Raw genomic sequence first — 57,671 nt, forward strand, 5'->3', positions numbered from 1 at the left:
TCCACAAGCATGCGGCGGGTGCGAAGACGTACGTACGGCTGGCTCATCGGGTGACCGAGATCGCGATGCAGGTGGAGAACGAGCCTCCGCCGGAGCTGACGGGTGCGGCGGCGCGTCTTCCGTCCGGGGGCAATGGTCTGGTGGGGATGCGGGAGCGGGTCGCCGGTCTGGGCGGGGTGTTCGTGTCCGGTCCGACGGACGCGGGGGGTTTCCGGGTGTCGGCGGTGATTCCGGCGTCGTAGGTGTGCGGCCGGTCAGTCGGTTGCTGGTGCCGGTGCCGGTGCCGGTGCTGGTGCTGGTGTCGTCGCTGTGGTGAGGCGTTCGGGTTCGGTGCCGGAGACCAGGGTGGTGAGGGCGCGGTCCATGTCGGGGCCGAGGTACCAGTCGCCGGTGTGGTCGAGGGCGTAGACGCGGCCTTCGAGGTCTATGGCGAGCAGGGACTGGGTGTGGGGTTCGGCGCCCAGGGGGCTGACCTCGGTGCCGAGGGCGCGGCCGAGGTCGCCGAGGGTGCGGGCGAGGTGGAGGCCGTGTATCGGGTCGAGGTGGAAGACCGCGGGGGCGATGCGGCGGCCGGGTCCGGTGGGGGAGATGTGCAGGGCGCCGAATTCCGCCCATGCCTCGACGGCGGCGGGGAACACGGCGTGCCGGTGGCCGGCGGGTGAGGTGTGTTCGCGTAGGGCGTCGGCCCAGATCTCCGCCTGTTTGATGTCCCAGCGGCCGGGCGTCCAGCCGGCGTCGCGCAGGGCGGCGTCGACGGGGACGGGGAAGCGGGTGGTGGAGGTGCGGTCGGTGTGCATCTGCCCTTCGTTCGTCCGGGGTCGGGGGTCGTGCGGTGAAGCGGTGGTGCGGTCGTGTGGTTGTACGGTCCTGCGGTGGTGCTGTGGTGTGCGCGTGGTGTGTGTGGTGCGGGTGTGCCGGTGGTGTGTGGTGTTGTGCCTCTGGTGTGTGGGGCGGGGTGAGGGTTCTGCCGTCAGGTCGGGTGGACTGTGTGCAGGCCGGCCCGGGTGGGTCAGCCGTTGTGGCCGCCGGTCGGGTCGACGACGCGGACGCCGAAGTGGGCGCTGAGGGCGGCGCAGGCCCGGCAGGGGGCGGCGAAGGCGCCGTGCAGGGGGTCGCCGTCCTCGCGGATGCGGCGGGCGGTGAGCTTGGCCTGTTTGAGGGCTTTGCGGGCCTCGCCGTTGGTCATGGGTCTGCGTGCGGCGCGTTTGCTGCGGGCGGCGTCGGCGACGCCGATGTGCCGGGAGATGAGGATGGTCTCGGCGCAGCGTCCGGTGAAGCGGTCCCGTTGGGCGCTGGGCAGCGAGTCGAGGAAGTCCTGGACGAGCGGGTGCAGCGCGGGTGGCTGGTCGCCGCGGGCGGCGGTGCCGGTGAGGGTGGTGCCGCGTACGGAGAGTGCGGCGGCGATGGTCGGGAGGATGCCGTCGCGGCGGTGGCGCAGGGCCGGTGCGTGCGCGGTCTCCGCGCTGCTCCAGCCGACGCGGGGGTCGCCCGACGGGGCGTGGTGCGCTCCCGTTTGCGTCGCGTTCATGGTCGTGTTTCCCCTCCCGTGCATCCCCCCGGCCGGTCCAGAGTGCCAAATGCCGTGCCTGGTGGGGAAGCTGGGGCCGTGCGACACGCCCGTGTTTGGGCACGCTGTCACGGGGGTGTGACGGGTGGTCACGGACGCGGAGGTGGTGTGACCGGTGCCGCGGCCGGTGCCGGTGACCGGCCTTGCCGTTCCGCATAGGCTGTCGGCACCGCGATGCGCGCGGTCAGCGCGCCGGTGACCGCTGAGTGCCAGCTGAGTGCCAGTGGAGACAGTCGGATACGGGGTGTGGTGGGCCGATGACGGCTCTTTGCGGCCCGTACAGAGTGCCGCAGGGGGCAACCGCCATGACAGCAGGTCGGCTCGGGCAGCAAGCCGCGCCGCCGAACGCGGCCTATGCCGGGCAGGTCGTTCATTTCCCGGATCCGGTGCGGGCGGCACGTCACCCGAGAGGGGTACGGGTCGACGAGCGTGGTTACCCCGATTTCTCGCTCTACGCGCGCGCGGCGGTCGAGATCGCGGAGCCGCCGGAGGGGTTCGGGGTCGATGAGCTGCGGCTGACGGACTATGTGTCGGCGAACGCGGCGCTGTCGGCCTCCGGGCACGATCTGTGGGACACGGTGTCGCCGGTGGCGACGCCGCACGGCTGGACCTGGCATCACGTGGTGGGCTCCCGGCGGCTCCAACTGGTGCCGGTCGAGGTGAAGGCGTTGCTGCGGCATCACGCCGGGATAGCGACGTCCGCCGTCGATCAGAACAAGCGGGGCACCCGGCCGCTCCAGGAGACCCGGCCCGCTCATTTCGGGTTGCCGAAGTCGGGTGTGGCGGTGACGGAGCAGCAGGTGCTGGGTGTCGAGGAGGATCTCGGTTACCGGTTGCCGGGCCCGTACCGCTCGTTCCTGAAAGCGGCGGGCGGTTGTGCGCCGGTGGGTACGGCGCTGGACGCCGAACTCGGGCTCCTGGTCGACCAGCCGTTCTTCACGGTGCGTGACGAGGCGGCGGTCAATGACCTCGTGTATGTGAACAAGTGTCTGCGCGATCACCTCACCAAGGACTACCTGGGGGTGGGTTTTGTGCAGGGCGGGCTGCTCGCGGTGAAGGTGAAGGGCGAGCGGATCGGTTCGGTGTGGTTCTGCGCGTACGACGACGCCCGCGACGTGGATCCGTCCGTGCCGCCCGCGGAGCGGGTGGAGCGGCTGTTGCTGCCGTGCGGTGAGGACTTCGACACGTTCCTGTCGCGGCTGGCGGGCTCTCCGCCGGAGTTGGAGACCGTGGCGAATCTGATGGTGGACGGCGGCTTCGCGCATGTGGTGCCGGTCGCGTCCGCGGCTGCGGCCGGGGAGTGAGTTGACGATGGTGACGTTCGCGCAGGCGCAGGAGCGCGCCGAGGAGTGGGTCAACGGTGATGTGCCGTCGTACCAGCACCGTGAGGTGCGGGTGCGGGAGTTCGATCTCGGGTTCGTGGTGTGGGCGGAGGACCGCCCGGACGGGCCGCGTTCGGACGGTGGGGCGCAGCGGCTGGTGATCGCCCGGGACAGCGGGGAGGCCACGTTGTGGCCGTCGCTGCCGGTGGGCGAGGTGATCCGGCGGTACGAGGAGGAGTACGGCGGTGCCGTGGACGCGGCGCCCGCCGCGGCGCCGGGTGCCGCGGCGCGGGTGGATCTGAATCAGACGTCGTTCCTGCTGACTCCTCCGGAGTGGTTGCAGGAGGCGGCGGACAAGCTGGGGATCCCGGATCGTCGGGGGGCCTCGGGGGGTGGTACGTCGGGCTCGGCTTCGGGGGCCGCTTCGGATTCGGATGGGGGTGCCGGTGGGGGGCTGCCGGAGACCCGGGGCGGAGTGCCTGTCGGGGGTGGTGCCGGTGGGGCTGGTGGTACCGGTGGTGGAGCCGGGTCCGGTTCCTACGGTGCCGGTGCCGTTGCCGGTGGTGGCGTCGGCGGTGCGCCGGGTGTGCCGGCCGGGGCGACGCCCTGGGCGGGGACGGACACCAATGGCGACGGCGGCGAGGACCGTTCCGTACCGCTGCCCGCGACCGTGTTCGCGCCGCCGCTCAGCGGCAGTGACGACGACGATGACCGGCCGTCGTCCGTGGAGCCGGAGGCGGCGACCGCGCTGATGTCGGGTGGCAGCCAGCTTCCGCCCACGGCGGTGGCGCCCGCGTTCGACGACACGCCGCCGCCCGGTGCCGTTCCGCCCGGCGCGGTCCCGCCCGGTGCCGGTCCGCCGGGGAGCACGCCGCCGCCTGTGGGTCCGCCGCCGGGGAGCATGCCGCCGCCTGTGGGTCCGCCGCCTCACGCAGGCCCTCCGCCCGCAGGCCCCCCGCCCGCAGGCCCTCCGTTCCAGGGGAGTCCGCCCCCGCCGGGGGCCACACCCGTGCATGGTGGTCCGCCGCCCGGGAGCACTCCGCCTCCGGGGCCGCCGGGGAACGTGCCGCCGCCGGGGAGCACGCCTCCGCCCGCGCCGACGTACGGCTATCCGCAGGCGGGCGGTCCCGGTGTTCCGGGGGCTCCCGGCATGTCCGCGCCCGGGGTGCCCGGGACACAGACGCCGCCGGGTGTGCCGTACGGCGCACCGCAGGGCGCTCCCGGTCCGGGCCGGCCGTCCGCCGCGCACGCCGGTGACATCGCCGACGCCGCGACCAGCAAGGCGAGCCCGCCGCCGCGCCGGGGCCGGGGTGTGGCCCCGCCGCCTCCGCCGGGCGCTCCGGGCGTCCCGGGCGCGCGGGCGAACGCGGGGGGCACACCTCCGCCGCCGTCGCCGCCGGGGGTGCCGAACGGGCCCGCCGCGCCGGGGACGCCGCCGCCTCCGCCCGCGCCCGGTGCTCCGGGAGGGACGCCGCCCGGTGGGATGCATCACGCGGCGACGATGCTGGCCGACGCCGGCCGTGGGGGCACGCCGCCCGGCGCCTTCCCCGCCCCGGGGGCCCCAGGTGCCCCGGGTGCGCCAGGTGCTCCCGGGGGTACCGGCGGTGGGCGGGGTGCCGTGCACTACGCCGAGACGATGCTGTCCGGCCCTCCGGTGGGTGGCCCTCCGGTGGGCGGGCCTCCGGTGGGCGGTCCTCCGCCGGGTGGGCGTGGGATGCCTCCCGGGCCTCCCGGGCCTGCAGGGCCTCCCGGGCCTGCCGGGCCTCCCGGGTCGGCGATGCCCGGTGGGCAGGGGCCGGGGTACGGGTATCCGCAGCAGGGTCAGCCGACGGTCGGGCCCGGCTACCAGGCCGTGCTGCGCTATCGCGCGCAGGACGGCTCGGAGCAGCAGCTCATCCGGCGTTCCGCGCCGGGCACCCCGCACCCGGAGTGGCAGATCTTCCATGAGCTGCGCGGCATGAACGTGCCGCCGGACCAGGTGCTCGAACTCCATACCGAGCTGGAGTCCTGTGAGCTGCCGGGCGCGTACTGCGCGCGGATGATCCGGGAGCAGTGGCCGCAGGCGCGGATCACCAGCATCGCCCCGTACGGCACGGATCACGCGAGCCGCCAGCAGGGCATGCGCCAGCTCCTGGCCCACCAGGGCGAGTTGCACCAGGTGGCCGACGGTCCCGCGCGGCCGGGGCCGGTGCGGGCGCCGCTGATGCCGGTGCAGCCCGCGCCGCCGGTGCCGCCGGAGGCCGTGGCGCAGGAACTGGCCGGGGCGTTCGGGCCGGGGATCTTCCGCTTCGAGCAGGCGGCGGTGGCCCGGCAGGGGGTGCCGCCGGTGGTGGCGCACACCCTGGTGGTGGCTGGACTGCCGGTGGACATGGGCCCGTTCTTCTGGGCGCAGGCCCAGCCGGGGCGGCCGGTGCCGACGCTGGCGGAACTGGCGGCCGAGCGCGGGGTGCAGCCGGCGGCGGACGCGGGCTCGTACCTGGTCATGGGCAGCGACTTCGGCAAGGGGATCTGCGTCCAGTACGGCACGGCGAACATCGTGGCCGTACCGGTGGAGGCGGGGCCGGGCGGGGCGCCCGTACCGCCGCAGTTCGTGAACACCGGGCTGCTGGAGTTCGCGCGCTGTCTGGCGCTGCTGGGCCGGATGTGGCGGCTGCGGTTCGGGTTGAACCAGGAGCAGGCGGGCCGCTGGACCGTCGACTTCCAGGCTCAGCTCGCCGCCCTCGACCCGGCGGCTCTCGGGTCGCCGGAGAGCTGGTGGTCGGTGCTGCTGGAGCAGATGTGGGACGGGCTGCTGTGACCCGTTCCCGCCCGCACGGGGGCTGACAGCAGAGGCTGACAGCAGGGGCTGAGCGCAGGGGCTGACAGCAGGGTCCGCGCAGGGGGAGGGGCCGTTCCCGGTCGTCGTACCGGGGGCGGCCCTTCGGCGTGTGCGCTGTGCCTGCGTACCGGCATATGGCCGTACGGCCGCCTTGCGTGAGGGGGCCGTAACCTCTCTGCGGAGTGTCGCGTTATGGGTGCTTCTGTCTGATCCGCCAGGATGTGCGCCACATCAGTCTGCACGCACATCCGTGTCGCGTGGTCCGGCGGAGAGGGGTTCCAGGGTGAGCGGCCAATCGGTGTCTCCACAGGGGTTCATGACCGTCCGGGGGCGTGGTTACCGTCCCGATCAGGTCGAGGCGTTCACAGCGGCGCTCTCCCTGGACCGGGACGCGGCATGGGAGCGGGCGGCGCGGCTGACCGTGCTGGCCAAGGACATGGGGGCGGAGGCGGCGCGGCTGCGCGAGATCCTCGACACACTGCCGGAGCAGACGTACGAGGCGCTCGGTGAGCGCGCCCAGGGGGTGCTGCGGCTGGCGGAGGAAGAGGCGGCGGACGTACGGCACCGGGCGCGGCGGGACGGGGAGGCGTGGGTCGCGGAGGCCGAGGCGTACGGCCGGCGGGTGGGCGGTCAGGCGCGGGAGGAGGCGGACGCGTTGCGCGCGGAGGTCGAGGAACGCGCGCGTCAGCTGCTGCTCGCGGCGCAGGCGGAGGCGGACGACCTCCGGATCGGGGCCCGGCGTGAGATCAAGGAGAGCCGTGGGGAGGCTCTTTCGGCGCTGCGTGAGGTGCGGCAGCGTACCGAGGGGCTGCTCGCGGAGCAGGAGAGGGAGCACGCCGAGCGCTGGGCGCTGGTGGAGCGGGAGACCATGGAGTCCGCCACCTGGTACGACTCCGGCGGGGTCGACCGGATGGCACGAGCCGAGGCCGACCTCGCCGACGCCGAGCGGGCGCTGGCGGCCGAGGAGGAGTCCGCGCGGCGCCTCCAGGAGGAGGCAGGTGTCCGGGCCGGTGAACTCATCGCCGAGGCCCGCCGGAACGCGGACCAGATCGCCCGGGAGACCGAGCGGGTGCTGTGTGAGCACGGCGAGCGCTGGGACGACGTACGCGCCCAGATGGACCGCGTCCGCAGCAGCCTGGCCGCGCTGACGGGCGGCAGGGCGACCGCGGAGTAGCGCGACCTGCGGGGTAGCGCGACCTGCGGAGCGGGGCGACGGCAAAGCAGAACGACGGCGAAGCAGAACGACGGCGGAGCAGAACGACGGCGGAGCAGAACGACGGCGGAGCAGAACGACGGCGGAGTGGCGTGACCGCGGAGTGGCGTGACCGCGGAGCAGGTCGGGACTTCTCCGCGCGGCCCGCGTTCAGTTGTCGGCCGCGTTCTCCTTGTGGACGGGGAAGCGGCGTGGCGCCACCGTCAGGAGCACCACGAAGGCGACGGCCGCGGCGCAGGCGGCGCCGAAGTAGACGGTGTGGACGGCGTCCGCGACGGCCTGCCGGGTCGCCCCCGACGCGGCACCCGTACCGAGCCCGTGGGTGACGGCCTCGATGCCGCCCGTGCCGCCGAGCCGCCCCGCGAGCACGCTGTTGGCGACCGCGCCGAAGACGGCCGCGCCGATGGTCTGGAAGGTCTGGCGGCAGAACAGCACCGACGCGGTGGCGGTGCCGCGTTCGGCCCAGCCGACGGAGGACTGGACGCCGACGATCAGGGGGAGCTGGAACAGCCCCAGGGCGGCGCCCAGCAGCATCATCAGCAGCGTCGGCTGCCACGCCTCGCCGGGGTAGGGCAGGAACGGGAACGCGAACAGGATGAGGGTGGCGGCGCCGATGCCGAGCACGGCGGTGTCGCGGAAGCCGATACGCCGGTACACATGCTGGCTGAGCGCGGCCGACACCGGCCAGGTCAGCGTCCACACGGAGAGCACGAACCCGGCGGCGACGGGCCCGAGTCCCAGCACCGTCTGGGCGTACAGGGGCAGGAACACGGTCGGTGCCACCATCAGCAGCCCCAGCGCGCCGAGCGCCAGATTGACGGAGGCGATCGTACGGCGGCGCCACACCCAGCCGGGGATGATCGGTTCGGCGGCCCGGCGCTCGATGACCACGACCAGCGCGGCCAGGGCGAATCCGGCGCCGAACACCGTGAACGACGGCGCTGAGAGCCACGGCCAGGCCACCCCGCCCTGCACCACGGCGGTGAGCAGGACGCCCCCGCAGGCGAAGACGGCGAGTGCGCCCGCCCAGTCCACGCGCGGGCGCGTGCGCGGCCGTACGCGCCGGGGCTCGTGCAGATGACGGACGATCAGCCACAGGGCCAGTCCCCCCAGGGGCAGGTTGATCAGGAAGATCCAGCGCCAGTCGGCGTACCCGGCGAGCAGTCCGCCGACGCCGGGTCCCGCGACCGCCGACACCGCCCACACGCTGGACAGCCTGGCCTGGATCCGGGGGCGTTCCTTGAGCGGGTAGAGGTCGGCGGCCAGGGTCTGGACCGTGCCCTGGAGCGCGCCGCCGCCCAGACCCTGGATGACGCGGAAGGCGATGAGCGCGGCCATGTTCCAGGCCAGCGCGCACAGCAGGGAGCCGGCCAGGAAGAGCGCGGCGCCGACGACGAGCACCGGCTTGCGGCCGAAGGTGTCGGAGAGCTTGCCGTAGACGGGGAGGGTGACGGTGACGGCGAGCAGATAGCCGGAGAAGAGCCAGGAGAAGACGGAGAAGCCACCGAGATCGCCGACGATCTGCGGTACGGCGGTGGCGACGACGGTGCCTTCCAGCGCGGCCAGCCCCATGGCGAGCATCAGCGCGGCCACGACGGCACCGCGCTTCTGAGTGGTGGCGGGTCCGGCGGCGGCAACATCGGTGCCGGATGTCGCGGGTCTGCGGGTGCCCACGCGGTCCCCTCCCAAGATTTAGTTTCCCTCTACAGCCATCTGCCTGCGACAGCTTCCCACCACAGGGGCGTGCGGGGGAGGCTCGCAAGCCGCTTCCCGGGAGTGACTTGGGGCTCACAAGGGGAGTGACTTGACCCTCACGTGGCCGGAGGGTGGAGGCTCACCGGGTCGAAGGGTGCCGCCGACCCTGAGAAGAACTCCCCTCGGCGGGGGGCTGCCCCTAGGGGTACCTCAGTACCGAGGGTCGGGGAGGGTTCGTACCGTCGGAGGACGAGCGGGCCCCCGGGCCGTCCTTAATCTGGCTTTACGTCGAAGGGGGGGGCGCCGAGGGGCGCCGAGGGGTGATGGGGGGCGCCGAGGGGCGATGGGGGCGATGGGGAGCGATGGGGGCGATGGGGAGCGTCGAGGTACTTCGGGGAACGTCGGGGAGGGGTCGAGGAAGAGGCTGAGGAAGAGGCCGAGGAAGAGGCCGAGGAGGCGGTTCACCGCACCTCGGGGGGTGGGGTTTTCCTCAGCAAAAGACTGCGCTGAGCACCAGGGCGCGGGACCCCCCTCCGCCGGGAGACTCATCGACGTACCACCGCACCACCGTCGTACCGCCGTTGTTCCACCGCACCACCCTCGTTCCACCGCACCACCCTCGTTCCACCCTTCGCTTCACCCACTGCTTTCCGCGACCTGGTCGCCGGACGTTCAATCAATGACCGACATAGGAGACATACCGTGACATCGGCTGTGACCATTCCCAGGCACGGGGGCACTGGAGGGCGTACGGCCGTTGCCGCGCGGGCTCGGCAGGTCGTGAAGGCGTACGGGTCCGGGGAGACCCGGGTCGTCGCCCTGGACCACGTCGATGTGGACATCGCCCGCGGTCAGTTCACCGCGATCATGGGCCCCTCGGGCTCCGGCAAGTCCACCCTGATGCACTGCCTCGCCGGTCTCGACACCGTCACCAGCGGCGAGATCTACCTGGACGAGACCGAGATCACCCGGCTCAAGGACAAGAAGCTCACCCAACTGCGCCGCGACCGGATCGGCTTCATCTTCCAGGCGTTCAACCTGCTGCCCACGCTCAACGCGATAGAGAACATCACCCTGCCCATGGACATCGCGGGCCGCAAGCCGGATCCCGCGTGGCTGGACCGGGTCGTGGAGACCGTCGGTCTCGCCGGGCGGCTCAAGCACCGGCCGACCCAGCTCTCCGGCGGCCAGCAGCAGCGGGTGGCCGTGGCCCGCGCCCTCGCCGCCCGCCCCGAGATCATCTTCGGCGACGAGCCCACCGGGAACCTCGACTCCCGCGCGGGCGCCGAAGTCCTCGGCTTCCTGCGCCGGTCGGTGACCGAACTGGGCCAGACCATCGTCATGGTCACCCACGACCCGGGCGCCGCCTCCTACGCGGACCGGGTGCTCTACCTCGCCGACGGCCGGATCGTCGACGAGATGTTCCACCCCACCGCCGACCAGGTCCTGGACCGCATGAAGGACTTCGACGCCCGGGGGCGCACCTCATGAGCGTGTGGAAGACCTCCCGGCGCAACTTCCTCGCGCACAAGGGGCGGATGGCCCTGTCCGCGGTGGCGGTGCTGCTGTCGGTCGCCTTCGTCTGCGGCACCCTGGTGTTCACCGACACGATGAGCACGACGTTCGACAAGCTCTTCCAGGCCACGGCCTCCGACGTCACCGTCAGCACCAAGGAGGCGTCCGACGGCGACGAGACCACCGCCGACAACGGCAAGCCGCCGGTGATGCCGGGGTCCGTCCTCGACAAGGTCAAGGACACCGAGGGTGTGCGGGCCGCCGAGGGCACCGTCTCCTCGACCTCCGTCACCGTCATCGACGCCGACAAGGACAACCTCTCGGCGGCCGGCGGCGCCCCGACCATCGTGGGCAGCTGGAACACCGGTGACGCCCGCACCATGGAGATCGCCGAGGGTGCCCCGCCCAAGGGCGCCGGCCAGATCATGGTCGACGGCGACACCGCCGACAAGCACGACCTCACGCTCGGCGACGAGATCCGCGTCATCAACGCCCTCGGCACCCACAAGGCGAAGATCTCCGGCATCGCCGACTTCACGGTCACCAACCCCGGCGCCGCGATCTTCTACGTCGACACCCCGACCGCCCAGCAGATCCTGGTCGGCGAGGCCGACGTCTACACCAGCGTCCATGTCACCGCGGCGGCCGGCTTCACCGACGCCCAGGTGAAGCAGAAGGTCGCCGCCGCCCTCGACGGCGACTACCAGGTGCAGACGGCCAAGGAGGTCGCCGACTCCAACGCCGCCGGCGTCGAGGAGCTCATGGGCGTCATCAAGTACGCCATGCTCGGCTTCGCCGGGATCGCCTTCCTCGTCGGTGTCTTCCTCATCATCAACACCTTCTCGATGCTGGTCGCCCAGCGCACCCGCGAGATCGGCCTGATGCGGGCCATCGGCTCCTCCCGCAAGCAGGTCAACCGGTCCGTGCTCGTCGAGGCGCTCCTCCTCGGCGTGGTCGGCTCCCTCCTCGGGGTCGGCGGCGGTGTGGGACTCGCCGTCGGGCTGATGAAGATGATGGGCGCCGCGGGCATGAACCTGTCCACCGACGACCTGACCGTGGCCTGGACGACCCCCGTGGTCGGCATGGTCCTCGGCGTCATCGTCACCGTCCTCGCCGCCTACCTCCCGGCCCGCCGCGCCGGCAAGATCTCCCCGATGGCCGCGCTGCGCGACGCCGGAGCCCCCGCCGACACCAAGTCCGGTGTCATCCGCGCGGTGACCGGCCTGGTGCTCACCGGCGGCGGAGGCTTCGCCCTCTACCTCGCGGGCAGCGCCGACAAGGCGAGCGAGGGCGCGCTGTGGCTGGGTCTCGGCGTGGTGGCCACCCTGATCGGCTTCGTCGTCATCGGCCCGCTGCTCGCGGGCGGCGTGGTCCGCGTCCTGAGCGCCGTACTCCTACGGGTCTTCGGCCCCGTCGGCCGGCTCGCCGAACGCAACGCCCTGCGCAACCCGCGCCGCACCGGTGCCACCGGCGCCGCGCTGATGATCGGCCTCGCCCTGGTCGCCTGTCTGTCGGTGGTCGGCTCCTCGATGGTCGCCTCGGCCACCGACGAACTCGACAAGAGCGTCGGCACGGACTTCATCATCCAGAGCGACAGCGGCCAGCTCATCACCTCGCAGGCCGTGCAGGCGGTCAGGGAGACCCCGGGCATCAGCCATGTCACCGAGTACAAGTGGACACAGGCCGACTTCGGGACGCCCGACGGCAAGAAGCTGAAGAACACCGCGATCACCGCCGCCGACCCGACCTACGCCACCGACCTGCGGGTGGAGACCGTCGCCGGTGAACTGGCCGACGCCTACCGGCCGGACTCGATGTCCGTGCACGAGGACTTCGCCAAGGACCACGGCATCAGCCTCGGCTCCAAGATCTCCGTGGACTTCAAGGACGGCGACACCGCCGAACTGACGGTCCGCGCGATCACCAGCAGCGAGGCGGTCATCGACGCGGGTGCGATGTACACCTCCATCGAGACGCTCGGCAGCTATGTGCCGGCCGACAAGATGCCCTTGGACATGCTGCTCTTCGCCGGTGCGGAGGACGGTCAGGAGAAGGCCGCCTACCAGGCGCTCCAGACCTCCCTGGACGACTACCCGCAGTACACCGTCCGGGACCAGAGCGACTACAAGGAGAACCTCCAGGACCAGGTCGGCCAGCTGCTGAACATGATCTACGGCCTGCTGGCCCTCGCGATCATCGTCGCCGTCCTCGGTGTGGTGAACACCCTCGCCCTGTCGGTGGTGGAGCGCACCCGCGAGATCGGCCTGATGCGGGCGATCGGCCTCTCCCGCAGGCAGCTGCGGCGGATGATCCGCCTGGAGTCCGTGGTGATCGCCCTGTTCGGCGCCCTCATCGGCCTCGGCCTGGGCATGGGCTGGGGCGCCACCGCCCAGAAGCTGCTCGCCCTGGAGGGCCTGAAGGTCCTGGAGATCCCCTGGCCGACCATCATCGCGGTCTTCATCGGCTCCGCCTTCGTGGGCCTGTTCGCCGCGCTGATCCCGGCCTTCCGGGCGGGCCGGATGAACGTCCTGAACGCGATCGCGACGGACTAGCGGACCGAGGACCGACCAGCGGTCGGGGGACCGACTGGCGGTCGGGGGACGGCCCAGCGGTCGGGGGACCGACCGGCCCACCGGCCCGCCGGGATGTCGGGGGCGGGCCAGGGGAAGCCACCGCACACGGGGGTTGCGGGGGAACGGCCCCGGCGAGCGCGCAGGGCGCTTGCCGGGGCCGAGGGCTTTCCGGGCCCGCACCGGAAAGGCCCGTTGAGGGGCCCGGGTCCGGTGGCTGCGGGCGGGGCGGTCTCCGCCGGACGCGGACCGGGCACACCGGCGTCGGGGGCGGGTCCCTCTGTCATGGGACACGGGAGCGGAGCGGGTCGTAGGCCCGCAATCGAACAGGATGGGGCGCGGGGAGGTTACCTCTCCCGGGGGACGCGCATGGGGCGGGCAGGGGGCGCGTGGGGAGGCGGGTGAGCCGTGGCGCGCGGGCGTCCCGGTGGGGTGGGGGACGGCGCCAGGGGCGGGTACGGCAGCCGTGCGGGCCGGGGTGAGAGCGCCGTAGGGGCGGGTGGGGCGGTCGTGGGGGCCGGGCTGGGACACCCGTACGGGTGGGCTGGGACGGCCGTGGGGGCGGTGACGCGGCCGGACCGGGGCGCCGGGCGCTTTCCCACCGCACCGGCGTGTGTCGGTGGAGCGTCGTACGCTGGAGAACCCCCGGCCCGTGACGCGTGTCGGGCCCTTCGTGCTGCCCACCCGCCCCTCTGACCCACATCCCGCCCACCTGACCCCCGGCTCCCCGCCCCGACCCTCTCGCCGGCCCCGACCCTCCTGACCTCCCCCGGAACCTCTCGACTCCCCCTGAGCCTCTCGCCCCCCCGACCGCCCTCGCGTCGCCCCGGTCCCCTCGGTCGTTCACCCGGTCCTCGGACCGCCCATCTCACCCCCGGACGGAAAGCCCCTCCATGAGCCTGCACGGTCTGCTCGACGCCGTCGTCAAGGACGCCGCCCTCGCGGAAGCGATCAGGGCGGCTGCCGACGGCAACCGCATGCACATCGATCTGGTCGGCCCGCCCGCCGCCCGCCCCCTCGCGGTGGCGGCGCTGGCCCGCGAGTCCGCCCGCCCGGTGCTCGCGGTCACGGCCACCGGGCGCGAGGCGGAGGACCTGGCGGCGGCCCTGCGCTCGCTGCTGCCGCCGGACGGCGTCGTGGAGTACCCGGCGTGGGAGACCCTGCCGCACGAGCGGCTGAGCCCGCGCAGCGACACCGTGGGCCGTCGGCTCGCCGTGCTGCGACGGCTGGCCCACCCCCGCCCCGACGACCCCGAGACCGGCCCCGTCTCCGTCGTCGTCGCGCCCGTACGGTCCGTGCTCCAGCCGCAGGTCAAGGGCCTGGGCGAGTTGGAGCCCGTCGCGCTGCGCACCGGTGAGAGCGCCGATCTCAACCAGGTCGTCGAAGCCCTCGCCGCGGCGGCGTACGCGCGCGTGGAGCTGGTCGAGAAGCGCGGCGAGTTCGCCGTACGCGGCGGCATCCTCGATGTGTTCCCGCCCACCGAGGAACACCCCCTGCGCATCGAGTTCTGGGGCGACGACATCGAGGAGGTCCGCTACTTCAAGGTCGCCGACCAGCGCTCCCTGGAGGTCGCCGCGCACGGCCTGTGGGCGCCGCCCTGCCGTGAACTGCTCCTCACCGACGACGTACGTGCCCGCGCGCGGGCGCTGGCCGAGCAGCACCCCGAGCTGGGTGAGCTGCTCGGCAAGATCGCCGAGGGGATCGCCGTGGAGGGCATGGAGTCGCTGGCGCCGGTGCTGGTGGACGACATGGAGCTGCTGCTGGACGTGCTGCCCCGGGGCGCGATGACCGTCGTCTGCGACCCGGAGCGGGTGCGGACCCGGGCCACCGACCTCGTCGCGACCTCGCAGGAGTTCCTCCAGGCGTCCTGGGCGGCCACCGCGGGCGGCGGCGAGGCCCCGATCGACGTCGGCGCGGCCTCCCTGCGCTCCCTCGCGGACGTCCGGGACCACGCGCGTGAGCTGGAGATGATGTGGTGGACGGTGTCGCCGTTCGCCGCCGACGAGACACTCGGGACGCTCGGCGCCACCGCCGGCGCGGAGGGCGACACCGACACCCTCAAGCTCGGCATGCACGCGCCCGAGACCTACCGGGGCGACACCGCGCGGGCCCTCGCCGACACCAAGGGCTGGCTCGCCGACGGCTGGCGCGCGGTGTACGTCACCGAGGCCCACGGCCCGGCCGCCCGCACCGTCGAGGTCCTCGGCGGCGAGGGCATCGCCGCCCGCCTGGACGCCGACCTGGGCACGCTCAACCCGTCCGTCGTGCATGTGGCGTGCGGTTCCATCGACTACGGCTTCGTCGACCCCGCGCTGAAACTGGCCGTGCTCACCGAGACCGACCTGTCCGGGCAGAAGGCGGCCGGACGCGACGGCGCCCGGATGCCCGCCCGCCGCCGCAAGACCATCGACCCGCTCACCCTGGAGGCGGGCGACTACATCGTCCACGAGCAGCACGGCGTGGGCCGCTACATCGAGATGGTCCAGCGCACCGTGCAGGGCGCCACCCGCGAGTACCTGGTCGTGGAGTACGCGCCCGCCAAGCGCGGCCAGCCGGGCGACCGCCTGTACATCCCCACCGACCAGCTCGAACAGATCACCAAGTACGTCGGCGGCGAGGCCCCCACCCTGCACCGGCTCGGCGGCGCCGACTGGACCAAGACCAAGGCGCGCGCGAAGAAGGCGGTCAAGGAGATCGCCGCCGACCTCATCAAGCTGTACAGCGCGCGCATGGCGGCCCCCGGCCACATCTTCGGGCCCGACACCCCGTGGCAGCGCGAACTGGAGGACGCGTTCCCCTACGCCGAGACGCCCGACCAGCTCACCACCATCGCCGAGGTCAAGGAGGACATGGAGAAGTCCGTCCCCATGGACCGCCTGATCTGCGGCGACGTCGGTTACGGCAAGACGGAGATCGCGGTGCGGGCCGCGTTCAAGGCCGTCCAGGACGGCAAGCAGGTGGCCGTGCTCGTGCCGACGACGCTGCTGGTGCAGCAGCACTTCGGGACGTTCAGCGAGCGGTACGCGCAGTTCCCGGTGCGGGTGAAGGCGCTGTCCCGGTTCCAGACCGACAACGAGGCCAAGGCCGTCCTGGAAGGGCTGCGCGAGGGCTCCGTAGACATCGTCATCGGCACCCACCGGCTGTTCTCCGCCGAGACCCGCTTCAAGGACCTCGGGCTCGTCATCGTGGACGAGGAGCAGCGCTTCGGCGTCGAGCACAAGGAGCAGCTGAAGAAACTCCGCGCCAACGTCGATGTCCTGACCATGTCCGCGACTCCCATCCCGCGCACCCTGGAGATGGCCGTCACCGGCATCCGTGAGATGTCCACCATCACCACCCCGCCGGAGGAGCGCCACCCGGTGCTGACCTTCGTCGGGCCCTACGAGGAGAAGCAGATCGGCGCGGCCATCCGCCGTGAACTGCTGCGCGAGGGCCAGGTCTTCTACATCCACAACCGGGTCGAGTCCATCGACCGCGCGGCGGCCCGGCTGCGGGACATCGTCCCCGAGGCGCGGATCGCGACCGCGCACGGGCAGATGTCGGAGTCCGCGCTGGAGCAGGTCGTGGTGGACTTCTGGGAGAACAAGTTCGACGTACTGGTGTCGACCACGATCGTGGAGTCCGGCATCGACATCTCCAACGCCAACACCCTGATCGTGGAGCGCGGCGACACCTTCGGCCTCTCCCAGCTGCACCAGTTGCGCGGGCGCGTCGGCCGGGGCCGGGAGCGCGGGTACGCGTACTTCCTGTACCCGCCGGAGAAGCCGCTGACGGAGACCGCGCACGAACGGCTCGCCACCATCGCCCAGCACACCGAGATGGGCGCGGGCATGTACGTCGCCATGAAGGACCTGGAGATCCGCGGTGCGGGCAACCTCCTCGGCGGTGAGCAGTCCGGGCACATCGCGGGTGTGGGCTTCGACCTGTACGTCCGTATGGTCGGCGAGGCCGTCGCCGACTACCGGCGTCAGCTGGAGTCCGGCGAGATCGAGGAGCCGCCGCCGCTGGAGGTCAAGATCGAGCTGCCGGTCGACGCGCACGTCCCGCACGACTACGCGCCCGGCGAGCGGCTCCGGCTCCAGGCGTACCGGGCGATCGCCTCCGCCAACTCCGAGGACGACATCAAGGCCGTGCGCGAGGAACTCACCGACCGCTACGGCAAGCTGCCCGAGCCGGTGGAGAACCTGCTGCTGGTCGCCGGTCTGCGGATGCTCGCGCGGGCCTGCGGGGTCGGCGAGGTGGTGCTCCAGGGTACGAACATCCGCTTCGCGCCGGTGGAGTTGCGCGAGTCGCAGGAACTGCGGCTGAAGCGGTTGTACCCGGGCAGCGTGATCAAACCGGCGGCCCATCAGGTGCTGGTGCCGCGCCCGAAGACGGCGAAGGTGGGCGGGACGCCGCTGGTCGGGCGGGACTTGCTGGGATGGGTGGGGGAGTTCTTGGCGTCGGTGCTGGGGTCGTAGAGGCGGGTGGGGGTGTCGGGGCGGGGCCGGGGCCGCGGGCTTGGTGTGGGGAGTGCGGGGAGGCTCGGGGCGTAGGGGAGCAGGGGAGCAGGGGCGTAGGGGAGCAGGGGAGCAGGGGGAGGCTTCGGGACTGCTGGGCCCCTGCCGCGGGCGGTGTCCGGTCCGGCCGCGGGTCGTCAGGCTTGGCGGAACATCATCCCCGCCAGGGACCGGAACGCCTCCTCGGGGTCCTGGCCGCCGAGGGGTTCGTCGAGGTTGTGGCCGAGGAGCAGGGTGGCGAACCCGTGGGCCAGGGACCATGCCGCGACCTCGGCGAGCCGAGAGTCGTCTGCGGTGTCCGGGGCCTCCCTTGCGGATGCGGTGTGAGTCGCTGCGGGGGCTGTGTCCAGCCCTGTGGATGCGGTGTCAGGCCCTGTGGGAGCCGTGTCCAGCCCTGCGGGGGCCGCGTCCCGCGCCGTGGACGCGGCGTCCCGCGCCGTGGATACGGCGTCCTGCACCGTGGATACGGCGTCCCGCAGGGCGGCTCCGCTCAGGGTGCGCGCGGCGTTGAGTTCGAGGTCGTCGGCGCGCAGCAGCTCCGGCGTGAACATCACCTGGAAGTGCGCCGGGTGGGTGCGGGCGAACCGTACGTAACGCACTCCCGCCTCCTTCAGGTCCCCCGCCTCCCGCAGCGCCTCGGCGAGCAGCCCGTACCCCTCGGCCGCGATCGCGGTGAGCAGTCCGGTGCGGTCCTTGAAGTGGTACGCGGGGGCCGCGTGCGAGACGCCGGCCCGGCGGGAGAGGTCCCGCAGGCTCAGCGCGGAGGGCCCGGAGGCGGCGATGACGTCGAGCGCGGCGGCGAGGATGGCCCGCCGTAGATCGCCGTGGTGGTAGGGGCGGTCCTTCTCGGGTGCGGGATCTGTCTGCGAGGGCGGCATGGCACCAGGGTACGCAGAATTTTGTCATTGACAAGTTTCACTGCGGCGCGCAAACTTACCAGTGTCAAGATTCCCGCTGAGGAGTCCCGACCGAACCAAAAGGAACCAAGGAGGTGTGTCGTCATGCCGCATGACGTCGATGAGAGCGTGGCCGGGGGCGAGGGCGGCGAGGACCGGAGCCGCGTCGGTGTCGAGCCCGGGATCGAACCGGCCGGCGTCCGCCGGCTCTGGCACCTGCTGGAGCCACTGCACGCGGTGCTCTACTACGCGCCGGAGGTCTTCGAGGAGGCCAACGCGCTCGGCTACGACAAGGAGGAGCGCTGGTCGAGCTACTTCCCGCTGCGCGCCGCCCCCCTGGGCCCGGTCGGCGCCGAAGCCGTCACCTCCGCCTTCTACAGCTACGACCCGGGCATGGTCGCCGAGCACATGGACGGCGCATGGGCGGTCGCGAGCCCCGGGGAGGTCCTGGAGGCGAGGCTGCGAGGCATCGACCGGGCGTACCGCTCGCTCTTCGGTGAGCTGATGGACCGCCCGGAGCTGGCGGAGGCCGCCGCCCTCGCCCGGACCGCGGCCGAGGCGGTGGAAGACGCGGGCCGCCCGCTCGCCGCCGCCAACGCCGCACTGGACTGGCCCGAACCCCCGCACCTCCAGCTGTGGCACGCGGCCACCATCCTGCGCGAACACCGGGGCGACGGCCATCTCGCCGCCCTGCTCGTGGCCGAACTGGACCCCACGGAGTCCCTGGTGTCCTTCGCCGCGATCGGCGCCGCCTCGACCGAGCGCTTCGCGAGCCGAGGCTGGAGCCCCCGCGCCTGGACAGCGGCCCACGAGCGACTGCTGGCCCGCGGCCTTCTGAACGAGGACGGTACGGCGACGGACGCGGGCCGCGACCTGCGCCACCGCGTCGAGCATCTGACCGACCGCCTGGCAGCCGCCCCCTGGAACGCCCTGGGCCGGAAATCCGCCGACCGCCTGTCGGAACTCCTCGGTGACTACTGGGTCGCCGTCCTGGCCTCGGGCCTGCTGCCGTCGGAGAACACTCTGGGCATAGGCCGCGTCTGAGGACGCTCCCGACCCCGCCGCGATGAGTTGCGGCAGGTTCCCGAGTCTCCTCTGATGACGGTACGAGACACCACGGAGGACACCATGACGAACATGCCGGACGATCCGACCACCGAGCTGCCCGGTCGCCCACCCGTCGTCGACCTGGCCACCTGGCAGGCGGCCCGTGACGAGCTTCTGGTCCGGGAGAAGGCCCACACCCGCGCGGGCGACGCCCTGGCCGCGGCCCGCCGCCGGCTGCCGATGGTGGAGTTCGACGGAACGGTCGAGGTCGTCGGACCCGACGGCCCGGTCCCGTTCCTGGACCTCTTCCAGGGCCGTGACGAACTCATCGTCTACAAACACATGTGGTACGACGGCGCACCCCATCAGGGGCAGTGCGAGGGCTGCACCACTGCGGCCTGGTACCTGAAGGACGCCGTCTACCTCAACGCCGCCGGTGTCTCGTTCGCCATCCTGACCACGGGCCGGTGGGAGGAAGTGGCCTCCTTCGTCGCGTTCATGGGCTACACCCAGCCCTGGTACTCGGTCCGCGACGTGCCCCCGCCGGTCGGCGGCGAGATGGGGTACCTCACCTGCTTCCTGCGCGACGGCGACCGCGTCTTCCTCACCTACTCCACGACGGGCCGCGGCAACGAACCGCTCAACGGATCGCTCAGCCTGCTCGACATGACGCCCTACGGCCGCCGCGAGGCATGGCAGGACAACCCGGAGGGCTGGCCCGAAGGAAACCCTCCGTGCTGGTCCTGGCGCTCGGACGCCGAAGGAACCGCCACCTGGGGCCCGACCAGCAGACCCGTACCCCAGTGGACCCGCCCGGGCGCGACACCGGTGAAGACCCTGGGCAGACAGGGCCCCCATAGCTGACCAGCGCGCCGGCCCGCAGCTGATCACGGCGGATCGCAGCTGGTCACGACTGATAGCGACTCACGACTGCTCATGGCTGATGGCGGATCGCGGCGCCCGCAGCACGCGGTCGCCGCCGACGGCCGACCAGAGGAGAAGCCGCCCGCGGGAGGTGAGGTGCCACGGACGGCTTCTGTTCGAGGTGGTTCGAGGTGGTTCGAGGTGGTTCAAGGTGATCCGACGGCCACCGCCGCCACACCGGACTTCCGGCGCACGACGGGCCTGGTGATGTCCTCCGAGGTGTCTCCGGCCTACGGCTGTTCGGGCCTTTCGCGGTCCACGCCGAGCGCGCCCTCAGCCTTCTGCTGCGCGTCGTCGACCTGGCTCTCGTACTTGTTGCCCGTCTTCTCGTTGACCTTCTTCTCCGCCGCGTCGGACATGCTCTTGGTCTTGTCCTGCCCGTGGCTCTTGAACCTGTCGAAGATGCCCATCCAGAGCTCCTTCCCGGAGGTGACTCAAAGACGACGATACGCCCCACTTGCGCAATTCGCTCGATTGGCCCTGCCGTGGTCTGAACCTCTCGGCAGCATGGCCCGGCCGCTCACCGTCCGGCTACCGTGTGCGCCAGACAGCGACCGCCCGCCCGGGGTGGAACGCGCGGGCAGGGGGAGGACACACCGTGAGGCGGCTGAGGGGCGGAATCACGGTCGCCGTTGCCGCCGCGCTCGTCGCGGGATGTGACGGCCTGGAGCCGGGCGGAAGCTCCGCAGGGTCCGGACCGGATGCCGCTGCCGGACGGGCGGCGAGCCCGCTGACGAATGCGGACGGAACGAAGCCGGGGCTCAGGGCGCTCACGTCGGAGGCGGACAAGGCCAACGCGCGCAAGCTCGTCGACGAACTCATCGTCAAGGGACGGGGGCCGAAGACGGGCTACGAACGGGACAAGTTCGGCTATGCGTGGATGGACACGGCGGATGGGGTGCCGCTGGCGCGCAACGGTTGTGACACGCGGAACGACTTGCTGCAACTCCATGGACGGGACGTCCAGTTCCGTAGGGGTTCCGACTGCGTGGTCGCGTCGATGGACCTGTACGACCCATACACCGGCAAGGACATCGCCTGGAAGAAGGCCAAGGCCACCGAGGTACAGATCGACCACGTGGTGCCGTTGTCGTACGCCTGGCAGATGGGTGCCGCCCGCTGGAACAAGGAGAAGCGGCAGCAACTGGCCAACGACGTGCTGAATCTTCTGCCGGTCTCGGGCTCCACGAACTCCGCCAAGCGCGATTCCGGTCCGGCGTCCTGGTTGCCGCCGAACAAGGAGATCCGCTGCTCGTACGCAGTGCGGTTCGCGCAGGTGGCACTCAAGTACGACCTCGCGGTGACGGCGGCGGACAGGGCGACGATGTCGAAGCAGTGTCAGGGCTGACAGCATCCCGACGACTGTCCCGGCCCCGGGGCTGCGGGATCCCTGTCGGACGTGGTGGCTAAGGTGCGACGTCATGGACGCCGCCGATCTCGACCGCCAGGCCCGGACATTGTCCGGCTGCATTCCCCCTCTCCTGGTCTCCCGGCTTCTTGAGCTCGGCCACCATGACGAGGTGGAGGTCCAGGCCCGTTGTGGGGAATGGTTCTGCGCGCAGGCATGGGCGCGGCTGATCGGTGACCAGGATCGGCAAGGTCAGGCGTTGGAGGTGCTTGCTTCCGCTGGAGTTCTTCGCGCGCCTGGTGGCCCGGCACGGACATACGGACGAGGCGGTCACTCGGCTGCGCGCCGGAATCGAGGACCCGCTTCTCGCCGCCGCTCTGGTCGACATCGCCGAAGGAACAGACTGAGCTGCTCGCCGGCGCCGGACGCATCGAGGAGGCTGTTGCCGTTCTCGAACAGCACGCCGCCCCCGCGAACACCAACGACCTTGCCGGCTGCCTCATCGAACTGGGGCGCGTCATCGACGCCGTCGTACTCCTTCAGCAGCGCGATTCCGAGCCGGTCTCACCTGTCTGGACCGGCTTGCCTTTCAACGAGCCCCCATTCTGACGGGGCCTCTCACGGCAGGAGAACGCGACCTACGGGGACGGAACGCAGCGCATGGCACGGCGCAGACTGGCTCGTGCGGCGGTGAGGTCGTCCTCCGCCTCACGCAGTTGGCTCTCCAGGGCGGCGATCTGATCCGGAGTGAGGGAGCAGCGCGTCGAGTTTCCGCCGCATCTCGGCCGACTTTGCGCAGGCGCGGATCTGGTCGGTGAAGCGGGCGTACGGCCTGTGGGTCACGGCCGCCGAGCGGGAGGCGATGACCCGGGTGCTCACCGACGGCCCCGACCAGCGTCTGCCGACGGGCGGCAATCCAACGTCGGCCCGTTCCCGCTTCACAGCGGACTGACGAGCGGAGAGTCGCGGGGCCTGTGGCGCCGGCCCGTCCTTGCCGCGCTGCCGATGCAGGTGCGGGCGGGGGTGAGTCGGTGCGGGGGCGCGGGCGCCTGGGTGGCGCGGAGGGGGCGCGGGGCGTGTGCGGGCGCCCCGCACGGCGGCCCGGGGGTCAGCTGGACTTCTTCCAGTCCTCGCAGCCGGAGGTCTTGAAGTAGCCGTCCGAGGCGCTGATGGTCACGACCGCGGAACCGCTCACGTTGTTGTTCGCGAGGATCGACTCCAGTGAGTGCTCGGCGTCCTTGCTGCGCTCCCAGTAGCACATGTCGTCCTTGTTGCCGGTCGACTTGTAGGTGCCGGGGGCGATGTCGACGCCGACCTTGAACATGCCGCCGTCACCCGACATCTCGGTCGCCGGCGAACCACCCTTGGCCTTCGGGTCGACGGTCTCCCAGTCGGAGCAGCCGTTCGACGTGAAGAGCTTGTCGGAGGGCTTGACGGTGACGTAACTGGTCCCGGTCACATTGTCGTTGGCCAGGATGGACTCCATCTCCCCCTTGGCGTCCTTGGCGCGCTCCCAGTAGCACATGGCGTCGCTGTTGCCGCTGGTCCGATAGGTCCCGGCCTGGATGTCGGAGCCGACCTGGTAGTCCCCGTCCCCACCGAACGCTGCTTCCTTCTCCTCCTCGTCCTTCTTCTCGTCCTTGGCCTTCCCCTTGTCGCCGGACCCGCGCTCGGAGGAGGCGGAGGAGTCCGTGCCCTTGCCGGAGTCCCCGTCGCCTCCGGCGCTCACCGAGACCACGCCGATGACGACGACGCCCACGACGGCCCCCAGCACGATCTTGCCCTTCATGCCCATGGTGGTTCCCTCCCCATAGCGGTGACTGCGCCTCCGACGGGCAGCCGCTCGTTCGCTGGGTCAATAAGAACATCGACTGTGAACCGAGTCAACACGGTTCACAAAAAAGCATGAGTACACGACTGTGAACTCATGGCGCGACTTCATGTGCGTGAATAGATCGATCGCGTGTACGTCGGTATGCTCGGGGTCACACATGGCACGAGGGGAGCGGGGCGAGTGCAGGACAACGCGACAGAGGTGACCGCCGCCGGAATCGCACGGCTCGCCGGCGTCGGCCGCGCCGCCGTCAGCAACTGGCGCCGTCGCCACGCGGACTTCCCCAAACCCGTCGGCGGCACCGAGACCAGCCCCTCCTTCGCCCTGGCCGAGGTCGAGACCTGGCTGCGCCACCAGGGCAAACTCGCCGAGGTCCCGCTGCGCGAACGCGTCTGGCAGCAACTCGCCGGACACCCCGAGGGGCCGGCCACCGCGCTGGTCCACGCCGGATGCGTACTGCTGCTGATCCACGACCGGCCGACGGTGTGGCTGGACATCGCCGCCGGGCCCGACGAACGGCTCGCGGCCAAGTTGCCGGAGTCGCTGGAACGGGTGATCGTCGACCGCTTCGGAACCGCCGGATGGCGGCGCGGCGGGGCCCCGGGGCGCGGCGTTCACCGTGTGAGCGGCTCGGGGCGGGGGGCGGCCGTGAACAGCTCGGCCGCCGTGAACTCCTCGCCAGGTGTCAACGGACCCACCGCCGTGAACCCACCCACCCCTGTGAACAGCCCTGGAGGTGTTCACAGCGCGGGCAGCGCTGCCACGGTTCACAGCCCGGGCAACCCCACAGCGGTTCACGGCGCCGACGGCGCCGACACGGTTCACAGCCCGGATGGCCGCTCGACAGTTCACACCCAGAACGCCGCTGCCAGGGTTCACACGCCGGACAGCGCAGCCTCGGTCCACACGCAGGGCCGCGCCCCCGAAGTTCACAGCCAGAACCCCGCCCCCGGAGTTCACACCCCCGGGACCGGCCCAGCCCCCTCAACCACCCCTGCAACCCCCGCCACCGCAGCCACAGCCCCCCCAACCCCCCGAGCCACCCCCGCCCTCCACACCCCCACCGGCCCCGAACTCCTCCCCTCCGCCCCCCTCCTCCGCGGCACCGCCGAACTCGCCGCGGAGATGGGCGCGCGGCAGACCTTCGAGTTCCTGCTGGGCCGGCATCTCGACGCCAACCCCCGCCAGTACACGCTCACCCCGCCCGACCTGGCCGACCTGATGGCGCACCTCGCCGGTCCCGCCCGCACCGTGCTCGACCCCGCCTGCGGCACCGGCGCCCTGCCGCGCGCCGTCCGGGCCCGCTCCGACCAGGAGCTGTACGTCCAGGACGGCGCTCCCGAACTCGCCGCCGTCACCGCGCTCCGGCTCGCACTGCACTCCCGTGCCGCCGTCCGCGCCTGCGTAGGGGACACCCTGCGTGCCGACGCGCACCCCGATCTGCGCGCCGACGCAGTGCTGTGCCATCCCCCGTTCAACGAGCGCAACTGGGGTCATGACGAGCTGGCGTACGACCCGCGCTGGGAGTACGGGTTCCCGGCGCGCACCGAGTCCGAGCTGGCCTGGGTGCAACACGCGCTGGCCCGGCTCAAGGAGGGCGGCACCGCCGTCCTGCTGATGCCGCCCGCCGCCGCGTCCCGGCGTTCCGGGCGGCGCATCCGGGCCGACCTGCTGCGACGGGGCGCGCTGCGCGCCGTGATCGCCCTGCCCGTCGGCGCGGCGCCGCCGCACAGCCTCCCCCTGCACCTGTGGATCCTGCGCCGGCCGGGCAACGTGCCCGCCGCCCCCGAGGTGCTGCTGACCGACGTGGGGCAGTTCGCCGGGGAGGGGCGCGGCGGCCCCGACTGGCGGGCCGTCAGGGACGCGGTGGTGGAGGCGTGGAGCGAGTTCGATCGCGCGGGCACGCTCCGGGAGCGGCCCGGGCTGGCCCGTTCGGTGCCGGTCATCGACCTCCTGGACGACGACGTGGACCTCGCCCCGGCCCGGCACCTCCCGCCCCCGGCCGCCGCCGACGGCGCGGAGGCGCTCACCGCGGTCCGTGAGCGCCTCGGCGAGACCCTCCGACTGACCGGCGACCTCACGCCCCCCGCGGTCACCGCCGCGCAGTCCGCGCGCTGGCCGCTGACCACCATCGGCGAACTCGCCCGCGGCGGCGCCCTCGTGATGCGTTCCAGCGGAAACACCGCCCACGCGCGCGTAGCGCCCGAAAACGACACCCACGCGCGCGTGCCGGTGCTGACCGACCACGACGTCCTGTCCGGAGCCGCCCCCTCCGGCACCCTGCCCGAGGGTGACGAGGAGACGGTGCTCACCGAGCCCGGGGACGTCGTCGTACCGGTGCTCGGCGGGGGCGCGATGGCGCGCGTGATCGACGAGGCGACGGCGGGCGCAGCCCTGGGACGCAACCTCGCCCTGCTGCGCCCCGATCCGGCGTCGCTCGACGCGTGGTTCCTCGCCGGTTTCCTGCGGGGCACCGCCAACAACCGCCAGGCCAGCAGCTACGCCTCCACCGCGACCCGCCTCGACGTGCGCCGGCTGCAACTGCCCCGGCTCGCGCTGGACGAACAGCGGCGCTACGGCGCACGTTTCCGCGCCCTGGACGAGTTCGAGCGGTCGCTCCGGCGCACGAGCCGGCTCGGGGACCAGCTCGTACGCGGGATGTACGACGGCCTCACCGACGGCACGGTGGCACCCGACTGAGCTTCGCGCCACCGGCCCGCCGCCCGACCCACCGGCCCGCCGCCCGACCCGCCGCCCCACCGGCCCGCCGCCCGACCCACCGACCTGCCAGCCCGACGCCCGACCCACCAACGCACCGGCCCAACTCCACTCACCCCAGCCCGACTCCGCCGCCCGAAGCCGCACGCGCGCACAGGCCGATGGAGCCCGCCCCCTGCCCAGGTCAAGGCGGCGTTCCGGCCGATCCGCGTGAGACACGGGCCCCGCAGCCCGCGGAAGACGCGTGGAGTGATCAGCTCGGCAACGGTTCGGTTTAACCCGGGACCGGTTGTCCGTGTCGGCGGATACGCTCGAAGCGACCATCGCACGACCGGTATCGCACGAGGCCGGACGCGCGCGCCCGTTCCAGGTCCCAGGAGCAGCCATGCATGGCCACGGCTACCCGCAGCCGGTGAAGCAGCAACCCTCGACGGGGGTGCTGGTCTTCCTGCGTGTGCTGTTCGTCGTGATCGCGGTCTGCAGCCTCGGATTTCTGAGCTGGGCGATGATGCTGCGCCTGGCGCTCGTCACGCGGAAGGGCCTGGACTGGGGACTGTTCGTCGCCGTGTCGGCCGCTGACGTCCTCGCCATGGTGCTGCTCGGCAGCGAGCCCGGTGACGAGATCCACACCCCGGGCGGCTGGACCGGCCTCGCCCTGCTGCTGGGCACGCTGGTGGCCGGAGTCGCGTACTACCTCGCGGCCGACATCCGCCACTTCTACCGACCCCCGCAAGCCGCCTACGCGCACGCACACGCGCACGCGTCCGCGCACACCCCCGTACCGGGCACCACGTACGGCTACCCGCAGCCGCAGCCACACCCGCAGCCGCACCCGCCGTACACGGCGACCACCGTCTCGCAGATGCCGCCCGTCCAGCGCCCCGCGCCCACCCCGCCCCCGCCTCCGCCCGCACACCACACCCCGCCCCCGGCCACCCCCGTGGCTCCCGGCGCACACCACGCCCCGCCGCCCGCGTCCGCCACCCCGCCGCCGCAGCGTCCCGCGCGCATAGACCAGGTCCGCGCCGAACTGGACGAGCTGAGTGACTACCTGCGCAACCGAGACGGGCAGCCGGACGGGAACGCGGATGGGAACGCGGGCGGGCCCGCAGGCGGGCGCCAGGGCGCCGGCCAGGGCGACCGGCACGAGGGCGGAAGGTGACCGTGGCGGCAGGACGGGTCGTCTCCGGCCGGTACGAACTGGCCACGCTCATAGGGCAGGGCGGCATGGGCCAGGTCTGGACGGCCTACGACCGCCGCCTGGACCGGCGGGTCGCGGTGAAGCTGCTGCGCCCCGACAAGGTGGCCGGCCAGGAGGCCGACGAACTGCGGCGCCGCTTCGTGCGCGAGTGCCGGGTGACCGCGCAGGTCGACCACCCCGGCCTGGTCACCGTGCACGACGCGGGCAGCGAGGGCGAGGAACTCTTCCTCGTCATGCAGTACGTCGACGGCGCCGACCTCTCCGACCACCTCGCCGAGCACGACCCGTACCCGTGGCAGTGGGCGGTGGCGGTGGCCGCGCAGTTGTGCGCCGTGCTGAGCGCCGTGCACGCCGTGCCGATCGTCCACCGCGACCTCAAGCCGCGCAACGTGATGGTGAAGCAGGACGGCACGGTCACCGTCCTGGATCTCGGCGTGGCGTCCGTCATGGACACCGACACGACCCGTCTGACCCACACCGGCTCGCCCATCGGCTCGCCCGCCTACATGGCGCCCGAGCAGGCCATGGGCGGCGCGGTCGGCCCGTACACCGACCTGTACGCGCTCGGCGTGCTGGTCCACGAACTGCTCAGCGGCGACGTGCCCTTCGCGGGCTCCACGGCGCTCGGCGTGCTGCACCGGCATCTGTACGAGCCGCCGGTCCCCGTCCGCCGTATCCGCCCGGAGGTCCCCGAGGCGCTCGAAGCCCTCGTCCTGCGGCTGCTCGCCAAGGACCCGCAGCACCGGCCGGGCTCCGCGCAGGAGGTCTACGAGGATCTGGCACAGCTGCTTCCCGCACGCGGTACGCCGACGGGGGCGCCCCTCGACCCCACGCGCCCCTTCCTGCGCCCGCACGCCCCCTGGCCCGACCGGGCGCGCACTCCCGCGCCCCAGCCCGCGCCCGTCGCCGCGCCGACCGACGAGAAGCCGGACGTGGTCCGCGCGGTGGACGAGGTCAAGCGGCTCCTTGGGGAGGGGCGTATCACCCAGGCCGTGGACATCCTGGGCGCGATCCTGCCCGCCGCGGCCGAGCAGCACGGCGAGCACTCGCCGGTCGTCCGCACCCTGCGCAAGCAGTACGCCGCCACGCTCATGGACGACGGCCAGTACCGACGCGCGCTGCCCGAGCTGCGCCGCCTCGCCGACGAGCGGGCCTCCGAGGCGGGCCAGGCCGACCCGCAGGCCCTCCGGTTCCGCTACGACGCCGCGCAGTGTCTGGAACAGCTCGGTGAACCGGCGTCCGCGCTGACGGCGTACCGCGCGCTGCTGCCGTACTACGAGAACCAGTACGTCTCCGGCGACCCGGAGATGGCCCACGAGGTGCGGCGGCGTATCGGCCATCTCCTGCTCTCCGTCGGGGACCGGGGCGCCGCCCACGAGACCCTGATGCGCCTCCTGATCGACGTGGAGCGCCTCAGCGGTCCCGCGCATCCGCTGGCGCTTGAGGTGCGGCGGACGTTGCAGTGGCTGGGGCAGGTACGGGGCTGACGCGGCACGCCGGTCACCAGGGCCGTGCCCGCGCCCGGACGGGCCCCGTCCGGAGCGGTGCCCACGCGGATCCCCGCCGCCCCTCGCCGCCCCGCCGCCCTTCGTGGCCTCTCCGCCAGCTCTCGGGCCTTTTGGGGCCTCTCCGGGGCTCTCGGGGCCCCTTCGCCGTGGCCGGTTGTGTTCGGCGCGAGCACGGTGGTGCCCGAAGTCCTGGTGAATCGTTGGTCGAATGGGTTGGCCAGAGCTTGTCGGCTGCCTAACATCGATCACCGCAAGACTTTGTGCACTGCCGCACAAGCTCCTCGGGAGGTTTCCTTGCACCGCCGCCGTCGCACCGCGCTCGTCCTGTCCGCCGTGATCGCAGCCGCCGCCCCGCTCCTCACCGCGTGCGGGAACGACGCGCACCCGGGTGCGGCGGCCGTCGTGGGCGATCAGCGGATCACCGTGTCGCAATTGGAGAACCGGGTCGACGAGGTGCGCGAGGCGCAGCGGGCGGCGGTGAGTGACGAGGCGCAGTACGCGCAGGCCATCGCCAAGACCGGCAGCCTGACCCGCGACACCCTGCACGGCATGGTCCTGGACAAGGTGCTGAATCGTGCCGCCGAGGACGCGGGCGTGACCGTGACCCGCCGGGAGATCCAGGGGCTGCGCGGCGAGCTGGAGGACCAGGCGGGCGGCGCGCAGGCGCTGGAGTCGGCCTGGCTCCAGCAGTACGGGGTGGCGCCGGAGCGCCTGGACGAGAACCTGCGCGTCCAGCTGGAGGCCCAGAAGCTGGCCGCCAAGCTCGGCACCGACACCAGCCAGCCGGCGTTCTGGCAGACTCTGGCCGGCGCTTCCAAGGAACTCGGTATCGATCTGAACCCGCGGTACGGCAAGTGGGACGCCGAGAAGGTCGGCCGGGTGGACGCCGACACCCCGTGGGTGCGGGAGGTCACGGCCGCCCAGCAGGAGACCCCGGCGTAGCCCCCGCACCTCCGCACCACCACCCACCTCCGCACCACCGCCCACCTCCGCACCACCCCTGACCCGCACCACCACCCCACCCCACCACCCCATGACCCCACCACATTGACGGGCAGATAATCCGATGAGTCTGCTGCCGTGTGGATAACTTTCCGAGGGCTGTCGGCGGGGTGCGTTACGTTCGGATCGTGAACGCAACCAGCCCCGAAGGCACCCCCGACCCCGGCCGTATCGTCCTGCTCACCACCAGCCACCGGGTGGCCCCCGGCCTGCTGTCCTGGCCCGCCTGGCAGGCGCTGCACGCCGCGGACTCGGTGCTGTGCGCGGACGGGGCGCACCCGCAGCTGCCCTATCTCCGGGAGGCGGGGATAGCGGTCGCCGAGGCGGCCCCGGCGGCCGAGGAACTGGTCGACGCGTGCGCCGGGGGCCGGACCGTGGTCGTCGTCGCCACGGGCGAGGGCGAACCCGCGCTGACGGACGGACTGGCCCGCCTCGCCGGCTCCGGACGGATCAGGATGCCCGACCTGGAACTGCTGCCCGCCTCCTACGACCTCCCGGGCGCCCGCCTTCTCGACCTCGTGCAGGTCATGGACCGGATCCGCCGCGCATGCCCCTGGTCCTCCCAGCAGACCCACGAGGGCTTGGCCAAGTACGCCGTCGAGGAGGCGTACGAACTGGTGGAGGCCATCGAGGACGGCGACCGGGACGAGCTGAGAGAGGAACTGGGCGACGTACTCCTCCAGGTCGTCTTCCACGCCCGGATCGCGGAGGAGGGCGCGAGAGCGCGGACCGACGGTGAGGACGACGGCGCGGCGTTCTCCATCGACGACGTGGCGGCCGGCATCGTCGCCAAGCTCATCCACCGCCACCCCCATGTCTTCGGGGACGAGACCGCGACGACCCCGGAGGAGGTCAAGGAGCACTGGCTGCGCACCAAGGCCCAGGAGAAGCGGCGGACGTCGATAACGGAGGGCATCCCCCTCCACCAGCCCGGCCTCGCGCTCGTCGCGAAGCTGGCCTCCCGCGCCCGGACGGCGGGCCTGGACGTCCCCCTGCCCCCCACCGAGGGCATCGGCTACGACCTGCTGGTCCTGGCCACCCGCGCCGAGGCACAGGGCGTGGACCCCGAGGCGGCACTACGCGCGGCGGCCCGCACCTACAGAGACGCGATCAGAGAAGAGGAGGCCGCAAGAGCCGCGGGAGGCAACGGGACCCGGGGAGAGAAGGGGAGCAGGTGAGGGAGAACGCCCGGGATACGGTCGAACAGTGACCGACCAGCCCGCCCCACAGCTACCGCCCGACCCACAGCCCCCACACGACCCACAACACCCCCCGCCCGACCGGCAGCCCCCGCCCGACCAGGCCCCAGCACCGTCACCCCCCTCACCCCCCTCACCCCCCTCACCCCCCTCACCCCCCTCACCCCCCTCACCCCCCTCACCCCCCTCAGCCGCGCCCCCGACCCCAACCTCACCCGCGCCCCCGGAACCCCCCTCCCTCTTCACCTGGTCGTTCGCCGCCGACCCCTACCCCGCCTACGCCTGGCTCAGGGAGCACGCTCCGGTGCGGTGGACGGAGCTGCCGAGCGGGGTGGAGGCGTGGCTGGTGACGCGGTACGCGTACGCCCGGCAGGCGTTGGCGGACGCGCGGTTGTCCAAGAACCCCGCGCATCATGACGAGCCCGCGCACGCCAAGGGGAAGACGGGCATCCCGGGCGAGCGCAAGGCCGAACTGATGACGCATCTGCTCAACATCGACCCGCCGGACCACACCCGGCTGCGCAGGCTGGTGTCGAAGGCGTTCACACCGCGCCGGGTGGCCGAGTTCGCGCCACGGGTGCAGGAACTGACCGACGGGCTCATCGACCGCTTCGCGGAGAAGGGAGAAGCCGATCTGATCCATGAGTTCGCGTTCCCGCTGCCCATCTACGCCATCTGCGACCTGCTCGGCGTCCCGCGCGAGGACCAGGACGACTTCCGGGACTGGGCGGGCATGATGATCCGGCACGGCGGCGGCCCCCGGGGCGGTGTCGCGCGGTCGGTCAAGAAGATGCGCGGCTACCTCGCCGAACTCATCCACCGCAAGCGCGAAGCACTCCCCGACACCCCCGCGCCCGGCGAGGACCTCATCTCCGCCCTGATCCGCGCCTCGGACCACGGCGAACACCTCACGGAGAACGAGGCGGCGGCGATGGCCTTCATCCTGCTCTTCGCCGGCTTCGAAACCACCGTGAACTTGATCGGCAACGGCACCTACGCCCTGCTCACCCACGACGACCAGCGCACCCGGTTCCAACACGCTCTGGAGGAAGGGGACACCGGGCTCCTGGAGACCGGGGTGGAGGAACTGCTCCGGTACGACGGGCCGGTGGAACTCGCCACCTGGCGGTTCGCCACCGAGCCGCTCACCCTCGGCGGCCAGGACATCGCGCCCGGCGATCCCGTGCTCGTGGTGCTGGCGGCGGCCGACCGGGATCCCGAGCGGTTCGCCGATCCGGACACGCTCGACCTCGGCCGCCGGGACAACCAGCACCTGGGATACGGCCATGGGATCCACTACTGTCTCGGCGCACCGCTCGCCCGGCTGGAGGGGCAGAGCGCGCTGGCCACCCTCTTCACCCGACTCCCGGACCTCCGCCTGGGGGCCGATCCGGCCGAACTGCGCTGGCGGGGCGGTTTGATCATGCGAGGGCTGAGGACGCTGCCGGTGCGGTTCACCCCCGAAGCCGCCCGGCCGCATCGCCGCCCCTGAGGGGCAGTTACCAACCTCACACGGCGGACCGTCAGCCCTCCTCGAACAGTGGCCGGATTGCGCCCCTCACGCCCCATTTCCACCCCCACCTCTGACGGAAAGTCACCCCACAGCCCCTTCTCATCCACAGACGGTCACTCACAACATGACACGCCCTCACTTTTGTGATCTCCACGTGATCTGCGCGGCATTTACTTGTGACAAGTCAACGATTCCGGCTACCTTCACCCCTCAGCGCGACGCAGCGCATCACGCGCCGCGCGGCTCACCGTTGTCTCGCGAAAGGCCCCCGCATGCTCTCCGGGAACGGTCGTCACCGTCGCCCCCGCCAGGCTCCGGCGCTGCTCGTCGCGGCCGGGGTCACCGGCTCAGCCATCGCCATCCCCCTGCTCGGTGCCGGGGGTGCGAGCGCCGCCGGCGGGACCACGTGGGACGCGGTCGCCGAGTGTGAGAGCGGTGGCGCGTGGAGCGCGGACCTGGGCAACGGCCGCTACGGCGGACTCCAGGTGACGCAGGAGGCGTGGGAGACGTACGGCGGTCTGGAGTACGCGGGGAGCGCGGATCAGGCCAGCCGTTCGCAGCAGATCGCCGTGGCCGAGAGGATCCTCGCCGACCAGGGCGTCGGCGCCTGGTCCACCTGCGGGCTGCTCCATGGGCTCGGGGACGACGAGAACCCCGCCGGTGTCGACACCGGCCTGGCGGGCGACGCCACGCCGGGGTCCTCCGGCAAGGAGAGCGACGGTTCCGGTGGCACCGGCGGGTTGACCGACTCGTCCAAGTCGACGGGGTCGTCCGGTAAGGATGATTCGTCCGGCGGATCCGAGGGGACCGACGGCAACGGCGACTCCGGAGCCTCCGGGGACTCAGCACCCACCTCGCCCACCTCGCCTTCCTCGCCCCCCTCCGGCAGCCCGTCCGAAGACCCGTCAGGGCCCTCGCAGGGCTCCTCCTCGCCCTCGAACGGCGACCCGTCGGGCGGGGCGGGCGACGGCTCCGCCGGTTCGTCCCCCTCGGAGTCGCCCACCGAACCCGCCGCCGACCCCTCCACCCCGGCCCACGGCGAGGAAGTGGGCGATCCTCGACAGAGCCTCGGCGCCTCGCACCTCGTGGACACCAGCGCCCTCCCCGGCACAGGCCGCCACCGCGGCCCCAGCGCCGACGAGAGCGCGGACAGGGGCACCGGCAAGGGGGCGGGCAAGGACGCCGCCGACGCGAGTGACGCCAAGGGCGTGGACGACGGCCAGAAGAGCGACAAGGCCGACCCCTCCGGGTCCTCGGGGCCCTCCGGGTCGTCCGAGCAGTCCTCCGAGCCGTCCGCCGGGTCCGCCGGGTCCGCCGAGTCCTCTCGGCCCGCCGACCGGCAGACCTCGCGGGGCGGTGAGGCCGCGCGAGGCACGCTCGACTCGCTCGACGGCGACTCGTACACCGTCCGCCCCGGGGACACGCTGACGTCCATCGCCGACTCCCTTGACGTCGACGGTGGATGGCGGGCGCTCTACCGGGTGAACGAGCAGGTGCTCGACGGCGACCCCCACCACATCGTCCCCGGTCAGACCCTGACTCTCGGCGATGTGGCGGACGGCGACCAGGGTGACGAGTAGGGACAAGTGGGGCAGGGGTGGCGGGAGTTCACGTCACGGTTCGCGCTGAATGTCCGGTTTGGTGAAAGTGTGGGATGCGTCTCAGAAGCCCTGATCCTCTTTGAAATTCGGCGAATCGCGTGTCTACGGTCATGACCGCTCGCAAGCAGTGAGCCCCGATGGCCGCCACGCCGAATCCTGCCGGTGGCCGAGCGGGAAATTCGTCGCGCAAGCGCCGTAGGCAGGAGCGGGGGAACCAAGGTAAGTGCCGTATCCGGCAGTTGAGGAGACTCGACGCCGGGGGCGGCTTGGGGTGAAGCCATGTCGTACGAGGCGAAAAGCCGCGTACAGGACATGGCCGGGCAACTCAACCGGCCCGAACCCGACAGCTCACCTCGTAGGCGTCGGTGAGGGGATCCTTCATGCTGTTTTCCGGCAAGGGCAAGCACCGCCGTCCGTCCAAGGCCACCCGTGTCGTCACACTCGCCGGTGTCACCGGCGCCGCTGTCGCCGCCCCGCTCATGGCGGCCGGCAACGCCTCCGCCGCCACCGCGTCCGAGTGGGACGCCGTCGCCCAGTGCGAGTCCGGTGGCAACTGGTCCATCAACACCGGAAACGGCTACTACGGCGGTCTCCAGTTCTCCGCCTCGACCTGGGCCGGCTACGGCGGCACGAAGTACGCGGCCACCGCCGACCAGGCCAGCAAGGCGCAGCAGATCGAGATAGCCGAGAAGGTCCTCGCCGGTCAGGGCAAGGGCGCCTGGCCGTCGTGTGGCGTGGGCCTGTCCAACACCCCGTACGCCGGTGGCGGCTCCACCACCCCGAGCGCCCCGGCCACCCCCGCGCAGCCGTCGCAGCCGTCCCAGAGCGACAGCGGAAGCGACGAGCGCTCCTCCGAGGAGCAGAGCGCCTCCCGTTCGCAGGAGCGCGAGGCCACGCCGAAGGAGACCGTCACCACCCCGACCGGCCAGAAGGTCGAGAAGGGCGACGGCGAGTACAAGGTCGTCACCGGCGACACGCTCAGCTCCATCGCCGCCGACCACGACGTCGCGGGCGGCTGGCAGAAGCTCTTCGAGCAGAACAAGGACATCGTGGACGACGCCGACCTGATCTTCCCGGGTCAGCAGCTCCACCTGAAGTAGGCCATCGGGAAGGGGGTCATCGGGCCCGCCCGGCCCGTGCGCATGGCTCCCCCGAGCCGCCGCTCAGCGTCCCCACAGCCTCGCCCCCCACCTGAGGCACCCCCTCATCCCATGAGGTACGTCCTCATTGAGGCCCCGTGCGGTTCCCCCGACCTCACGGGCCCCCCGCCCCGGTGCGTGAATCCCCCGTACGCACCGGGGCGGGGCTTTTCACGTACAGATGTGAACACCGACCTCCTGGCCCCCCTGCTGTGAACCGGTTTCCTCACCACCCCGGTGTGAACCGACCGAACGCGGGACCCGTCCCCCCTCCCCCCCCCGCCAGAATTGGCGCGAGAACCTCTTTGTTCCGTTCGGAAACATTTTACGATCGGTTCCGTCCACAGGGTGGGAGACCGGCTGGCCGATCCCCCGGAGCCGGTTAGGCTCATCTCGCAGAGCCGCTGCGGTCACGCCGGGCCCTGCCCCACCGCGTCACATTCACGCGTCACATTCACGAAGGAGATGCTCGTGCCGTCCATCGACGTCGTCGTAGCCCGGGAAATCCTGGACTCCCGAGGCAACCCCACGGTCGAGGTCGAGGTCGGCCTCGACGACGGCAGCACGGGTCGTGCCGCCGTGCCCTCCGGCGCCTCCACCGGCGCCTTCGAAGCCATCGAACTGCGGGACGGCGACCCCAACCGCTACCAGGGCAAGGGCGTCGAGAAGGCGGTCCTCGCCGTCATCGAGCAGATCGGCCCCGAGCTGGTCGGCTATGACGCCACCGAGCAGCGGCTGATCGACCAGGCGATGTTCGACCTGGACGCCACCGACAACAAGGGCTCGCTCGGCGCCAACGCCATCCTCGGCGTCTCCCTCGCCGTCGCGCACGCCGCCTCCGAGGCGTCCGACCTGCCCCTCTTCCGCTACCTGGGCGGTCCGAACGCGCACCTGCTGCCGGTGCCGATGATGAACATCCTCAACGGCGGCTCGCACGCGGACTCCAACGTGGACATCCAGGAGTTCATGATCGCCCCGATCGGCGCGGAGTCCTTCTCCGAGGCCCTGCGCTGGGGCACCGAGGTCTACCACACCCTCAAGAAGGTGCTGAAGACCAAGGGCCTGTCCACCGGCCTCGGCGACGAGGGCGGCTTCGCCCCGAACCTCGGCTCCAACCGCGAGGCCCTCGACCTCATCCTCGAAGCGGTCAAGCAGGCCGGTTACGTTCCCGGTGAGCAGATCGCCCTCGCGCTCGACGTGGCCGCCTCCGAGTTCTACAAGGACGGCGTCTACGTCTTCGAGGGCAAGGACCGCTCCGCCGCCGAGATGACGGAGTACTACGAGGAGCTGGCCGCCGCCTACCCGCTGGTCTCCATCGAGGACCCGCTGTTCGAGGACGACTGGGCCGGCTGGCAGGTCCTCACCGAGCGTCTGGGCGACAAGGTCCAGATCGTCGGCGACGACCTGTTCGTCACCAACCCCGAGCGCCTCGCCCGTGGCATCGAGGAGGGCGCCGCCAACGCCCTGCTGGTCAAGGTGAACCAGATCGGCTCGCTCACCGAGACCCTGGACGCCGTCGAGCTGGCCCAGCGCAACGGCTTCAAGTGCATGATGTCCCACCGCTCCGGCGAGACCGAGGACGTCACCATCGCCGACCTGGCCGTCGCCACCAACTGCGGCCAGATCAAGACCGGCGCCCCGGCCCGCTCCGAGCGCGTCGCCAAGTACAACCAGCTCCTGCGCATCGAGGAGATCCTCGACGACGCCGCTGTCTACGCCGGTCGCAGCGCCTTCCCGCGCTTCAAGGGCTGACCGCAGCAGTACGAAGCGTCGTACGTACGTCCCCGTACCCGGTCCCGTACCGTGTGCGGGGACGTACGCGCGTGGGTCGCCGTAGGCGGATCGAACGGGAGGCGGGGACATGGCCGTGAAGGAGCGGGACCGGTTCTCCACCGCGACCAGGCTGCGGCTGCTCGGCGAGCAGACCGCCGAGCGGGTCTACCGTTCGCAGACCCGCCGCCAGGCCCGTCGCTCCCGGCTGACCGGCCGCGCCGCGCTCCTCGCCCTCGTGGTCTGCACCCTGGTCGTCGCCCTCGCCTACCCGATAAGGCAGTACGTCGCCCAGCGCGCCGAGATCGCCGAGCTGGAGCGCGGGAAGCGGCAGGCGCAGGAGCGGGTCGAACAACTGCGGGACGACAAGGCACGCTGGCAGGACGACGCCTACGCCGAGCAGCAGATCCGGGAGCGGCTGCACTATGTGATGCCGGGCGAGACCGGGTACATCGTGATCGACCCGGACGCCGCCCAGCAGTCCCGCGCCGACACCGGCTCGGCGGCCAGGCCCTGGTACGCCAACGTCTGGGACGGCGTCGACCAGTCCGACGCCCGCTCCGACGCCCGTTCCGACGTGGCCGGGCGCTGAACCGCGCGGGCCGTCCATACTGGCTGATGTCAGCCACCCCGACCTGCCCGACCCGCCGCCGCGACAGCAGCCGCCGCGGGGAGAGCCGTAGAGACGCAGCAGAACCGCAGAGCCGCAGAACCGTAGAGCCGTAGAGAAGCAGAAAGCAGTCATGCAAACGCCCCCGCCCACCACCCCGCGCACCGAGCCCACCGACGCCGATGTCGCCGCCTTCCGGCAGCAGCTCGGCCGCCCCCCGCGCGGGCTGCGCGCCATCGCGCACCGGTGCCCCTGCGGCCAGCCCGATGTCGTGGAGACCGCGCCCCGGCTGCCCGACGGCACCCCCTTCCCGACGCTGTACTACCTGACCTGCCCCAAGGCCGCCTCCGCCATCGGCACCCTGGAGGCCAACGGGGTCATGAAGGAGATGACGGCCCGCCTGGAGAGCGATCCCGAGCTGGCCGCCGCGTACCGGGCCGCCCACGAGGACTACGTCCGGCGGCGGGACGAGATCGAGGAGCTGAAGGGCTTCCCGAGCGCGGGCGGCATGCCGGACCGGGTGAAGTGCCTGCATGTGCTCGTGGCGCACAGCCTGGCCGCCGGCCCCGGTGTGAACCCGCTCGGCGACGAGGCCCTCGCCATGCTGCCGGAGTGGTGGCGCAAGGGGACGTGTGTCGTCCCGGCCACCCCCGACACCATCCCCGACACCGCCTCCGACACCACCCTTGACACCGCCCCCCACACCGCCTCCGACACCGCCGCCGACGTCACCCCCGAGTGACAGCTCCCCCTCTCGCCCCCCCACCCGAAGGAACCCACCCCTATGACCCGCGTCGCCGCCATCGACTGCGGCACCAACTCCATCCGGCTGCTGGTCGCCGACGCCGATCCCGCCACCGGTGAACTGGTCGATCTGGACCGCCGTATGACGATCGTGCGGCTGGGTCAGGGGGTCGACCGGACCGGGCGGCTGGCGCCCGAGGCGCTGGAGCGGACCTTCGCGGCGTGCCGCGAGTACGCGGCCGTGATCAAGGAGCACGGCGCCGAGCGGCTCCGCTTCGTCGCGACCTCCGCCTCCCGTGACGCCGAGAACCGGGACGACTTCGTGCGCGGGGTGCTGGACATCCTCGGCGTCGAGCCGGAGGTCATCTCCGGCGAGCAGGAGGCCGAGTTCTCCTTCACCGGAGCGACCCGGGAACTGACGGCCACCGGGGCGACCGGGGAACTGACGGTCACCGGAGTGGCCGGGGAACTGACGGCCACCGGAGCCACCAGGAACGGCGGCACCGGCGGGCTGGAGCGGCCCTTCCTGGTGGTGGACATCGGCGGCGGGTCGACCGAGTTCGTCGTCGGGGACGACCGGGTGCGTGCCGCCCGCTCGGTCGACGTCGGATGTGTGCGGATGACCGAGCGGCACCTCGTGGTGGACGGGGCGGTCAGCGACCCGCCGACCGAGGCGCAGATCAGCGCGGTGCGGGCCGACATCGAGGCGGCCCTGGACCTCGCCGAGCGGACCGTGCCACTGCGTACGGCGCGCACCCTGGTAGGACTGGCGGGCTCGGTCACGACCGTCTCCGCGATCGCGCAGGAACTGCCCGCCTACGACTCGGCGGCCATCCACCACTCCCGGGTCCCGCTCGCCCGGGTCCGCGAGATCACCGACTGGCTGGTGCGCTCCACCCACGCCGAGCGGGCCGCCGTACCGTCGATGCATCCGGGACGGGTGGACGTGATCGCCGCCGGGGCGCTGATCCTCCTGTCGATCATGGAAAGGACCGGCGCGCGGGAGGTCGTGGTCAGCGAGCACGACATCCTGGACGGCATCGCCTGGTCGATCGCCTAGCCGCCCGCTCAGCCCCCCCGTGCCCGATCTCCCGGCGGTTCCGGGCCCCCGCGACCTCCCCTCGCGGTCGGTTCCGGGCCCCGCGACCTCCCCTCGCGGGGCGGTTCCGGGCCCCCGGCGACCACCCCTCGCGGGGCGGTTCTCGGCCCCCGCGACCACCCCTCGCGGCACCTTGGCGGAAAACTTCGTGAAGTTCTTCACAAGGAAATGGGCCCCCTCGGGGGACCGACCGGCGCTCAGGGGGCCCTTCGGGGGCTCACCAGGGGAGTCGGGGTGCTCGGAGGAGCGAGGGGGGAGGGTTTCGGGACGGCGTGAAAGAAGGGGGGAAGCGGGGTGGCCGACGGATTCCGAAGGGGCGGATCGGCAGCTCACGCGGCATTGACAACGGTCCGGACCGGACACCGGTTCCCTTTCCGCGGCATGAGGTAGATCACGCGGGCCGCGCAGTGTAGCAGAGGGTCTGACCAAGCTTGTGAAGGGGCGCACGAGGTACCCCCCTGCGCCCGGTGGATACTCAATGGCATGAGCACCACGGAGCGTCCCAGGATCCTCGTAGTAGGCGGTGGGTACGTAGGCCTGTACGCAGCTCGGCGCATTCTCAAGAAGATGCGCTACGGCGAGGCGACCGTCACGGTCGTCGACCCCCGGTCGTACATGACCTACCAGCCCTTCCTTCCCGAAACCGCCGCCGGCAGCATCTCGCCGCGCCACGTCGTCGTCCCGCTGCGACGTGTGCTGCCCAAGGCGGAGGTGCTCACCGGCCGGGTCACCACCATCGACCAGGACCGCAAGGTCGCGACGGTCGCCCCGCTCGTCGGTGAGTCCTACGAGCTGCCCTTCGACTACCTCGTCATCGCGCTCGGCGCGGTCTCCCGCACCTTCCCGATCCCCGGCCTCGCCGAGCAGGGCATCGGCATGAAGGGCATCGAGGAGGCCATCGGCCTGCGCAACCACGTGCTGGAGCAGCTGGACAAGGCCGACTCCACCACCGACGAGGAGATCCGCCGCAAGGCGCTCACCTTCGTGTTCATCGGCGGTGGCTTCGCGGGCGCGGAGACCATCGGCGAGGTCGAGGACATGGCCCGGGACGCGGCCAAGTACTACAACAGCGTCACGCGCGAGGACATGCGTTTCATCCTCGTGGACGCCGCCGACAAGATCCTTCCCGAGGTCGGCCCCAAGCTCGGCCAGTACGGCAGGGAGCACCTGGAGAGCCGGGGCGTCGAGGTCTACCTCTCGACCTCCATGGACTCCTGCGTCGACGGCCACGTCCGGCTGAAGAACGGGTTGGAGGTCGACTCCAACACGGTCGTGTGGACGGCCGGCGTCAAGCCCAACCCGGCGCTGTCCCGCTTCGGTCTGCCGCTCGGCCCGCGCGGCCACGTGGACACCGCTCCCACCCTCCAGGTGCAGGGCACGGACTACATCTGGGCCGCCGGTGACAACGCCCAGGTGCCCGACCTCGCCGCCCGCAAGGCCGGCAACGAGAACGCCTGGTGCCCGCCCAACGCCCAGCACGCGCTGCGCCAGGCCAAGGCGCTCGGCGACAACGTGGTCTCCGGGATGCGGGGCTTCCCGCAGAAGGAGTACAGCCACGCCAACAAGGGCGCGGTCGCGGGCCTCGGTCTGCACAAGGGCGTCGCGATGATCGTCGTCGGCAAGATGCGGATCAAGCTCAAGGGCCGGCTCGCCTGGTACATGCACCGCGGCTACCACGGTCTGGCGATGCCGACCTGGAACCGCAAGATCCGGGTCTTCGCCGACTGGACGCTCGGCATGTTCCTCAAGCGCGAGGTCGTCGCGCTCGGCGCCATGGAGAACCCCCGCGAGGAGTTCTACGAGGCCGCCAAGCCGGCGCCCGCCCCGGCGGCCGTCGCCAAGGCCGAGGAGAAGACAGGCGAGAAGGCCAAGGCGTCCTGACCGCCTCCCGGTGAACCGGCCCGAAAGGGCCGTCCGCCGGTGAAGCAGCCCCAAGGGCCCGGCCGGCCGACCGACCGTCTGCCTACCCGCCCGACCGACCGTCTGCCTACCCGACCGACCGTCTGCCTGCCCGCCTGTCTGATCTGTCTGTGAACAGGCCGAAGGGGCCGTCCGCCATCCGTGGTGCGGACGGCCCCTTCGGCGTTCCCCGGCCCCGCCGCCGACCGCCAATCGGTGGGATGTGCATGTGCTTTGCGTACTCGTGACGCGCGTGGGGGACTGCGCGAGGGGCTCCCGGATGTTACGTAAAGGAGGTTCATCCGGGATCACTCGTCACGGAGGTGCGCCATGGCCGACGCCGCGCCGCGGCTGAAGGGACTGCTCGAACAGGTGCTCGCAGCACCGCTCCCCATAAGGATCCGCGCCTGGGACGGTTCGGAAGCCGGACCCCCGGGGACGCCGGTACTGGTGGTACGCGACCGCCGGGCCCTGCGCCGACTGCTGTGGAAACCGGGCGAACTGGGCCTGGCCCGCGCCTGGGTCGCCGGTGAGCTGGAGGTGGAGGGCGACCTCTACACCGCCCTGACCTCGCTCGCCGGACTGCTCTGGGAACGCGGCGAGGACGCCCGTACCCTCGCCCAGGCCCTGCGCGACCCGCAGGTGCGCGCGGCCGTCGCCGGTCTGCTGCGGCTGGCCGGACCCGCGCTGCCGCCCCCGCCGCCGGGCGAGGAGATCCGCCGCCCCCGCCGCCATCTGCACACCAAGCACAGCGACAGACGTGCCATCAGCCATCACTACGACGTCGGCAACGACTTCTACGAGATCGTCCTCGGCCCGTCGATGGTGTACTCCTGCGCCTACTGGGAGCAGGCCGGCACCCTGGAGGACGCCCAGCGCGACAAGCTGGAACTCATCTGCCGCAAACTCGATCTGAGGCCCGGTCAGCGGCTGCTGGACGTCGGCTGCGGCTGGGGCTCGATGGTGCTGCACGCGGCCCGTGAGCACGGGGTGAGCGCGGTCGGCATCACCCTCTCCCAGGAACAGGCCGCCTACGCCCGTAAGCGGGTCGCCGACGCCGGTCTGACCGACCGGGTGGAGATCCGCGTCCAGGACTACCGGGACGTCCGTGACGGGCCGTACGACGCCGTCTCGTCCATCGGCATGGCCGAACATGTCGGCGCCGAGCGGTACCGGGAGTACGCCGCCGACCTGTACGCGCTGCTGAAGCCCGGCGGACGGCTGCTGAACCACCAGATCGCCCGGCGCCCGCAGCGCGACGAGACCGCCTACCACGTGAACGAGTTCATCGACGCGTACGTCTTCCCCGACGGGGAGCTGGCGCCCGTCGGCACCACGGTCACCCAGCTGGAGCGCGCCGGGTTCGAGGTGCGGGACGTGGAGTCGCTGCGCGAGCACTACGCCCTCACCCTGCGCCGCTGGGTCGCCAACCTGGAGGCCGACTGGGACCGGGCCGTCCGGCTCACCGGTCCCGGCCGCGCCCGCGTCTGGCAGCTGTACATGGCCGCCTCCGCCCTGTCCTTCGAACACAACCGGATCGGCGTCAACCAGGTCCTCGCCGTACGCACCCCGGACACGGGCCCGGCCCGGGGCTCCTCCGGCCTCCCCCTGCGCCCGCGCGACTGGACCGGCTGACCCCGCCGGCCTCGCCCGCGCAGGAAGCCCGAGGCCCCGCCCCCCGGAATCGCCGGAGGGGGCGGGGCCTCGGACCTCGTACGGGGTTCCGACCCGGTTACTCGGCCTTGATCGCGGCGAGCATGTTGAGGCGGGCCGCGCGACGGGCCGGCCACAGGGCGGCCAGGACCCCGACGACCGCGGCGAGCAGCAGGAAGACCGCCATCCGGGCCCAGGGCAGGACCAGCTCGTACGTCGCCATGGAGGTGCCCATCAGCTCACCGGCCGCCCAGCCGAAGAACACGCCCAGGCCGATGCCGAGCACTCCGCCGAACAGGGAGATCACCAGGGACTCCAGCCGCACCATCCGCTTGACGCCCCGGCGGTCCAGGCCGATCGCGCGGAGCATGCCGATCTCCTGCGAGCGTTCGAAGACCGACATCGCCAGGGTGTTGATGACCCCGAGGACGGCGACGATCACCGCCATGGCCAGCAGCGCGTACAGCATGTTCAGCATCAGGGTGAACATGCTGGCTATCTCGTTGGACAGGTCCTGCTTGTCCTGGACCTTGATGGCAGGGTTCGAGCCGAGGGCCTTCTCCAGACGGTCCTTGGTGGCGTCCGAGACACCGCCGTCGGTCTTGAGCATCACCATCATGTCGGACGGCTCGCTCTGGTGCGGCAGGAGCGTGCCGGAGTCCATGACGATCCCGGAGAACATGTCGTTCGGCTCGTACACCCCGGCGACCGAGAGCTTCCCCTTCTCGCCGTCCTCGTAGTGGACGGTGAACTTCGAGCCGGGCTTCCAGCCGAAGCTCTCCGCGGTGTCGGAGTCCACGACGACGCTGGTGCCGCCGATGTCGTAGGCACCGTCCTGGACCGGGAAGTCGGTCAGCTTGTTCCAGGTGGCGCCGTCGACACCGGTGAGGTACTTGGTCCGGCCGTCGATCCGGGAGGGCGCGTTGCGCATCGGGCTGGAGGCGGTGACGCCCTCGGTGTCGCGGAGGGTCTTCTCCACGTCCGGCGAGAGCGAGTTGCCGTTGGCCATGGACACCATGTAGTCGGCGCGGATGGATTCGCCGGCCATCTTGTCGATGGACTTCTGGAGGCTGCCCGCCATGACCGTCATGCCGGTGATGAGGGTGAGGCCGATCATCAGGGCGGAGGCGGTGGCGGCGGTACGGCGCGGGTTGCGCACCGAGTTCTGGCGGGCCAGCTTGCCCGACACCCCGAAGATCCGCATGAGCGGGGCAGCCGCGGCGATGAGCGGGCGGGACAGCAGCGGGGTCAGGATGAAGACCCCGATGATCAGCAGGACGGCGCCGATACCCATCGGGACCTGGCCGTCCGAGCCGGACATCGTGGTCGCCGCGAGGACGACGGCGACACCGGCGGCGGAGAACAGCGCGCCGATCGTGTTCCGCAGCACCAGCGACTTCGTGGTGGCCTGGGCGTGCACACTGCTCATCGCGGCGACCGGCGGGATCTTCGCCGCGCGGCGGCCGGGCAGCCAGGCCGCCAGCATGGTGATCAGGACACCGACCGCGAGGGCGGTCAGGACCGTGCCGGGCGAGATGACCAGCGGGCCGTCCGGGACGGTGACGTCCAGCGAGCCCATCAGGGAGCGCAGCCCGGCGCCGATGCCGATGCCCGCGACCAGTCCGGCCACGGCGGCGACCGTGCCCACCACGAACGCCTCGATCAGCACCGAGCGGGTGACCTGGCGGCGCGAGGCGCCGACCGCGCGCATCAGGGCGAGTTCCTTGGTGCGCTGGGCGACCAGCATGGTGAAGGTGTTGGCGATGATGAACGTGCCCACGAACAGGGCGATACCGGCGAAGGTGAGCAGGCCCTGCTTGAGGCCGCTCATCTGGGACGCGATCGTCTCGGCCTGCTCGTCGGACAGCTCCTGGCCCGTCGTGGTGTTCACCAGCTTCTCGGGCAGGGCTTTGTCGAGCTGTGCCTGGAGGGCGGCCTGGGTGACCCCGGCCTTGGCCTCGACGTCGATCTGGTGGTAGGCGCCCGCCTCGCCGAAGAGGGACTGGGCGGTCTTGGTGTCGAACAGGGCGAGGCTGCCGCCGGCGGCGACATTGCCGTCGTCGGTGGTGAAGATGCCGCTGATCCTCGGGTCCAGGATCGGGCCGTCGATGGACATGCGGATGGTGTCGCCGACCTCGTACCCGGCGCGCTCGGCGGTCTCCGAGTCGATGAGGATCTCGCCCTTGCCGCTCGGCGCCTCACCGCTGACCAGCGGATACCTCGGGTCCTCGGTGCCCCAGTAGTTGCCGCCCTGCGACTGGAAGCCGCCGCCGATCAGCTTGCCGTCCTTGTCGGCGAGGGCCGCGTAACCGGTGACGACGCCGACCGCGGAGGCGGCGCCGGGCACCCGCTCGCTCTGCGCGCGCAGCTTCTCGGTCAGCTCGGGAACGCTGCCGACGGTGTTGCCCTCGTCCTTGGGCCGGTCGGGCGTCACGGAGACGTCGACCTGGTCGAAGCCCTTGGCGGAGCTGTTCTGAAGGGCGCTGGAGATGGTGTTGGTGAAGACCAGGGTCCCCGAGACGAACGCCACGCCGAGCATCACGGCGAGGACGGTCATCAGGAGCCGGGCCTTGTGCGCGGTCACATTGCGCAAGGCGGTGCGGAACATGGCGAGTCTCAGTCCAGTGGGGTGCGGAGGAAGGGGGGCGAGGTCAGCTCGTGCGGCCCTTGGCGTCGAACTGCTTCATGCGGTCCAGCACCGAGTCCGCGGTGGGGCCGTAGACCTCGTCCACGATCCGGCCGTCGGCGAGGAAGATCACCCGGTCCGCGTAGGCCGCGGCCACCGGGTCGTGGGTCACCATCACCACGGTCTGGCCCAGTTCGCGCACCGAGTTGCGCAGGAAGCCCAGCACCTCCGCGCCGGAGCGCGAGTCCAGGTTCCCGGTCGGCTCGTCGCCGAAGATGATCTCGGGGCGGGAGGCCAGCGCGCGGGCCACGGCGACGCGCTGCTGCTGGCCGCCGGAGAGCTGGGAGGGCCGGTGGCCGAGCCGCCCGGACAGACCGATCATCTGGATCACGTTGTCCAGCCACTGCTTGTCCGGCTTGCGCCCGGCGATGTCCATCGGGAGCGTGATGTTCTCCAGCGCGGTCAGCGTCGGCAGCAGGTTGAACGCCTGGAAGATGAAGCCGATCTTGTCCCGGCGCAACTTGGTGAGCTGCTTGTCCTTCAGGGAGCCCAGCTCGGTCTCACCGATCCGGACGGAGCCCGAGGAGAAGGTGTCCAGTCCGGCCACGCAGTGCATCAGCGTGGACTTGCCGGACCCGGAGGGGCCCATGATCGCGGTGTACTCGGCCTGCCGGAACTCGACGGAGACCCGGTCCAGGGCGACCACCTGGGTCTCGCCCTGTCCGTAGATCTTCGACAGATCCGCGGCGCGGGCCGCCACGGTCGTGGGCCGGGCGATGGGGGTCGTGGTCACGGGAGGGTGCTCCTGTCGGGACGGGTGGGGTGGACTGCCTCCATCGTCCCGACGGAAAGGAGGCGTGTAGTCAGCCGCTGCTCCCGTTCCGCAGACAGACTTCGGACGGACCGGAAGGGGCCATGTCATACCTGGGGATGAGGGGTGTCCCTGACGCGGGACGGGGCGCGGGGCGCGGGCCTTGGGCGGGGGGTCGCCGCGGGGTCGGCGCGGGGGCCGGGACGCGGGCGGGGGTCCTGACGCCGCGGCGGACGGCGGGAACGAGCCGGAACGAGCCATAGCGAGCCGTAGCGAGCCACAACGAGCCGCAACGAGCCGCAACGAGCCGTAGCGAGCCGCAACGAGCGGGAACGAGCCGTGGCGAGCCGTAGCGAGCCGGAACGCATCCGCTCGGACGGTGAAATTCCGTCATTCCGCATGCGCGGCCTGTGATCGCGAGACAGGCTGGTGGCAAGTGCGGACGGCCTGTACCGCGGGCTGATGCTCCCTCAGACGTCAATAAAATAAGACAACATCGGTCCACTGGTCGGCTGTTCGGGGGGTCCGCCCCGATAGGCTCGGGGCCCCGATGTGGAGCCCACGGCCTGCCCGGATGGTGGAATGCAGACACGGCGAGCTTAAACCTCGCTGCCCCTCGCGGGCGTACCGGTTCAAGTCCGGTTCCGGGCACCTCCTTGTCGCTCACGATCACTCACGATCACGCACGCCCGCCGATGATCTTCGGCGGGTCGGGTGACGGGGGCGGTGGCGGGGTCGGTACGGCCCCCCGCCGCCCGTGGGAATCACCCACGCGCGTAGCGTGTTCCCCAGTGCGGTGAGGGAAAGATCCTCCCCAGGCGGTAGGGTCATACCTTTGCCTTTCCATTACTCTTGAGCCAAGGCCACGCAGTGTGGCCATGGAGGAGTGAAATGAGGAGCAGCAACCCGGTCTTCTCGCGACGGGGGTTCAGCCGCGACAACGGCTCCGCGGGCTTCAACACCGCGCCGCAGGCCGGGAGCGCAACGGTGGGCACGCAGGGCCATCCCTACGCCCAGCCCGGCGCCGGCACCAACCCTTACGCGCAGAACCCGTACGCCACCAACCCGTACGCCCAGCAGGACGTACAGGGCGCCCCGCCGCAGGCCCCGGCATCCGCCGACCGGATGACGATGGACGACGTCGTCATGCGCTCGGCCATGACGCTCGGCACGGTCGTCGTCGGCGCGGTCCTGTCCTGGGCCCTGCTGCCGGTGTCGTCCACCAGCTACGGCCTGGCCATCGGCGCCGCGCTCATCGCCTTCGTCCTGGCGATGGTGCAGTCCTTCAAGCGCAACGCCTCGCCCGCGCTGATCCTGTCGTACGCCGCCTTCGAGGGTGTCTTCCTCGGCGTCTTCAGCGAGATGTTCAACTCGCGCTGGTCCGGTGCCCCCTTCCAGGCGGTGCTCGGCACCATGGCCGTCTCCGGCGCCACGCTGCTGATCTACAAGGCGGGCTGGATCCGGGTCACCGCGCGCTACGCCCGGATCGGCATGGCCATCGCCATCGCCTTCGTGATGGTCATGGCGGTGAACCTGCTGCTGGTCGTCTTCGGCGTCGCCGACGACGGTGGGCTGCGGAGCATGGGCCCGCTCGGTGCGATCGTCGGCATCCTCGCGATCGTGCTCGGCGCGTTCTTCCTCACCCTCGACTTCAAGCAGATCCAGGACGGGATCGCGTACGGCGCCCCGCGCAGCGAGTCCTGGCTCGCCGCGTTCGGTCTGACCATGACGCTGGTCTGGATCTACATCGAGATGCTGCGCCTCGTCGCGATCTTCAGCGGCGACGACTGATCGAGCCGGTCGAACCGGTCGGGCCGAACGAACCGGTCGGGCCGAACGAGCCGGCCGGGCTGATCGAGTCCCAGTGACAGGGCCCCCGGGGTTTCCCCGGGGGCCTTCGTCGTGTCCGGGCGTCGTCGTGTCCGGTGCGCTCAGCGCAGCTTGCGCGCGGCCCTTCTGAGGTCGTACTCGTGGATGATCGCCTTGGCGTGGCCGTACGCCAGATTGTGCTCGTGGCGCAGCCAGCGGACCTTCTCCTCGAAGCGGACGAGGGCCGGGCCGTCCTCGACGGCCCGCAGCCAGTCGGAGATCTCACGACCGGTGCAGTGGGGGATGCGGGCGAGCAGGTTGCGATGGGTCTCCTGGGAGAAGACTTGGGACATCGGCGCCTCCGGAGGCAATCAGGTGTAAGCCGGTCCTTCAGGTCACCGTGCCTGAGCGTTCGCCCGTTGGCAACAGTCCCGGTACGGCGCGTACGCTCGCCGCGTGGTGGATACGACGCCGTTGACCCGTGCCGTGGACCAGTTCGCCGACCGTCTGCGGGCCGCCCCGCAGAGCCGGCTGCAACGAGGTGCCGCGGGGGAGGCGCTGGGGCTGGCCAGGGAGTTGGCCCGATGGGCGCAGGTGCTGGAGGTGCCGGGGGTCGAGCCCCGGGAGATGCCGGACGCGGGGATGTTCGCGGCGGCGGATCAAGTGACCGTGGCCGCGCATGATCTGGCGTTGGTGCTGCGGGACGCGGCGGAGGTGGAGGAGGCGGTGGGGAAGGTACGGGAGGCGCAGGGGCGGGCCGGGGTGTGAGGTTGCCTCGGTTCGTCGTGGCGGGGCGCGCAGTTCCGCGCCCCTGAAAGCCGCCGTGGCCCTTCAAAGCTTTTGCGCAGTTCCCCGCGCCCCTGGAAAAGGCTGAGGCGGCCCTGTAGGGACCTGAAAAGACTGGGCCCCTACAGGGACGCTATGACCCGGTCTGCCAGGATATAGACGGTTTCCTCGCCGCAGGAGAAGGTCAGGGTGTAGGCGCCGGAGATGCCGGAGCCGCCCAGGAGGTGGGGGATCTGGCCGGTGCGCAGGGCGGCGGCCAGGCGTTCCGCGGTCTCGCGGTGGCCCGGGGTCATGCACAGGGTGGTGCCGTCGGCGAAGACGTAGACGTCGAGGGTGCCGAGCGGGCCGGGGCGGACGTCGGTCAGTTCGACGCGGCTCGCGGCGAGTTCCTCCAGCGTGGTCACCGTGCGCTCGTGGTCGCCCACGACCGGCGAGGGGACCGGCGTGAAGTCGGGATGCGAGGGATGGCGGCGGCGGGCGGCGGCCAGCTCGGGCGAGTCTCCCCCCGAGTGGGCGAGCCCGGAGTGGTCGTCCGCCTCGGGCAGGGGCTCGGCCACCGGCTCCAGGGAGTCCAGGCCGGCGAAGTCGGCGGGGCGGGGCAGGAACGGCTCGTTGTCCGCGAAGCCCAGCAGCGACGGGGCGTCGGTGACATCGCGGGCTTCCTGGGCGGCCCAGAAGGCGCGCGCCTCGGCCAGTTCCCGCTCGCGCTCCTCGGCGAGGGCCTCGGCGACGGCCGTACGTATCTCGTCGGTGTCGGCCGCGGGACGGGCCGCGGGGACCAGACCGCGGGCGGCGGCGCCCTCGGCGAGATCCTTCTGGAGGGCGGTGACCTGGCGGCGCAGCTGGAGGAGGGTGCGCAGGACGGCGACACCCACGGCACCGGTGGCGGCCGTGGTGACCAGCAGGGCGATCGGCATGGCGCTCACTGACTACTCCCGGTTCAAAGTCGACCCCCGACTTCCTACATCAGCTTGATGGGTGAACTAACCCGCTGTCAGTGCGTAACGTCACGAAACGGACAGGACTTTGGGCCCGAGGTTTCCCGTGTCACCGCCGTGACCTGGGGCGATCGCTGCGGTGGGGAGATAGGTCACATCCTGGGGGAGATTGGATCACAAAGCGGCCCGGAGCCCCGGGGGTTGCGGGGGTCCGGGCCGGTGGTGACGATAAGTGGCCGCCTGGATGCGGAAAGGGGTCAGCTGAGGCGTTCGATGACCATCGCCATGCCCTGGCCGCCGCCCACGCACATGGTCTCCAGGCCGAACTGCTTGTCGTGCCACTGGAGGGAGTTGATCAGCGTGCCGGTGATCCGGGCGCCGGTCATGCCGAAGGGGTGGCCCACGGCGATGGCACCGCCGTTGACGTTCAGCTTGTCCAGGTCGATGCCGAGGTCCCGGTAGGACGGGATGACCTGGGCGGCGAACGCCTCGTTGATCTCGACCAGGTCGATGTCGTCGATGGTCAGCCCCGCCCGGCGCAGCGCCTGCCGGGACGCCTCGACCGGGCCGAGGCCCATGATCTCCGGGGAGAGGCCGGAGACCCCGGTGGAGACGATCCGGGCCAGCGGGGTCAGGCCCAGCTCGCGCGCCTTGGTGTCGGACATGATGACGACGGCGGCGGCGCCGTCGTTCAGCGGACAGCAGTTGCCCGCCGTGACCAGGCCGTCCGGGCGGAAGACCGGCTTGAGGCCCTGGACGCCCCCCAGGGTGACTCCGGGACGCGGGCCGTCGTCCGCGCTGACCACCGTGCCGTCGGGGAGCGTCACCGGGGTGATCTCGCGCTCCCAGAACCCGTCCTGGATGGCCTTCTCGGCCAGATTCTGCGAGCGGACGCCGAACTCGTCCATCTCCTCGCGCGTGATGCCCCGGGCGCGGGCCAGGTTCTCGGCGGTCTGGCCCATGGCGATGTACGGATCCGGGACCAGGCCGTCCTCGCGCGGGTCGTGCCAGCCGGCGCCGGTCGACTCGGCGGTGGCCCGCGTACGGGCCTCCGCCTCCGCGAAGAGCGGGTTGTGCGTGTCGGGGAGGCTGTCGGAGTTGCCCTGGGTGAAGCGGGAGACCATCTCGACACCGGCCGAGACGAAGAGGTCGCCCTCGCCTGCCTTGATGGCGTGCAGGGCCATCCGGGAGGTCTGGAGGGAGGAGGAGCAGTAGCGGGTGACGGTGCAGCCGGGGAGATGGTCCATGCCCATCCGCACGGCGACAATCCGGCCCAGGTTGAAGCCCTGCTCGCCGCCGGGCAGCCCGCAGCCGAGCATCAGGTCGTCGATGTCCTTGGGGTCCAGCTCCGGCACCTTCGCCAGGGCCGCCTCGATGATCGTGGCGGTGAGGTCGTCGGGCCGCAGTTCCTTCAGTGAGCCCTTGAAGGCCCGGCCGATGGGGGAGCGGGCGGTCGAGACGATGACGGCTTCGGGCATCTGCGGCTCCAGGGCGTGCGTACGGGTGGGGCGGCTGGCTGTTTGGAAGTTACCCGCCCGTACGGGGTTGGTCACGGGGGTGGTGGTGTGACGCGGGCCGCAATTTTCTAAGCGCTTGCTTTTCCGCAGGGTTCCCCGGGACGCCGGACCCTCCGGCCTCCGGCTTCCGGCTCCCGGTCCCCGGCCTCCGGCTCCCGGCTCCCGGCTCCCGGCCTCCGGACCCCCGGCCTCCGGGCTTCCGGCCCCCGGCCTCCGGACCCCCGGCTTCCGGCCCCCGGGCCTCCGGCTTCCGGCTCCTGGCTTCCGGCTCCCGGCTCCCGGCTCCCGGCTTCCGGCCTCCGGCCTCCGGACCCCCGGGCCTCCGGACCCCCGGCTCCCGGTCCCCGGCCTCCGGCTCCCGGCTCCCGGTCCCCGGCCTCCGGCTCCCGGCTTCCGGCCTCCGGCCTCCGGCTCCCGGCTTCCGGCCTCCGGCTCCCGGCCCCCGGGCCTCCGGCCCCCGGTCCCCGGCTTCCGGCCCCCGGCCTCCGACCCCGGCCCCGACCCCCCGGCTCGGCTTCCCGGCTCGGTTCTCCGGCTCAGCGCCCCGGCAGGGGCGACGCGGTGAAGACGCCGTCGGGGTCGTACGTCCGCTTCGCCGCCAGCAGTCGGTCCCGGTTCGGGCCGTAGGCGTCGGCGATCAGGGTGGTGTCGTCGGGGGCGAGGAGGCTGACGTAGCCGCCGGGCAGGGCGTCCGGGGCCAGGGCGGCGGTGAGGTCCCGGGTCCAGCGGCGGTGCGGCTCGGCGGGGGTGCCGGGCTCCCAGAGGGCGATGTTCTCCAGCACGATGTGGGGCTCGCGCACGGCGAAGGCGGTGTCGCCGACGGGGACGCGGGCGGCGGCGCCGTGCAGGGTGTGCGTCGACACGGCGCTGTACGGCGAGGTCAGCGCCGAGCCGCTCGCCATCAGGGCGTCGATCACGCCGTCCGTCAGCCCGCGCACCGACCGGGTCCTTATCTCGGTGTGCCGCCCGGCCGGGAAGAGCGAGTCCAGACCGGTCAGGGCGTCCGACATCCGGGCCGCGCCGACCGTGGACATCAGGGGCTCGCCCAGCCGCTCGTACGCGGCCACCGCCGCCCGGCCCGGCTCCGGGTCGTCCCCGCACCAGGTGGGCGTGACGAACAGGGCCGGGGCGCCGTCCGGGGTGCTGACGATCCCGCACTCCACCGTCAGCTCGTCGGGCAGTTCCGGCAGCCGTTCGCCGAGCGCCTTGAGGACCGAGGCCGCCTGGTCCCAGGGGTAGAGGACGGTGCCGGTCGGCACGGTCGGATCGGCGGCGCCGCCCGGCAGCGGATGCACCCGCACCCGCATCGAGGTGACCACCCCGAAGTTCCCGCCGCCCCCGCGCAGCGCCCACAGCAGCTCGGGTTCCCGGTCGGCGTCCGCGGTGACCGCCGTACCGTCCGCCAGGACGACCTCGGCGGCCACCACGTTGTCGACGCCGAGGCCGTAGCGGCCGATCAGCGGGCCGTAGCCGCCGCCGAGGGTGAAGCCGACGATGCCGACCGAGCCGGAGGTGCCGGTCACCGCGATCATGCCCGCCGCCTCGGCGGCCAGCGCCACGTCCAGCGCCCGCGCGCCGCCCTGGACGTCCGCCGTCCCGGCGCCCGCGTCCACGCCGACCCCGCGCATCCCGCCCAGGTCGAGCACCAGCCCGCCGTCGGCGACCGCGCTCCCCGTCCAGCCGTGCCCGCCGCCGCGCACCGACACCGGCACCCCGGACTCCCGCGCCGCCCGGACCCCGGCCTGGACGTCACCGGTGCCGGTGCAGCGCAGCACGGCGGCGGGGCGGTGGCCGACGGCACCGTTCCACAGGGCGCGGGACGCCTCGTAGGCCGTGCCGGAGGTGACCACCCGCCCGGGTGCGGTCGTCCGTCGCAGTTGCTCGACGAGATGTGCGGACTCGCGCAGCGCTGTCATGGCCACTCCTCAAGGGTCTCGGTGCCCGATACGCCCGTGACGTCCCCCGCCTGGGGAGCGTAGGGCGCCGACCGGCGCGCAGCGGCGCGCACACGGCGACGGACCGAGACTTTGGGAGGTGGAGGCCACCGCGCGGGAGCCCGGTGAACGGGTCGGCGCCGGAAGAGCCGTGCGCGGGCCTGCCCAGGGGAGGGAAGGAAATCCTCAGGGCAGGACCGGCGTCGGCTCCCCCGTGCCGTCCGCCGTCACCCGCCGGCGCCTGCGGCGCTTCAGCAGGGCCCAGGGGCCCCTCGGGCCGGTCGGCATCGCGGCCGTGACCTCCGTACCGGCCTCGGAGGCCGCCTCCGCGGCGGCCTTGGCGACCGGCAGGAAGCCCTCGCGGCGGAAGGTGTCGGGGCGCTCCTCCTCGGCGGGCCACAGCCCCAGGGCCGCGCAGACGGTGGGCAGCACCGCCATGGCCGCCGTCGCGTAGCCCTCGGCGGAGGGGTGGTAGTGGTCGGGGCCGAACAGTTCACGCGGGTTGGCCGCGAACTCCGGGCCGAGCAGATCGCCCAGCGACACCGTCCGGCCCCCCTGCTCGACCACCCCGATGGTCTGGGCCGCGGCCAACTGGCGCGAGGCGCGGCGGGCCAGCCAGCGCAGCGGCTGCTGGACCGGCTCGATGGTGCCGAGGTCGGGACAGGTGCCCACGACCACCTCGGCACCCGCGGTCCGCAGCCGGCGCACCGCCGCCGAGAGATGACGGACCGACTGGGTGGCCGGCATCCGGTGGGTGACGTCGTTCGCGCCGACCATCACCACACAGATGTCGGGCACTCGTGCCGGATCCGCCAGGATCAGCGCCACCTGGCGGTCCAGATCGTCGGAGCGGGCGCCGGGCAGGGCCACGTTGCGCAGCTCCACCGGGCGCTCCGCCACCGCCGCGAGCCCCGAGGCGAGCAGGGCGCCCGGGGTCTGCTGGGCGCGGTGGACGCCCTGGCCCGCCGCCGTGGAGTCGCCCAGCAGCGCCAGGGTCAGGGGCGGTTCGCCCGGTGTGCTGTACAGACCGCCGTACCGGCCCTCCGCGTGCGGGACGTGGTCCGAGCTGCCGTTGCCCACCTGGCGTCTGGCCAGCCTCACCTCGGCCAGGACCAGTCCGACCGCGGCGGCGCCCATCAGGCCGATGCCACCCCCGCCGAATGCCGCGCCCGCCGCGATGCGCCGGGCCACCCGCGCCCTTGACATGTTCGTCATGCCTCGCCGCCACCTCCTCGGAGCCGTTCACCCACTCCTTGCCCCGTACCGACCGTCGCCCAATCTCAACGGGGAGTGAACGCCCGTACCGTGCGACCGGGGGCCGGGGCGGGCGGCGGGGCCTTAGGCTGACGGAACCATCACATCTTTTGCAGCAACCGGAGACAACGGTGCAATTCCACGACTCGATGATCAGCCTCGTCGGCAACACCCCGCTGCTGAGGCTCAACACCGTGACCCAGGGCATGGAAGCGACGGTCCTGGCCAAGGTGGAGTACTTCAACCCGGGCGGCTCCGTGAAGGACCGCATCGCCCTGCGCATGATCGAGGCGGCGGAGCAGAGCGGGGAGCTGCGGCCGGGCGGCACGATCGTCGAGCCGACCAGCGGGAACACCGGGGTGGGGCTGGCCATCGTGGCGCAGCAGAAGGGGTACAAGTGCATCTTCGTGTGCCCCGACAAGGTGAGCACCGACAAGATCAATGTGCTGCGGGCGTACGGTGCCGAGGTCGTCGTCTGCCCGACCGCGGTCGACCCCGAGCACCCGGACTCGTACTACAACGTCTCCGACCGGCTGGTCCGGGAGACGCCGGGCGCCTGGAAGCCGGACCAGTACTCCAACCCCAACAACCCGCTCTCCCACTACCACTCCACGGGTCCCGAGCTGTGGGAGCAGACGGAGGGGAGGATCACCCACTTCGTGGCGGGCGTCGGCACCGGCGGCACGATCTCCGGGACCGGGCGCTACCTCAAGGACGTCAGCGACGGCCGGGTGAAGGTGATCGGCGCCGACCCCGAGGGCTCGGTCTACTCGGGCGGCTCGGGCCGTCCGTACCTGGTCGAGGGCGTCGGTGAGGACTTCTGGCCGACGGCGTACGACCGTACGGTGGCCGACGAGATCGTCGCCGTGTCCGACAAGGACTCCTTCCAGATGACCCGGCGCCTCGCCAAGGAGGAGGGGCTGCTGGTCGGCGGCTCCTGCGGGATGGCCGTGGTGGGCGCGCTGCGGGTGGCCGAGCGGCTCGGCCCGGACGACGTGGTCGTGGTCCTGCTCCCGGACAGCGGACGCGGCTACCTCAGCAAGATCTTCAACGACGAGTGGATGGCCGACTACGGCTTCCTGGAGGACACCGGGCCGAGCGCGCGGGTCGCGGACGTGCTGGTGGACAAGGAGCACGGGGCGATCCCCTCGCTGGTGCACATGCACCCGGACGAGACGGTCGGCGAGGCCATCGAGGTGCTGCGCGAGTACGGCGTCTCCCAGATGCCGGTCGTCAAGCCGGGCGCCGGGCACCCCGATGTGATGGCCGCGGAGGTCGTCGGCTCGGTGGTCGAGCGCGAGTTGCTCGACGCCCTCTTCAACCGCCGTGCCTCCCTGGACGACCCGCTGGAGAAGCACATGTCGTCGCCGCTGCCCCAGGTCGGCTCCGGAGAACCGGTCTCCGACCTGATGCAGGTCCTCGGCACCGCGGACGCCGCGATCGTCCTGGTCGAGGGCAAGCCGACCGGTGTGATCGGCCGCCAGGACCTGCTGGCGTTCCTGGCGAAGACCGGCAAGTAGCACCCGGCCCCGCCGGGCGGCTGAAGAGCTGAGTGAGTTGCTCCCGCAGATCACTGAGGAGTCGTGGTCTGAGGTGTGGACTGTCATCAGCCCGCAGGCAACATGATGCAGCGGTAGTCCACCGCAGAACGACGAGAGCCCCGGTCAGGGACACCGACCGGGGTTCTCGGGTGTGTACCTTACGGGACGATGCGGTGAGCCGGGCGGCCCGCGGCTCCGACGTAGAAGCCTGCACAGCTCTTGGCGCAGCCCGGCGGCCTCGTGACGGAGCAGCCGGACTCACTGCTGATGAACACGAGAGCGCGGGCTAGAGTTTGAGAACCATTACGGCGTACGTCTTGCGCATCCGCGCACCCGTAGCGCTTCAGATCCATGCAGCGGATTCCTCAACCCACTCGGTGACTTTGGGGGCTTTCGTTCCCGAGGCCACGAGAACTCTCCGCGTCGCGGCCAGGGTATTGGTAGTCCGCTGGGAACCTGACGGCTCGGGCAGCATCGCGAACGAAGGTGTCGGGCGGGTGGCCGTGGTTCTCGGTTGAGGAGAGCGTGGCGGCGCTGTCTTCAGCCTGCGTACCACCCCGGCCGTGCGAGGGCGGGGCCCTCACCTTGCCATGGCACGGGCGCGTTGCTAGACGGCCAGGCCCGTTCTCTTGGCCATGGCCAACAGAACGGGCCTGGCCCTCTGGTGAAGCACGAACAACACCCGAATCACCTCTCTGGACATCGGATGCAGCTCCGCCATTTGCGGAGAGACCTTGAAGGCCCGTGTAAGGGCCTCCTCGGCCCCGGTGTGGTCCTTCACGTCAAGCTTCGCTCTGGCGATGTCGATGTACATACGGCCCAAGCGGCTCGGCGCGAGAGTTGTAGGGGGGCTTTGCATCAAGGGGTCGCCCATTTCGGCGGCCTGGGTGGGCTTTCCCAGCTCAACATGAGCTGCGAGTTCATACAGAGCGGTATTTTCTGCACCAAAGGTCAAATTGTGCCACAGAATGTCCGTTGGGATTTGCTCTGCGTACCTTTTCGCCTTTTTCAGGTGGTCCGCGGTGGCGCTCTTGTCCTTGTGTCGAGAGGCGAGGACAACGCCCCGAAGGTGGAGAGAGCCCAGGCTCAACGCCGTGGCCATCGTGACACTCTCCGACATGCGTTCGTACTTAACAATGGCCTGGTCCACGATGGCGAGGCCATCGTCATACTGTCCAGCGGACTGGTAAGTACCAGCCAGATTCCAGGCGGTAGCCACCTCGGCTTCGGGGTTCCAAGTCTGGTGCGCTGCCCAGGACTGGCGGGCCACGATCATGTCGGCTAGGTCGGGCTGGGCGAGCCTGTGGGCGGCTGCGTAGGCGCATCCATAAACGTCTGCCACCTGAGACCAGGCCCCGGTCTCTCCAGGGGCGGAAAGAGCCGTAGCAGTGGCTTGGTCGAGGAGTCTGGGCAGCATTTCTAGCAGCTCTAGGTACCTTGCCTCTGATCGCAATCTCATGGCCTTGTCCACGTCGGCCGCCAATTGGGACGGGCGGGGAACATCTTCCTTCGGCAGGGTGTGCCGCCTTACCGCCCCTCGAAGGTCATTGA

At 71.7% G+C, this 57,671-nt stretch carries 43 protein-coding genes, 1 tRNA gene and 1 riboswitch (2 of these 45 running past the window's edge); of the genes, 30 read left to right on the plus strand and 14 right to left on the minus strand.

Features of this window, described 5'->3' with window-relative positions; all coding sequences use genetic code 11:
- On the plus strand, window positions 1-242 hold the 3' end of the coding sequence (locus tag ACIQNG_RS16295; RefSeq protein WP_401434253.1) for a sensor histidine kinase. The gene continues 1,126 nt to the left of window position 1, outside the view; 242 of the gene's 1,368 nt are visible here — the last part of the coding sequence; its start codon lies beyond the left edge, outside the window; it ends in the stop codon at window positions 240-242.
- 12 nt (window positions 243-254) lie between these two features.
- On the opposite strand, the gene ACIQNG_RS16300 is transcribed toward ACIQNG_RS16295, so the two are convergent.
- Window positions 255-797 carry an SUKH-3 domain-containing protein gene (locus ACIQNG_RS16300; RefSeq protein WP_401485526.1) on the minus strand — a complete coding sequence of 181 codons (543 nt, stop codon included), beginning with the start codon at window positions 795-797 and terminating at the stop codon, window positions 255-257.
- Window positions 798-1,009: 212 nt separating this feature from the next.
- Complete coding sequence (locus ACIQNG_RS16305; RefSeq protein WP_401434257.1) at window positions 1,010-1,528, minus strand: YwqJ-related putative deaminase; 519 nt, start codon at window positions 1,526-1,528, stop codon at window positions 1,010-1,012.
- Between the two features lie 344 nt (window positions 1,529-1,872).
- On the opposite strand from ACIQNG_RS16305, the gene ACIQNG_RS16310 reads away from it, so the two are divergent.
- The 3 genes from ACIQNG_RS16310 to ACIQNG_RS16320 all read left to right on the plus strand — a co-directional run bounded on the left by ACIQNG_RS16310 (window position 1,873) and on the right by ACIQNG_RS16320 (window position 6,881).
- Window positions 1,873-2,871, plus strand: a complete 999-nt coding sequence (locus ACIQNG_RS16310; RefSeq protein ID WP_401485528.1) for an SMI1/KNR4 family protein — start codon at window positions 1,873-1,875, stop codon at window positions 2,869-2,871.
- 7 nt (window positions 2,872-2,878) lie between these two features.
- On the plus strand, window positions 2,879-5,686 hold the full coding sequence (locus ACIQNG_RS16315; RefSeq protein WP_401485530.1) for an SUKH-4 family immunity protein: 2,808 nt from the start codon (window positions 2,879-2,881) through the stop codon (window positions 5,684-5,686).
- Window positions 5,687-6,023: 337 nt separating this feature from the next.
- Window positions 6,024-6,881 (plus strand): cellulose-binding protein, encoded by an 858-nt coding sequence (locus ACIQNG_RS16320; protein ID WP_401434263.1) that lies wholly within the window; start codon window positions 6,024-6,026, stop codon window positions 6,879-6,881.
- A 189-nt stretch (window positions 6,882-7,070) separates the two neighbouring features.
- On the opposite strand, the gene ACIQNG_RS16325 is transcribed toward ACIQNG_RS16320, so the two are convergent.
- A complete protein-coding gene (locus tag ACIQNG_RS16325) occupies window positions 7,071-8,594 on the minus strand; it encodes an MFS transporter (protein WP_401485532.1) in 1,524 nt (507 codons plus the stop codon).
- Between the two features lie 723 nt (window positions 8,595-9,317).
- Between ACIQNG_RS16325 and ACIQNG_RS16330 the strand changes: the two genes are divergently transcribed.
- The 3 genes from ACIQNG_RS16330 (at window position 9,318) to mfd (ending at window position 17,160) form a co-directional block, all read left to right on the plus strand.
- The gene (locus tag ACIQNG_RS16330) at window positions 9,318-10,106 is read left to right on the plus strand and encodes an ABC transporter ATP-binding protein (protein WP_401434267.1); all 789 of its coding nucleotides are present in this window, start codon (window positions 9,318-9,320) and stop codon (window positions 10,104-10,106) included.
- A complete protein-coding gene (locus ACIQNG_RS16335) occupies window positions 10,103-12,682 on the plus strand; it encodes an ABC transporter permease (protein ID WP_401485533.1) in 2,580 nt (859 codons plus the stop codon). The genes ACIQNG_RS16330 and ACIQNG_RS16335 overlap by 4 nt, the downstream gene beginning before the upstream one ends.
- A 911-nt stretch (window positions 12,683-13,593) precedes the next feature.
- On the plus strand, window positions 13,594-17,160 hold the full coding sequence (gene mfd / locus ACIQNG_RS16340; RefSeq protein WP_401485535.1) for a transcription-repair coupling factor: 3,567 nt from the start codon (window positions 13,594-13,596) through the stop codon (window positions 17,158-17,160).
- Window positions 17,161-17,336: 176 nt separating this feature from the next.
- On the opposite strand, the gene ACIQNG_RS16345 is transcribed toward mfd, so the two are convergent.
- The gene (locus ACIQNG_RS16345; protein WP_401485537.1) at window positions 17,337-18,077 is read right to left on the minus strand and encodes a TetR/AcrR family transcriptional regulator; all 741 of its coding nucleotides are present in this window, start codon (window positions 18,075-18,077) and stop codon (window positions 17,337-17,339) included.
- A 123-nt stretch (window positions 18,078-18,200) separates the two neighbouring features.
- Between ACIQNG_RS16345 and ACIQNG_RS16350 the strand changes: the two genes are divergently transcribed.
- Entirely contained in the window at window positions 18,201-19,139 is a 939-nt protein-coding gene (locus tag ACIQNG_RS16350) for a hypothetical protein (RefSeq protein ID WP_401485539.1), read from the plus strand.
- An 84-nt stretch (window positions 19,140-19,223) separates the two neighbouring features.
- Window positions 19,224-20,006, plus strand: a complete 783-nt coding sequence (locus ACIQNG_RS16355) for a DUF899 domain-containing protein (RefSeq protein WP_401485712.1) — start codon at window positions 19,224-19,226, stop codon at window positions 20,004-20,006.
- Window positions 20,007-20,296: 290 nt separating this feature from the next.
- Here ACIQNG_RS16355 and ACIQNG_RS16360 read toward each other — a convergent pair whose 3' ends face one another.
- On the minus strand, window positions 20,297-20,476 hold the full coding sequence (locus ACIQNG_RS16360) for an antitoxin (RefSeq protein ID WP_401434282.1): 180 nt from the start codon (window positions 20,474-20,476) through the stop codon (window positions 20,297-20,299).
- A 188-nt stretch (window positions 20,477-20,664) separates the two neighbouring features.
- Between ACIQNG_RS16360 and ACIQNG_RS16365 the strand changes: the two genes are divergently transcribed.
- The 3 genes from ACIQNG_RS16365 (at window position 20,665) to ACIQNG_RS16375 (ending at window position 22,366) form a co-directional block, all read left to right on the plus strand.
- Window positions 20,665-21,414, plus strand: coding sequence for an HNH endonuclease family protein (locus ACIQNG_RS16365; RefSeq protein ID WP_401485542.1), 750 nt, complete (start codon window positions 20,665-20,667; stop codon window positions 21,412-21,414).
- A 269-nt stretch (window positions 21,415-21,683) separates the two neighbouring features.
- The gene (locus tag ACIQNG_RS16370) at window positions 21,684-21,821 is read left to right on the plus strand and encodes a hypothetical protein (protein ID WP_401485544.1); all 138 of its coding nucleotides are present in this window, start codon (window positions 21,684-21,686) and stop codon (window positions 21,819-21,821) included.
- 407 nt (window positions 21,822-22,228) lie between these two features.
- Entirely contained in the window at window positions 22,229-22,366 is a 138-nt protein-coding gene (locus ACIQNG_RS16375) for a hypothetical protein (protein WP_401485546.1), read from the plus strand.
- Between the two features lie 156 nt (window positions 22,367-22,522).
- On the opposite strand, the gene ACIQNG_RS16380 is transcribed toward ACIQNG_RS16375, so the two are convergent.
- A complete protein-coding gene (locus ACIQNG_RS16380) occupies window positions 22,523-23,209 on the minus strand; it encodes a hypothetical protein (RefSeq protein WP_401485548.1) in 687 nt (228 codons plus the stop codon).
- A gap of 180 nt (window positions 23,210-23,389) precedes the next feature.
- Here ACIQNG_RS16380 and ACIQNG_RS16385 point away from each other — a divergent pair, with 180 nt between their 5' ends.
- The 14 genes from ACIQNG_RS16385 to ACIQNG_RS16450 all read left to right on the plus strand — a co-directional run bounded on the left by ACIQNG_RS16385 (window position 23,390) and on the right by ACIQNG_RS16450 (window position 42,886).
- Complete coding sequence (locus ACIQNG_RS16385; protein WP_401485714.1) at window positions 23,390-25,948, plus strand: N-6 DNA methylase; 2,559 nt, start codon at window positions 23,390-23,392, stop codon at window positions 25,946-25,948.
- Window positions 25,949-26,351: 403 nt separating this feature from the next.
- Complete coding sequence (locus ACIQNG_RS16390; RefSeq protein WP_401485550.1) at window positions 26,352-27,128, plus strand: hypothetical protein; 777 nt, start codon at window positions 26,352-26,354, stop codon at window positions 27,126-27,128.
- Between the two features lie 38 nt (window positions 27,129-27,166).
- The gene (locus ACIQNG_RS16395; RefSeq protein ID WP_401434674.1) at window positions 27,167-28,654 is read left to right on the plus strand and encodes a protein kinase; all 1,488 of its coding nucleotides are present in this window, start codon (window positions 27,167-27,169) and stop codon (window positions 28,652-28,654) included.
- A 315-nt stretch (window positions 28,655-28,969) separates the two neighbouring features.
- Complete coding sequence (locus ACIQNG_RS16400) at window positions 28,970-29,617, plus strand: SurA N-terminal domain-containing protein (RefSeq protein ID WP_401485551.1); 648 nt, start codon at window positions 28,970-28,972, stop codon at window positions 29,615-29,617.
- A 188-nt stretch (window positions 29,618-29,805) separates the two neighbouring features.
- Complete coding sequence (locus ACIQNG_RS16405) at window positions 29,806-30,855, plus strand: nucleoside triphosphate pyrophosphohydrolase (RefSeq protein WP_401485553.1); 1,050 nt, start codon at window positions 29,806-29,808, stop codon at window positions 30,853-30,855.
- A 325-nt stretch (window positions 30,856-31,180) separates the two neighbouring features.
- On the plus strand, window positions 31,181-32,368 hold the full coding sequence (locus tag ACIQNG_RS16410) for a cytochrome P450 (RefSeq protein ID WP_401485555.1): 1,188 nt from the start codon (window positions 31,181-31,183) through the stop codon (window positions 32,366-32,368).
- Between the two features lie 293 nt (window positions 32,369-32,661).
- Window positions 32,662-33,969, plus strand: a complete 1,308-nt coding sequence (locus tag ACIQNG_RS16415) for a transglycosylase family protein (protein WP_401485557.1) — start codon at window positions 32,662-32,664, stop codon at window positions 33,967-33,969.
- A gap of 202 nt (window positions 33,970-34,171) precedes the next feature.
- Window positions 34,172-34,367: riboswitch (cyclic di-AMP (ydaO/yuaA leader) on the plus strand.
- Between the two features lie 3 nt (window positions 34,368-34,370).
- Window positions 34,371-35,090 (plus strand): transglycosylase family protein, encoded by a 720-nt coding sequence (locus ACIQNG_RS16420; protein ID WP_401485559.1) that lies wholly within the window; start codon window positions 34,371-34,373, stop codon window positions 35,088-35,090.
- A 504-nt stretch (window positions 35,091-35,594) separates the two neighbouring features.
- Complete coding sequence (eno, locus tag ACIQNG_RS16425; RefSeq protein ID WP_401434639.1) at window positions 35,595-36,881, plus strand: phosphopyruvate hydratase; 1,287 nt, start codon at window positions 35,595-35,597, stop codon at window positions 36,879-36,881.
- A 109-nt stretch (window positions 36,882-36,990) separates the two neighbouring features.
- Window positions 36,991-37,491: a septum formation initiator family protein gene (locus tag ACIQNG_RS16430; RefSeq protein ID WP_401485562.1), complete on the plus strand. Its 501-nt coding sequence runs from the start codon at window positions 36,991-36,993 to the stop codon at window positions 37,489-37,491.
- Between the two features lie 151 nt (window positions 37,492-37,642).
- Window positions 37,643-38,251 (plus strand): DUF501 domain-containing protein, encoded by a 609-nt coding sequence (locus ACIQNG_RS16435; protein ID WP_401434644.1) that lies wholly within the window; start codon window positions 37,643-37,645, stop codon window positions 38,249-38,251.
- A gap of 42 nt (window positions 38,252-38,293) precedes the next feature.
- Window positions 38,294-39,313 carry an exopolyphosphatase gene (locus tag ACIQNG_RS16440; RefSeq protein ID WP_401485564.1) on the plus strand — a complete coding sequence of 340 codons (1,020 nt, stop codon included), beginning with the start codon at window positions 38,294-38,296 and terminating at the stop codon, window positions 39,311-39,313.
- 522 nt (window positions 39,314-39,835) lie between these two features.
- Window positions 39,836-41,233 (plus strand): NAD(P)/FAD-dependent oxidoreductase, encoded by a 1,398-nt coding sequence (locus ACIQNG_RS16445; protein ID WP_401485566.1) that lies wholly within the window; start codon window positions 39,836-39,838, stop codon window positions 41,231-41,233.
- Window positions 41,234-41,581: 348 nt separating this feature from the next.
- A complete protein-coding gene (locus ACIQNG_RS16450; protein ID WP_401485567.1) occupies window positions 41,582-42,886 on the plus strand; it encodes a class I SAM-dependent methyltransferase in 1,305 nt (434 codons plus the stop codon).
- Window positions 42,887-42,983: 97 nt separating this feature from the next.
- On the opposite strand, the gene ACIQNG_RS16455 is transcribed toward ACIQNG_RS16450, so the two are convergent.
- Window positions 42,984-45,512 (minus strand): ABC transporter permease, encoded by a 2,529-nt coding sequence (locus tag ACIQNG_RS16455; RefSeq protein ID WP_401434652.1) that lies wholly within the window; start codon window positions 45,510-45,512, stop codon window positions 42,984-42,986.
- 43 nt (window positions 45,513-45,555) lie between these two features.
- Window positions 45,556-46,323, minus strand: a complete 768-nt coding sequence (locus ACIQNG_RS16460) for an ABC transporter ATP-binding protein (RefSeq protein ID WP_401434654.1) — start codon at window positions 46,321-46,323, stop codon at window positions 45,556-45,558.
- A gap of 586 nt (window positions 46,324-46,909) precedes the next feature.
- On the opposite strand from ACIQNG_RS16460, the gene ACIQNG_RS16465 reads away from it, so the two are divergent.
- Both ACIQNG_RS16465 and ACIQNG_RS16470 read left to right on the plus strand, forming a co-directional pair.
- Window positions 46,910-46,992, plus strand: a tRNA-Leu gene (locus ACIQNG_RS16465).
- A 240-nt stretch (window positions 46,993-47,232) separates the two neighbouring features.
- Complete coding sequence (locus ACIQNG_RS16470) at window positions 47,233-48,132, plus strand: Bax inhibitor-1/YccA family protein (protein WP_401434656.1); 900 nt, start codon at window positions 47,233-47,235, stop codon at window positions 48,130-48,132.
- Between the two features lie 140 nt (window positions 48,133-48,272).
- On the opposite strand, the gene ACIQNG_RS16475 is transcribed toward ACIQNG_RS16470, so the two are convergent.
- Complete coding sequence (locus ACIQNG_RS16475) at window positions 48,273-48,503, minus strand: DUF4287 domain-containing protein (RefSeq protein ID WP_401439773.1); 231 nt, start codon at window positions 48,501-48,503, stop codon at window positions 48,273-48,275.
- A 103-nt stretch (window positions 48,504-48,606) separates the two neighbouring features.
- Between ACIQNG_RS16475 and ACIQNG_RS16480 the strand changes: the two genes are divergently transcribed.
- Window positions 48,607-48,918 (plus strand): hypothetical protein, encoded by a 312-nt coding sequence (locus ACIQNG_RS16480; RefSeq protein WP_401439774.1) that lies wholly within the window; start codon window positions 48,607-48,609, stop codon window positions 48,916-48,918.
- Window positions 48,919-49,058: 140 nt separating this feature from the next.
- On the opposite strand, the gene ACIQNG_RS16485 is transcribed toward ACIQNG_RS16480, so the two are convergent.
- The 4 genes from ACIQNG_RS16485 to ACIQNG_RS16500 form a co-directional block, all read right to left on the minus strand.
- Window positions 49,059-49,862, minus strand: a complete 804-nt coding sequence (locus ACIQNG_RS16485; protein WP_401439775.1) for a hypothetical protein — start codon at window positions 49,860-49,862, stop codon at window positions 49,059-49,061.
- A 269-nt stretch (window positions 49,863-50,131) separates the two neighbouring features.
- Entirely contained in the window at window positions 50,132-51,352 is a 1,221-nt protein-coding gene (locus tag ACIQNG_RS16490; protein WP_401485570.1) for an acetyl-CoA C-acetyltransferase, read from the minus strand.
- A gap of 575 nt (window positions 51,353-51,927) precedes the next feature.
- Window positions 51,928-53,307: an FAD-binding oxidoreductase gene (locus tag ACIQNG_RS16495; RefSeq protein ID WP_401439777.1), complete on the minus strand. Its 1,380-nt coding sequence runs from the start codon at window positions 53,305-53,307 to the stop codon at window positions 51,928-51,930.
- Between the two features lie 204 nt (window positions 53,308-53,511).
- A complete protein-coding gene (locus tag ACIQNG_RS16500; protein ID WP_401485571.1) occupies window positions 53,512-54,540 on the minus strand; it encodes an SGNH/GDSL hydrolase family protein in 1,029 nt (342 codons plus the stop codon).
- A gap of 170 nt (window positions 54,541-54,710) precedes the next feature.
- Between ACIQNG_RS16500 and ACIQNG_RS16505 the strand changes: the two genes are divergently transcribed.
- Window positions 54,711-56,099 carry a cystathionine beta-synthase gene (locus ACIQNG_RS16505; RefSeq protein ID WP_401485573.1) on the plus strand — a complete coding sequence of 463 codons (1,389 nt, stop codon included), beginning with the start codon at window positions 54,711-54,713 and terminating at the stop codon, window positions 56,097-56,099.
- 628 nt (window positions 56,100-56,727) lie between these two features.
- Here ACIQNG_RS16505 and ACIQNG_RS16510 read toward each other — a convergent pair.
- Window positions 56,728-57,671, minus strand: partial view of a helix-turn-helix domain-containing protein gene (locus tag ACIQNG_RS16510; protein WP_401485575.1) — the 3' portion only. Its footprint extends 238 nt past the window's final position; the window shows 944 of its 1,182 coding nt (coding positions 239-1,182); the start codon falls outside the window, past its right edge; its stop codon occupies window positions 56,728-56,730.

Source organism: Streptomyces sp. NPDC091377 (assembly GCF_044757045.1).
Lineage (GTDB): Bacteria > Actinomycetota > Actinomycetes > Streptomycetales > Streptomycetaceae > Streptomyces.

Coding starts and splice junctions, on each gene's coding strand:
- ACIQNG_RS16300 (WP_401485526.1), bottom strand. CDS start 797: ATGCACACCGACCGCACCTCCACCACCCGCTTCCCCGTCCCCGTCGAC.
- ACIQNG_RS16305 (WP_401434257.1), bottom strand. CDS start 1,528: ATGAACGCGACGCAAACGGGAGCGCACCACGCCCCGTCGGGCGACCCC.
- ACIQNG_RS16310 (WP_401485528.1), top strand. CDS start 1,873: ATGACAGCAGGTCGGCTCGGGCAGCAAGCCGCGCCGCCGAACGCGGCC.
- ACIQNG_RS16315 (WP_401485530.1), top strand. CDS start 2,879: ATGGTGACGTTCGCGCAGGCGCAGGAGCGCGCCGAGGAGTGGGTCAAC.
- ACIQNG_RS16320 (WP_401434263.1), top strand. CDS start 6,024: ATGACCGTCCGGGGGCGTGGTTACCGTCCCGATCAGGTCGAGGCGTTC.
- ACIQNG_RS16335 (WP_401485533.1), top strand. CDS start 10,103: ATGAGCGTGTGGAAGACCTCCCGGCGCAACTTCCTCGCGCACAAGGGG.
- mfd (WP_401485535.1), top strand. CDS start 13,594: ATGAGCCTGCACGGTCTGCTCGACGCCGTCGTCAAGGACGCCGCCCTC.
- ACIQNG_RS16345 (WP_401485537.1), bottom strand. CDS start 18,077: ATGCCGCCCTCGCAGACAGATCCCGCACCCGAGAAGGACCGCCCCTAC.
- ACIQNG_RS16350 (WP_401485539.1), top strand. CDS start 18,201: ATGCCGCATGACGTCGATGAGAGCGTGGCCGGGGGCGAGGGCGGCGAG.
- ACIQNG_RS16355 (WP_401485712.1), top strand. CDS start 19,224: ATGACGAACATGCCGGACGATCCGACCACCGAGCTGCCCGGTCGCCCA.
- ACIQNG_RS16360 (WP_401434282.1), bottom strand. CDS start 20,476: ATGGGCATCTTCGACAGGTTCAAGAGCCACGGGCAGGACAAGACCAAG.
- ACIQNG_RS16380 (WP_401485548.1), bottom strand. CDS start 23,209: ATGGGCATGAAGGGCAAGATCGTGCTGGGGGCCGTCGTGGGCGTCGTC.
- ACIQNG_RS16385 (WP_401485714.1), top strand. CDS start 23,390: ATGCTCGGGGTCACACATGGCACGAGGGGAGCGGGGCGAGTGCAGGAC.
- ACIQNG_RS16390 (WP_401485550.1), top strand. CDS start 26,352: ATGCATGGCCACGGCTACCCGCAGCCGGTGAAGCAGCAACCCTCGACG.
- ACIQNG_RS16415 (WP_401485557.1), top strand. CDS start 32,662: ATGCTCTCCGGGAACGGTCGTCACCGTCGCCCCCGCCAGGCTCCGGCG.
- ACIQNG_RS16420 (WP_401485559.1), top strand. CDS start 34,371: ATGCTGTTTTCCGGCAAGGGCAAGCACCGCCGTCCGTCCAAGGCCACC.
- eno (WP_401434639.1), top strand. CDS start 35,595: ATGCTCGTGCCGTCCATCGACGTCGTCGTAGCCCGGGAAATCCTGGAC.
- ACIQNG_RS16430 (WP_401485562.1), top strand. CDS start 36,991: ATGGCCGTGAAGGAGCGGGACCGGTTCTCCACCGCGACCAGGCTGCGG.
- ACIQNG_RS16435 (WP_401434644.1), top strand. CDS start 37,643: ATGCAAACGCCCCCGCCCACCACCCCGCGCACCGAGCCCACCGACGCC.
- ACIQNG_RS16440 (WP_401485564.1), top strand. CDS start 38,294: ATGACCCGCGTCGCCGCCATCGACTGCGGCACCAACTCCATCCGGCTG.
- ACIQNG_RS16445 (WP_401485566.1), top strand. CDS start 39,836: ATGAGCACCACGGAGCGTCCCAGGATCCTCGTAGTAGGCGGTGGGTAC.
- ACIQNG_RS16450 (WP_401485567.1), top strand. CDS start 41,582: ATGGCCGACGCCGCGCCGCGGCTGAAGGGACTGCTCGAACAGGTGCTC.
- ACIQNG_RS16455 (WP_401434652.1), bottom strand. CDS start 45,512: ATGTTCCGCACCGCCTTGCGCAATGTGACCGCGCACAAGGCCCGGCTC.
- ACIQNG_RS16470 (WP_401434656.1), top strand. CDS start 47,233: ATGAGGAGCAGCAACCCGGTCTTCTCGCGACGGGGGTTCAGCCGCGAC.
- ACIQNG_RS16475 (WP_401439773.1), bottom strand. CDS start 48,503: ATGTCCCAAGTCTTCTCCCAGGAGACCCATCGCAACCTGCTCGCCCGC.
- ACIQNG_RS16490 (WP_401485570.1), bottom strand. CDS start 51,352: ATGCCCGAAGCCGTCATCGTCTCGACCGCCCGCTCCCCCATCGGCCGG.
- ACIQNG_RS16495 (WP_401439777.1), bottom strand. CDS start 53,307: ATGACAGCGCTGCGCGAGTCCGCACATCTCGTCGAGCAACTGCGACGG.
- ACIQNG_RS16500 (WP_401485571.1), bottom strand. CDS start 54,540: ATGACGAACATGTCAAGGGCGCGGGTGGCCCGGCGCATCGCGGCGGGC.